The 57,671-nt window shown below is 55.8% G+C and carries 57 protein-coding genes and 5 tRNA genes (1 of these 62 running past the window's edge); 6 read left to right on the forward strand and 56 right to left on the reverse strand.

The annotated features are described in order from the left end of the window. Positions 1-754: 754 nt before the first annotated feature. From AB1L30_RS18165 to rpsJ, 34 genes are all read right to left on the reverse strand, one after another. Positions 755-2,170, reverse strand: a complete 1,416-nt coding sequence (locus AB1L30_RS18165) for a metallophosphoesterase (RefSeq protein ID WP_367014826.1) — start codon at positions 2,168-2,170, stop codon at positions 755-757. 204 nt (positions 2,171-2,374) lie between these two features. Continuing rightward, complete coding sequence (locus AB1L30_RS18170) at positions 2,375-3,427, reverse strand: HD domain-containing phosphohydrolase (RefSeq protein WP_367014827.1); 1,053 nt, start codon at positions 3,425-3,427, stop codon at positions 2,375-2,377. After that, on the reverse strand, positions 3,424-7,185 hold the full coding sequence (gene amt / locus AB1L30_RS18175) for an ammonium transporter (RefSeq protein ID WP_367014828.1): 3,762 nt from the start codon (positions 7,183-7,185) through the stop codon (positions 3,424-3,426). Before amt ends, AB1L30_RS18170 begins: the two co-directional genes overlap by 4 nt. Before the next feature lie 291 nt (positions 7,186-7,476). Next, positions 7,477-8,205 (reverse strand): DUF2071 domain-containing protein, encoded by a 729-nt coding sequence (locus tag AB1L30_RS18180; RefSeq protein ID WP_367014829.1) that lies wholly within the window; start codon positions 8,203-8,205, stop codon positions 7,477-7,479. Positions 8,206-8,281: 76 nt separating this feature from the next. Continuing rightward, positions 8,282-9,901: a hypothetical protein gene (locus AB1L30_RS18185; RefSeq protein ID WP_367014830.1), complete on the reverse strand. Its 1,620-nt coding sequence runs from the start codon at positions 9,899-9,901 to the stop codon at positions 8,282-8,284. A gap of 96 nt (positions 9,902-9,997) precedes the next feature. Beyond that, a complete protein-coding gene (locus tag AB1L30_RS18190) occupies positions 9,998-10,546 on the reverse strand; it encodes a putative metallopeptidase (RefSeq protein ID WP_367014831.1) in 549 nt (182 codons plus the stop codon). A gap of 238 nt (positions 10,547-10,784) precedes the next feature. Then, entirely contained in the window at positions 10,785-11,483 is a 699-nt protein-coding gene (locus AB1L30_RS18195) for a L17 family ribosomal protein (RefSeq protein WP_367014832.1), read from the reverse strand. A 65-nt stretch (positions 11,484-11,548) separates the two neighbouring features. Further along, positions 11,549-12,544, reverse strand: a complete 996-nt coding sequence (locus AB1L30_RS18200) for a DNA-directed RNA polymerase subunit alpha (protein WP_345090784.1) — start codon at positions 12,542-12,544, stop codon at positions 11,549-11,551. 77 nt (positions 12,545-12,621) lie between these two features. After that, a complete protein-coding gene (rpsK, locus tag AB1L30_RS18205; RefSeq protein ID WP_105356381.1) occupies positions 12,622-13,002 on the reverse strand; it encodes a 30S ribosomal protein S11 in 381 nt (126 codons plus the stop codon). A gap of 103 nt (positions 13,003-13,105) precedes the next feature. After that, the gene (rpsM, locus tag AB1L30_RS18210; protein WP_345090779.1) at positions 13,106-13,489 is read right to left on the reverse strand and encodes a 30S ribosomal protein S13; all 384 of its coding nucleotides are present in this window, start codon (positions 13,487-13,489) and stop codon (positions 13,106-13,108) included. A gap of 166 nt (positions 13,490-13,655) precedes the next feature. After that, positions 13,656-13,769 (reverse strand): 50S ribosomal protein L36, encoded by a 114-nt coding sequence (gene rpmJ / locus AB1L30_RS18215; RefSeq protein ID WP_105356383.1) that lies wholly within the window; start codon positions 13,767-13,769, stop codon positions 13,656-13,658. A gap of 219 nt (positions 13,770-13,988) precedes the next feature. Beyond that, a complete protein-coding gene (gene map / locus AB1L30_RS18220; protein WP_367014833.1) occupies positions 13,989-14,759 on the reverse strand; it encodes a type I methionyl aminopeptidase in 771 nt (256 codons plus the stop codon). Continuing rightward, positions 14,756-15,364 carry an adenylate kinase gene (locus AB1L30_RS18225; protein ID WP_367014834.1) on the reverse strand — a complete coding sequence of 203 codons (609 nt, stop codon included), beginning with the start codon at positions 15,362-15,364 and terminating at the stop codon, positions 14,756-14,758. The genes map and AB1L30_RS18225 overlap by 4 nt, the downstream gene beginning before the upstream one ends. 93 nt (positions 15,365-15,457) lie before the next feature. Next, positions 15,458-16,843 carry a preprotein translocase subunit SecY gene (gene secY, locus AB1L30_RS18230; protein ID WP_345090766.1) on the reverse strand — a complete coding sequence of 462 codons (1,386 nt, stop codon included), beginning with the start codon at positions 16,841-16,843 and terminating at the stop codon, positions 15,458-15,460. Positions 16,844-17,085: 242 nt separating this feature from the next. Next, positions 17,086-17,583, reverse strand: coding sequence for a 50S ribosomal protein L15 (rplO, locus tag AB1L30_RS18235; RefSeq protein ID WP_367014835.1), 498 nt, complete (start codon positions 17,581-17,583; stop codon positions 17,086-17,088). Next, positions 17,583-18,065 carry a 30S ribosomal protein S5 gene (rpsE, locus tag AB1L30_RS18240; RefSeq protein WP_345090760.1) on the reverse strand — a complete coding sequence of 161 codons (483 nt, stop codon included), beginning with the start codon at positions 18,063-18,065 and terminating at the stop codon, positions 17,583-17,585. The genes rplO and rpsE overlap by 1 nt, the downstream gene beginning before the upstream one ends. Positions 18,066-18,144: 79 nt before the next feature. Then, complete coding sequence (gene rplR / locus AB1L30_RS18245) at positions 18,145-18,510, reverse strand: 50S ribosomal protein L18 (RefSeq protein WP_367014836.1); 366 nt, start codon at positions 18,508-18,510, stop codon at positions 18,145-18,147. Between the two features lie 76 nt (positions 18,511-18,586). Then, complete coding sequence (rplF, locus tag AB1L30_RS18250; RefSeq protein WP_345090756.1) at positions 18,587-19,132, reverse strand: 50S ribosomal protein L6; 546 nt, start codon at positions 19,130-19,132, stop codon at positions 18,587-18,589. Between the two features lie 111 nt (positions 19,133-19,243). After that, positions 19,244-19,642 carry a 30S ribosomal protein S8 gene (gene rpsH, locus AB1L30_RS18255; RefSeq protein ID WP_345090915.1) on the reverse strand — a complete coding sequence of 133 codons (399 nt, stop codon included), beginning with the start codon at positions 19,640-19,642 and terminating at the stop codon, positions 19,244-19,246. 13 nt (positions 19,643-19,655) lie between these two features. After that, positions 19,656-19,841: a type Z 30S ribosomal protein S14 gene (locus AB1L30_RS18260; protein ID WP_345090754.1), complete on the reverse strand. Its 186-nt coding sequence runs from the start codon at positions 19,839-19,841 to the stop codon at positions 19,656-19,658. Between the two features lie 73 nt (positions 19,842-19,914). Next, the gene (gene rplE, locus AB1L30_RS18265) at positions 19,915-20,487 is read right to left on the reverse strand and encodes a 50S ribosomal protein L5 (protein WP_345090752.1); all 573 of its coding nucleotides are present in this window, start codon (positions 20,485-20,487) and stop codon (positions 19,915-19,917) included. A gap of 60 nt (positions 20,488-20,547) precedes the next feature. Continuing rightward, positions 20,548-20,883, reverse strand: a complete 336-nt coding sequence (rplX, locus tag AB1L30_RS18270) for a 50S ribosomal protein L24 (protein ID WP_345090749.1) — start codon at positions 20,881-20,883, stop codon at positions 20,548-20,550. Then, entirely contained in the window at positions 20,883-21,251 is a 369-nt protein-coding gene (gene rplN / locus AB1L30_RS18275) for a 50S ribosomal protein L14 (RefSeq protein ID WP_345090746.1), read from the reverse strand. Before rplN ends, rplX begins: the two co-directional genes overlap by 1 nt. Before the next feature lie 71 nt (positions 21,252-21,322). Next, positions 21,323-21,637, reverse strand: coding sequence for a 30S ribosomal protein S17 (gene rpsQ, locus AB1L30_RS18280; RefSeq protein WP_345090743.1), 315 nt, complete (start codon positions 21,635-21,637; stop codon positions 21,323-21,325). A gap of 30 nt (positions 21,638-21,667) precedes the next feature. Next, entirely contained in the window at positions 21,668-21,871 is a 204-nt protein-coding gene (rpmC, locus tag AB1L30_RS18285) for a 50S ribosomal protein L29 (RefSeq protein ID WP_345090740.1), read from the reverse strand. Positions 21,872-21,942: 71 nt separating this feature from the next. After that, complete coding sequence (gene rplP / locus AB1L30_RS18290) at positions 21,943-22,377, reverse strand: 50S ribosomal protein L16 (protein ID WP_367014837.1); 435 nt, start codon at positions 22,375-22,377, stop codon at positions 21,943-21,945. Beyond that, positions 22,316-23,038: a 30S ribosomal protein S3 gene (rpsC, locus tag AB1L30_RS18295; protein WP_345090737.1), complete on the reverse strand. Its 723-nt coding sequence runs from the start codon at positions 23,036-23,038 to the stop codon at positions 22,316-22,318. The genes rplP and rpsC overlap by 62 nt, the downstream gene beginning before the upstream one ends. 45 nt (positions 23,039-23,083) lie before the next feature. Continuing rightward, a complete protein-coding gene (gene rplV, locus AB1L30_RS18300) occupies positions 23,084-23,434 on the reverse strand; it encodes a 50S ribosomal protein L22 (RefSeq protein WP_367014838.1) in 351 nt (116 codons plus the stop codon). Positions 23,435-23,533: 99 nt separating this feature from the next. Then, positions 23,534-23,806, reverse strand: a complete 273-nt coding sequence (gene rpsS, locus AB1L30_RS18305; RefSeq protein WP_367014839.1) for a 30S ribosomal protein S19 — start codon at positions 23,804-23,806, stop codon at positions 23,534-23,536. A gap of 58 nt (positions 23,807-23,864) precedes the next feature. Beyond that, positions 23,865-24,725: a 50S ribosomal protein L2 gene (gene rplB / locus AB1L30_RS18310; protein WP_367014840.1), complete on the reverse strand. Its 861-nt coding sequence runs from the start codon at positions 24,723-24,725 to the stop codon at positions 23,865-23,867. Between the two features lie 56 nt (positions 24,726-24,781). Beyond that, on the reverse strand, positions 24,782-25,108 hold the full coding sequence (rplW, locus tag AB1L30_RS18315) for a 50S ribosomal protein L23 (RefSeq protein ID WP_367014841.1): 327 nt from the start codon (positions 25,106-25,108) through the stop codon (positions 24,782-24,784). Positions 25,109-25,174: 66 nt separating this feature from the next. Beyond that, on the reverse strand, positions 25,175-25,807 hold the full coding sequence (gene rplD, locus AB1L30_RS18320; protein WP_345090722.1) for a 50S ribosomal protein L4: 633 nt from the start codon (positions 25,805-25,807) through the stop codon (positions 25,175-25,177). 48 nt (positions 25,808-25,855) lie between these two features. Then, the gene (rplC, locus tag AB1L30_RS18325; RefSeq protein WP_367014842.1) at positions 25,856-26,545 is read right to left on the reverse strand and encodes a 50S ribosomal protein L3; all 690 of its coding nucleotides are present in this window, start codon (positions 26,543-26,545) and stop codon (positions 25,856-25,858) included. 113 nt (positions 26,546-26,658) lie between these two features. Then, positions 26,659-26,976, reverse strand: coding sequence for a 30S ribosomal protein S10 (gene rpsJ / locus AB1L30_RS18330; RefSeq protein ID WP_105351940.1), 318 nt, complete (start codon positions 26,974-26,976; stop codon positions 26,659-26,661). A gap of 316 nt (positions 26,977-27,292) precedes the next feature. On the opposite strand from rpsJ, the gene AB1L30_RS18335 reads away from it, so the two are divergent. Then, on the forward strand, positions 27,293-27,583 hold the full coding sequence (locus AB1L30_RS18335) for a hypothetical protein (protein ID WP_367014843.1): 291 nt from the start codon (positions 27,293-27,295) through the stop codon (positions 27,581-27,583). A 35-nt stretch (positions 27,584-27,618) separates the two neighbouring features. Here the strand turns inward: AB1L30_RS18335 and fusA are convergent, their stop codons facing one another. The 17 genes from fusA to AB1L30_RS18420 all read right to left on the reverse strand — a co-directional run bounded on the left by fusA (position 27,619) and on the right by AB1L30_RS18420 (position 45,862). After that, entirely contained in the window at positions 27,619-29,697 is a 2,079-nt protein-coding gene (gene fusA / locus AB1L30_RS18340; protein WP_367014844.1) for an elongation factor G, read from the reverse strand. A 233-nt stretch (positions 29,698-29,930) separates the two neighbouring features. Beyond that, on the reverse strand, positions 29,931-30,401 hold the full coding sequence (gene rpsG, locus AB1L30_RS18345; RefSeq protein ID WP_345090708.1) for a 30S ribosomal protein S7: 471 nt from the start codon (positions 30,399-30,401) through the stop codon (positions 29,931-29,933). 94 nt (positions 30,402-30,495) lie between these two features. Then, positions 30,496-30,864 carry a 30S ribosomal protein S12 gene (gene rpsL / locus AB1L30_RS18350; RefSeq protein ID WP_105351948.1) on the reverse strand — a complete coding sequence of 123 codons (369 nt, stop codon included), beginning with the start codon at positions 30,862-30,864 and terminating at the stop codon, positions 30,496-30,498. A 343-nt stretch (positions 30,865-31,207) separates the two neighbouring features. Then, the gene (rpoC, locus tag AB1L30_RS18355; protein WP_367014845.1) at positions 31,208-35,644 is read right to left on the reverse strand and encodes a DNA-directed RNA polymerase subunit beta'; all 4,437 of its coding nucleotides are present in this window, start codon (positions 35,642-35,644) and stop codon (positions 31,208-31,210) included. Positions 35,645-35,785: 141 nt separating this feature from the next. Beyond that, positions 35,786-39,535, reverse strand: coding sequence for a DNA-directed RNA polymerase subunit beta (gene rpoB, locus AB1L30_RS18360; RefSeq protein ID WP_367014846.1), 3,750 nt, complete (start codon positions 39,533-39,535; stop codon positions 35,786-35,788). A 358-nt stretch (positions 39,536-39,893) separates the two neighbouring features. Continuing rightward, the gene (rplL, locus tag AB1L30_RS18365; RefSeq protein ID WP_367014847.1) at positions 39,894-40,307 is read right to left on the reverse strand and encodes a 50S ribosomal protein L7/L12; all 414 of its coding nucleotides are present in this window, start codon (positions 40,305-40,307) and stop codon (positions 39,894-39,896) included. Between the two features lie 129 nt (positions 40,308-40,436). Further along, complete coding sequence (gene rplJ / locus AB1L30_RS18370; protein ID WP_345090692.1) at positions 40,437-40,961, reverse strand: 50S ribosomal protein L10; 525 nt, start codon at positions 40,959-40,961, stop codon at positions 40,437-40,439. Positions 40,962-41,013: 52 nt separating this feature from the next. After that, positions 41,014-41,691, reverse strand: coding sequence for a 50S ribosomal protein L1 (gene rplA, locus AB1L30_RS18375; protein ID WP_367014848.1), 678 nt, complete (start codon positions 41,689-41,691; stop codon positions 41,014-41,016). A 53-nt stretch (positions 41,692-41,744) separates the two neighbouring features. Further along, positions 41,745-42,170: a 50S ribosomal protein L11 gene (gene rplK / locus AB1L30_RS18380; RefSeq protein ID WP_367014849.1), complete on the reverse strand. Its 426-nt coding sequence runs from the start codon at positions 42,168-42,170 to the stop codon at positions 41,745-41,747. Between the two features lie 161 nt (positions 42,171-42,331). Then, positions 42,332-43,162 carry a transcription termination/antitermination protein NusG gene (nusG, locus tag AB1L30_RS18385; protein WP_367014850.1) on the reverse strand — a complete coding sequence of 277 codons (831 nt, stop codon included), beginning with the start codon at positions 43,160-43,162 and terminating at the stop codon, positions 42,332-42,334. 91 nt (positions 43,163-43,253) lie between these two features. Continuing rightward, the gene (gene secE, locus AB1L30_RS18390) at positions 43,254-43,721 is read right to left on the reverse strand and encodes a preprotein translocase subunit SecE (RefSeq protein ID WP_367014851.1); all 468 of its coding nucleotides are present in this window, start codon (positions 43,719-43,721) and stop codon (positions 43,254-43,256) included. A gap of 113 nt (positions 43,722-43,834) precedes the next feature. After that, a tRNA-Trp gene (locus AB1L30_RS18395) sits at positions 43,835-43,907 on the reverse strand. A 57-nt stretch (positions 43,908-43,964) separates the two neighbouring features. Continuing rightward, positions 43,965-45,161 (reverse strand): elongation factor Tu, encoded by a 1,197-nt coding sequence (gene tuf, locus AB1L30_RS18400; protein WP_345090678.1) that lies wholly within the window; start codon positions 45,159-45,161, stop codon positions 43,965-43,967. A gap of 77 nt (positions 45,162-45,238) precedes the next feature. Continuing rightward, positions 45,239-45,310 (reverse strand) — tRNA-Thr (locus tag AB1L30_RS18405). Between the two features lie 174 nt (positions 45,311-45,484). Next, a tRNA-Gly gene (locus AB1L30_RS18410) sits at positions 45,485-45,555 on the reverse strand. Positions 45,556-45,611: 56 nt separating this feature from the next. After that, a tRNA-Tyr gene (locus AB1L30_RS18415) sits at positions 45,612-45,693 on the reverse strand. Between the two features lie 96 nt (positions 45,694-45,789). Further along, a tRNA-Thr gene (locus tag AB1L30_RS18420) sits at positions 45,790-45,862 on the reverse strand. A gap of 602 nt (positions 45,863-46,464) precedes the next feature. Between AB1L30_RS18420 and AB1L30_RS18425 the strand changes: the two genes are divergently transcribed. Together AB1L30_RS18425 and AB1L30_RS18430 are read left to right on the forward strand one after the other, a co-directional pair. Further along, the gene (locus tag AB1L30_RS18425) at positions 46,465-47,481 is read left to right on the forward strand and encodes a DUF1559 domain-containing protein (protein WP_367014852.1); all 1,017 of its coding nucleotides are present in this window, start codon (positions 46,465-46,467) and stop codon (positions 47,479-47,481) included. 99 nt (positions 47,482-47,580) lie between these two features. Beyond that, entirely contained in the window at positions 47,581-47,979 is a 399-nt protein-coding gene (locus AB1L30_RS18430; protein WP_367014853.1) for a hypothetical protein, read from the forward strand. Positions 47,980-48,075: 96 nt separating this feature from the next. Here the strand turns inward: AB1L30_RS18430 and AB1L30_RS18435 are convergent, their stop codons facing one another. Continuing rightward, positions 48,076-49,749, reverse strand: a complete 1,674-nt coding sequence (locus tag AB1L30_RS18435) for a sigma-70 family RNA polymerase sigma factor (protein WP_345090669.1) — start codon at positions 49,747-49,749, stop codon at positions 48,076-48,078. 551 nt (positions 49,750-50,300) lie between these two features. Between AB1L30_RS18435 and AB1L30_RS18440 the strand changes: the two genes are divergently transcribed. Together AB1L30_RS18440 and AB1L30_RS18445 are read left to right on the forward strand one after the other, a co-directional pair. After that, positions 50,301-51,752: a hypothetical protein gene (locus AB1L30_RS18440; protein WP_367014854.1), complete on the forward strand. Its 1,452-nt coding sequence runs from the start codon at positions 50,301-50,303 to the stop codon at positions 51,750-51,752. 108 nt (positions 51,753-51,860) lie between these two features. Further along, on the forward strand, positions 51,861-52,586 hold the full coding sequence (locus tag AB1L30_RS18445; RefSeq protein WP_367014855.1) for a DUF3891 family protein: 726 nt from the start codon (positions 51,861-51,863) through the stop codon (positions 52,584-52,586). Here AB1L30_RS18445 and AB1L30_RS18450 read toward each other — a convergent pair. Further along, positions 52,583-53,284: a VIT family protein gene (locus AB1L30_RS18450; protein WP_367014856.1), complete on the reverse strand. Its 702-nt coding sequence runs from the start codon at positions 53,282-53,284 to the stop codon at positions 52,583-52,585. The genes AB1L30_RS18445 and AB1L30_RS18450 overlap by 4 nt on opposite strands. Positions 53,285-53,335: 51 nt before the next feature. Next, positions 53,336-54,652 carry a DUF5722 domain-containing protein gene (locus AB1L30_RS18455; RefSeq protein ID WP_367014857.1) on the reverse strand — a complete coding sequence of 439 codons (1,317 nt, stop codon included), beginning with the start codon at positions 54,650-54,652 and terminating at the stop codon, positions 53,336-53,338. A 503-nt stretch (positions 54,653-55,155) separates the two neighbouring features. Here AB1L30_RS18455 and AB1L30_RS18460 point away from each other — a divergent pair. Further along, positions 55,156-56,892: a chloride channel protein gene (locus AB1L30_RS18460; protein ID WP_367014858.1), complete on the forward strand. Its 1,737-nt coding sequence runs from the start codon at positions 55,156-55,158 to the stop codon at positions 56,890-56,892. 81 nt (positions 56,893-56,973) lie between these two features. Here AB1L30_RS18460 and AB1L30_RS18465 read toward each other — a convergent pair whose 3' ends face one another. Continuing rightward, a complete protein-coding gene (locus AB1L30_RS18465; protein ID WP_345090651.1) occupies positions 56,974-57,180 on the reverse strand; it encodes a small basic protein in 207 nt (68 codons plus the stop codon). A 156-nt stretch (positions 57,181-57,336) separates the two neighbouring features. Beyond that, positions 57,337-57,671: the final stretch of a serine/threonine-protein kinase gene (locus AB1L30_RS18470; RefSeq protein WP_367014859.1), read on the reverse strand. It continues 544 nt past the right edge of the window; the window shows 335 of its 879 coding nt (coding positions 545-879); its start codon lies off the right edge, out of view; its stop codon occupies positions 57,337-57,339.

Genomic DNA, 57,671 nt, shown 5'->3' on the forward strand with positions numbered 1-57,671 from the left:
TAGCCGTAGGGGAACCTGCGGCTGGATCACCTCCTTTCTAAGGAAAACTTTTGGTTCAAGTGGTTTTCACGAACCCAACGAACCCAAAAGTGGGACGACCACCGATCACTCAAGCAAGTCACTACCTTATTTATATTGAAAAGCCTCTTAGAGCTTCACAGCTCTAAGAGGTTTTTTCATGCGCTGACGGCATTTGAAAAACGACCTGCACCTATTCCTCGCCAGCTTCTGCCTCAAACTCCGCTCGCTATTGGCGAATCGGCTCCAACCATACTCGATGCATCTGAACTTGATGTTCGTGGCCAATCGGCTCAAACACTTCTAAAGCCTGGGTAAGATGCAATTCAGCCGTCCTCCACATCTCGGATTGGGCTGACTCGAATCCTTTCTCCCAGCCCATCTCCTAAGTTCTAGCGATTTCCCGCTCGAGAACCGACAAGTTGACAGTAGTCAGGGCAGAGCCTTCTGAAATATCCGCCTCCGGTCGCACGCCAGAACATTCTCGTAGCAGGCAATCACCTCATGTACGTTCGTTTCTCTGTCTCCCAAGGGTAGACCTTCTAGCCCGATCACGAGTCAACCTCCGGGATTCGAGCGAGACTAGCGTTGGGTCAGCGCATAAAAAATGTTGCCTGGCGGTGAATGCCCGGCAACATTTTCAGATTTTCTATCCGCGTTTTATCGACGACGGAGAGCGAACGAACGGTTTGAATTGCCGCGAGTTCGCCCTTTCGGGAATAGTTTCAGCTGAGCTCTATTTGCTTTCCTTCGTGTCGACCGGGTCGCCATCGAAGGTGACGGGAGTTCGCACTTCGGGAATCGCGTAGCGAGTTGTTCGGGCCAGGTAGTCCTGGGCCAGGACCAGTTCGATTCCCTGGTACGACTCGTCGAAGCGTTTGCCGCGGTAGCGAACGTGGAAGGTGATCTTCTGTGTTTCGCCGGCCGCGATGTGGCCATGCGTGTGGTTCGGCGAAATGCTCCAACGCGAATCACGGCTCGCTGGCGTCAGCGTGAAGTCGATCGGGCGATCGGACGGATTGCTGATCGTCGTCGTGATCGTCCCTTCCTGCAGGCCATCTTTCGCTTCGGCGAGTGTGGTGGTGACTTTGGGCTTTTCATTGGCAAGCTTGATCGCCTGTTGCTGAAGTTCTGCCGTGATCTCACGCACGTCCATCGCGTCGCCAACCGGGAAGGCCGCCATGGCGACCTGTTTCGGACGGACCGTCACCAGGTGGTACTGATGCAGATAGCCGGCCGACGGAATCTTGCTCGATTGACCGCCACCCACCGTGGCCAAGGTCACGTATTCGATTCCGTCCTGGGGATCGTAGCGCATGTAATGGATATGGCCAGCGAACACCGCGGTCACGTTACCGGAATCTTTCAGCAGTGGGTGAACGCGTTCTTTCCAGTCGTTCCCGTAGCCACCGCCCAACCAACGTGGATGATGCAGGAACAGGAATTGATGATCGCAGTCCTTACCCCGGACGATCGCTTCTTTTAGAAACTTCAGCTGCTCTTCGCTGATCTTTTGAGCTTCCGGCTTTTGAAAATTCTTCTCACCGGTCTTAGGGTCGCCTTCATCCGAGTAAAGCACGATGAAGTTGCAGTTCTTGTGCTGGAACGAGTACCAGAGCGGGCCGAAGTGCATTTCGTAATGCTTGTCGTGTTGCCCTGGCAGAATGTCAGGATCGTTCAGCGGACGCCAGTAGACGTCGTGATTGCCAGCCACTGGGAACCATGGACACAGTAGCTCTTTCATGATCGCTTTGAACTCGCGCATCTGAACGAGCCACTTGTCGGTCTGGTTGTAACCGTTGATCAAGTCGCCAACGGTCATCACCAGATCTGGTTCGATCAAGTTCACGTCACGGACCGCGTCGGCCAGGATGTTTACGCCAGCATCTGGGCCGCCAGTACGATCGCCGAAGACTGCGAAGACGAAGGCATCTTCTTCATTCGGCAGCGGCAGCATCACCTGGCTCGAACGCGTCGTGTAGAAACGCTTTTCGCTCGGATCTTCCGTGGCGTGGTGATGATTGTGATGGTGCATATGCCGATCGTGCACCAAGTTAGGGGTCTCGCTGACGGGCTTTTCCTGGGCAAGGGCAGGGGAGATCCCCAGCAAGCAAACGAGAAGTGTGGCTAGAAAGGAGGAAGGAGTTTTCATCTTCAGGCGGGGCCTTTCGGAGTGGAACATGAGAACCGAAACAGGTTGGACTGAAACTAGCCCACCATCCCGCTGACGTCCAGTTCCCCACCACGAACACGCACTGAAATGCCTGTTAAGTTCACATGAAGTGCGTCCCGCCGCTTCGAAAACCCCCATCCTGTGCGGCACCTATGGCACTGCAGGTGTCAATTTGCTGCGTCGTTACACCCCAGCAGGGCAATTGGCCATTTCGTCGACTTCGTCCGAATATTGATCGATGAATTGCACGAAATCGTCCTTGCAGGACTCGAACGCTTTGACCACTTCCGGGTCGAAGTGCTTGCCACTGTTTTCCAGGATGATCTGTTCTGCGTAGTCCGTTGAGAACGCGTCCTTATAGATCCGCCGTGTCGTCAGGGCATCGTAGACATCGGCCACGGCGACAATCCGAGCCGACAACGGAATCTCAATGCCACTCAAGCCAAACGGATAGCCACTGCCATCCCATTTCTCGTGATGAGCCACGGCGATGTCACGAGCCATTCGCAGGAATTTCGCCTTCGGAAACTTCTTCAAAGCAGCATCGAGGGTGTCGGCACCGATGATCGTGTGCTTCTTCATGATCTCGAATTCATCGTGCGTCAGCTTGCCTGGCTTCAGCAGCACGCCGTCCGGAATTCCTACCTTGCCGATGTCGTGCAGGGGGCTCGTCTGATAGATCAAACGAACGAATTCACCATCGATCGCCTGAGAGAACTGTGGCAGCTTGGCCATCTCTTGCGCGAGGCGTTTTGAGTACTGGCGAACGCGTTCCAGGTGTTGCCCTGTTTCCGTATCACGCGACTCGGCCAGGCGAGCCATCGCAAAAATCACCAGGTCACGTGTTTCCAGACCAACCAAGCGAATGCCCGCGTTGATTCGCGCCAGCAGCTCTGGCGGATTGAACGGTTTGACCATGAAGTCGTCGGCACCCGAAGCCATCCCTTCTACGATTTCATCGTTACGACCGCGGCTGGTAAGCAGAATGCAGTAGATGTAATGATCGGTGAAGCGGCAGCGAATCTCGCGGCACAGCTCCAAGCCATTCATCACCGGCATCTCCCAGTCGGTCACGACGATTTGAATTTCGTTCTCTTCGAGGATCTCGATCGCTTCGCGCCCGTTGCCTGCGGTGAAGACCAGAAAGCCTTCTCTCGTCAGGTAACTTTGGATCATCTCAATCGCAATATCGTCGTCATCGACAACCAGGATGCTGATTCGTGTGTCCAGGTTCATAATGCCACCTCCTGTTCCATGGCTGCATTCAACAACCGCCGGATTGCTGTTTCGCATGAATCGAAGTTTTGATTGAGGTCGTGAACCATTTGCTCGTAACCATCTGTCCGTTGCTCCCGAGCTGCCAGTTCGATGGAACCAGCCACTTCGGAAACAGAACGGGCCGCCACATTCGCTGCCATACCCTTCAGGCTGTGGGCAACCTGAACGACCTGATCGATTCGTCCTGCTTGGATGTGCTGCTGTAGGACGTCGATTTCCGACTTGGCCTTGGCAGCAAACTTCTGAAGAACTCGTCGCACTAAATCTTCGTCTTCACCACAGCGTTCGCGGAGCTCGTCCAACGAAATCTGTTGTTCGACGTCGATCATGTCTGCGGGAGGCTCACTTGCCGAAAGTGGCCTTGGCGTATCTACGGCTCGCAGGTCGAGCTGCTTGAGAATCGTTTGAATCAGTTCCTGGCGGTTGACCGGTTTCATGACGTAATCGTTCATGCCGGCGGCCATGCAGCGTTCTTGATCTCCCTTAATTGCTTGGGCGGTCAAAGCCACGATCGGCAAGTTTTCCAGGGAGGCAAGTGTCGTTTCTGCCAGGTGACGGATCTTGCGAGTCGCCTCGAAGCCATCCATCTCCGGCATTTCACAGTCCATCAGCACCAATTGAACCTCTGCCTGGGCAACCTTGTCGACCGCTTCCCGGCCGTTCTCCGCCAGCAACACCTGGAACCCTTCCGAGGTCAAAATTTCGTTGGCAACCAGTCGATTAATTTCGTTGTCGTCGACAACGAGGATCGTCTTGCCTTCGTGGCGTCGATCGTTAATTACCTTGTCTTCCTGGCGATTGACCGGCTTCGACGCACTCGATTTTCGTCCGCCTGAGAGCGACACCAGAGTGTCGAGCAATCGCGACTGACGAATCGGCTTGGTCAAACAGGTCATGTCCAACCGCTTCAAGGTTTCGCTCGAGATGTCGCGATCGTACGACGTCAGCATCAAGAGCTTCGTCGAGCGGAACTCGCTGGTGTCGTAGATCCGATCAGCCAGTGTCAGGCCATCCATCTCGGGCATGATGTGGTCGAGGATTGCCAGTTGGAATGGCATGTTGCGATCGACCGCTTCACGCATCAGGTCGAGCGCTCGCACACCGCTGCTGGCGGTGGTGATCTCGACGCCCCACGACTGCAGTTGTTCTTTGAGAACCTGCAGGTTCATGTGATTGTCGTCGACAGCCAGAACTCGCAAGCCGGTCACGTTTGGAATCACATCGCAGGTGGAACGTTCGACTGCTTTCAACGGAACGGTGAACCAGAACGTTGAGCCCTTACCCGCTTCGCTGGAAACACCAATCTCGCCTCCCATCAGCTCTGACAACTGCTTGCAGATGGCCAAGCCGAGGCCCGTGCCGCCATACTTGCGGGTCGTCGAGGCGTCGACTTGCGAGAACGCCTTGAACAGACGATCGAGTCGCGACTGAGGGATCCCAATACCGGTGTCTTCCACCGCGAACTGAACGACTGTATGACCTTCCATGTTCGGATCGCTCTGCTTTTCGGCCAACGTCACGTGCAGGTTCACGCCACCATGTTCGGTGAACTTGACGGCGTTCGAGAACAAGTTGATCAGCACCTGGCGGATACGTTCCGGATCGCCGATGACCGTGGTTGGCACATCCTTGCTGATGCAACAGTTCAGCTCCAGGCCACGCGTGCGTCCCTGAGGCGAGAACAGTTCAGGCACCGACTCGACCAGGTCGTGCAGGACGAACTCGGACGATTCAAACTCGATGCCGCCTGCTTCGATCTTCGACAGGTCGAGGATGTCGTTGATCAGGTGCAGCAGCGTTCCGGCCGAGCTTTTCGCCAGGTCGACGAATCGTTGCTGGTTGTCTTCCAGGTGCGTCGTTGCGAGCAGATCGAGGAAGCCGATGATGCCGTTGAGCGGCGTACGAATTTCGTGGCTCATGCTGGCCAGGAAGTCGCTCTTAGCACGGTTGGCAGCTTCCGCCGCGTTGCGTTCCGCCTCGAAGTAACGTGCTTTGCGTCGCTGGGTGATATCTTCGACAGTTCCCTCGTAATACATGAGGTGACCGTCGGCATCGAATCGCGCTGAGGCGTTCTCCGAAATCCACATCGTCTCGCCATTGGCGCGTCGGATCTCCGACTCGAAAGCAAAGATCACGCCATGCTGCTGGATCGCATCGATGAACTCGGCGCGGCGATCCGGTTCGACGTAGACCTGGGTAGCGATGTCGGTGATGGAATGACTGATATCGATGAGGTTTTCATAACCGAGCATCCGGGCCAGGGCAGGGTTCACCGTCATGAACTGCCCTTCCGGAGTCGTCTGATAGATCCCTTCGACGGCGTTCTCGAAGATGCCGCGAAACCGAGACTCTGCCTCGGCACGCTGCTTCATTTCAGAACTGACACGCTCGAGAACCCGGTTATATTCCGCGGCGATCTGCCCCACCTCGGTATGCGGTTCAATATGCACTTTTTTCGTGAAATCTCCATCCTGTCGATGCTGTGACATGTTTTCCAGCAAGTCGATCAGTTCTGTACTGGCACCATGTTCGGAAACATTCAGGCCAGCACGCTCGTGTTCTTCGGTGGTGCGCAGCGGGAGCACGGCGTTGACCAGATAAATCAACGTGAACCCACCGACGAAGGCCAGCAGGAAGCAGGCCCCGACACCTTTTAATTGAATGAGAAACTGAGACCAGGCCGTCATCCCTTCGCCAAAGTGGCTGGGGTCGGCCAGAAACGCGAGAGCCAGCGTTCCAAAGGCACCGGCACAAGCGTGCGCCGGAAACGCGCCGATAACGTCGTCGATCTTCAGTCGTGGTAACAGTTCGGTCACGATGCAACAGATGACACCTGAACCACAGCCGATCAGCACCGCAGCCCACGGCGCAACGATGTGGCACGAAGCCGTAACACCCACCAGGCCTGCCACGACACCGTTCATGGTGTGTCCGACGTCAGGACGGCGGTGATAAAGCCAAGAGGTCACCAAACAGGCCAGGCCGCCGAAGGCTGCTGCCAGATTCGTATTCACGATAATACGTGGCACCGAATCGTTCATCGCCAGCGTGCTTCCACCGTTGAAGCCAAACCAGCCGAACCAAAGCAGCAGCACACCAAACGTTGCCAAGGTCAGGTTATGACCATGAATGCCAGGACGTTCGCCGTCGAAGCGACCGATACGTGGGCCAATAATCAATATGGCAGCCAGCGAAACCCAACCGCCGACCGAGTGAACCACCGTCGAACCAGCGAAGTCGATAAAGCCCTGCTTCGCCAGCCAACCGGTCGCCGTGCCTTCCGCCAACCCACCCCAAGCCCAATGACCAAACAATGGATAGATAAGGCCTGAGACCAACAAGGCGATCACGAAGTAGCCGCGGAAGCGAATACGCTCGGCAACCGCCCCAGAGATAATGGTGGTTGCCGTACCGCAGAAAACCATTTGAAAGATAAAGAAGGCCATCAGCCAGGGAGAAGTGTCTTCCCCAGGGCAGAACATCGTCGTTCCAAACCAGCCGTGGTAGCTGGCCCCAAACATAATGGCGAAGCCAAACACCCAGAAGACCGCCGCCGAGACGCAAAAGTCGACCAGGTTCTTTAGGGCGACATTAAAGCTGTTCTTGGCACGGACCAGACCACTCTCTAATAAGCAAAAGCCACCCTGCATCAACATGACCAGGGCAGAGCAGAGGAGGATCCAGGCGATATCAAGTTGGGGAAGGGCGGACGACATGAATCAAGTTTTTCCGTGTAAATTGCGCACGAACATCACGCCACCCATCGTTCCGCCTAGAACCGACAGGAAGCCACGCTACGCACCTCCCACCCATTGGGGATCCCGTAGCCAATCAGAAAAACTTAGGTCGTGAATGTTTTTTGGCCACACAACGGCTGAACCAGTATGTGACCTAATTTTGCTCACCTATGGCATTGGCACGACATGTCGTAGGGGCTGTGCCGCTATTAACGAGACGCGATGTCGACCAGCCCACCTGTAAGTTGGATCGGAACTCTTAAATATTCGTTAACCCGCAGCGGAAATCGCGCGCAGTTGGAAAATCTCGACATCGACGCCTGGTGAGAAGTGCGCAAAAGATGGTGGAGTCGTATAGATTCTGACCCCACCACAAGACGTTAGCGATTGGTCCGATTCCAGGAGGGAGACTTCGCGAGCGGGATAGGGCACGTGATGCACCTGACCAGAATAGATCCGTCGGCGATACTCCAGAAACAATAGGTAGCGTTCGAGGAAGAAGAACTCGATTGAATCGGGGTCGAAAGGCCCGATCTCGCGACCGATCTGATAACGCACCTTCAAACGGCCGTCGCTCCGCTGCCGCTGCAGGATGTACTCGATCAGGTCGCCTCGCCGTGTTAGTTCCATCTGGGCGTGGTAATACGGAAGCGACCACAACCAGCGAGCTCCCCAGACAGCCAGCCGACTGGCCGCGTCGAGCGACAGAAAGTAAACGCCAGGCCGACCTTGATAGTGGACGTAGGTCCGAACGTTCGTTTCCAGAAAGTTCATCCCAGCCCATTTCGGCCACGATGCGTTCCGGACGCCAAGCATGCTGAAGGGGACCACACCGATGTAAGCCTGACCGTCGAAGCAATCGATTTCGAGTCGCGACGGCACCAGCGGCCGCAGCATTTCGACCGGCACTGGCCAATGAAGAAACAACAGATCCCGCCACTGCTGGAATCCTCGAGCCGGGCCTTCAGGGCGGAGCGTGGGAGTAATTCGATCGATCATGGAGGTTTGCCTTGCCGTTTCGGTTCTCTTGGTACTAACCGTTCCGGTAAAGCAATGGCAACGCACGATGGCTCAACTACCAATGCGGAGTGGTCCACAGCCCGGGACCGATAGAGAGTTCGGCGACCTTCCCCGACTGGGCATCGATCATGCAAGGCTTCGGAGCCTCGCCATCCTGAAACTTCATCATCATGAGTAGGGCCCCATCGGACGAAGCCGCAGCGAATCCGAATCTGGGAAACCCATCGTGAAACTTCTTTCGGTCCTTCCCTTCCAGATCACAGGTGTACCACAGGTCGTCTGGGGCCTCGAAAAGAATCCGCCCTTGCTCGGCCAAGAACACCGGCTGAGCCCCTTCGCAGACCTTTGTTACGTTCCCCTCCATATCGAACAGAGCGACCTCGGAAAGCCGCGTGTTATTCCATCCCTGGTTGGTCCGAACCACGCCGAGCCATCCCTTCGAGTCCGGCATCCACTGCGAAATTAAACAGTCCTGGGCGCCACCCACCGGTCGCGAAAGCCCCGAATCGATATCGATCAGGTGAATCCGCGATTGAAGAATCCCAGCCGTCAGATCCTGCCGTTGCACCGAGAGCATGCTTCCGTCCGGCGATACTTTTGGGAACAAGCTGATCCCTTCCAACAATTCCTGACTTCCCAGGCGACGATGTTCGTGCGTGTTTAGATCGATCTCGAACACGCCGATCGTCCCCAAACTTGGAATCGATCCAGTGAGGTAAACGTAGTCGCGGTCGGGCGAGAAGGTGGCACTGACGACCTGTCCCAGGGAATAGGGGACCCGACAAAACGCCCCGGTCCGCACGTTCACGATGCATTCCTGCCGCTCGCGTGACTTGTCGCCAGGTCGCCACATCGGTGCATTCGACGCGATGATGACATCCTCGAGCATCTCAGCACCATCCCAGATGCTTGCGGTATGGTCTTCGTAGCCAACCTTATCCACGTCCGTCAGATTCGGCACGGCACGAGTCAGCCACCGGACATTCTTCGTATAGACTTCCTGCTGCATCGCCCCAGACTTCTCGAAGACGCCGGTCTTCGTGTTGATGCGAACTTCCGAGCCATTGTTCAGCAGATCGGCGAAGTCGTTCGCTTTTTTCTCCAAGGATGGATTGGGCTCGGTCGCCACCGAGAGCAATTGCAGCATCTGCTCGTATAGGGGTTCGTACTCTTCGCGAATCTCTGGGGCCAATGGAGCTCGATAGACGGCCGTATCCCCCTCGTACCGCTCGAAGTCGCCGATGGGAAAGCTACTGTCGATGTAGGCCATCAGGTCCGATCGGGCCAGGAAGTGATAGAACAACGGCTCGGCCATGATCGCCTCGAACGCAACCCACTTGCGATTGCCCAAGGCATCTTCCACATACCAGTAACCGTCTCGCTCGATGACGATGACCTCTTTGACCGTCTTCCCGTCCATGATCGAAGCGAGTTCGATCCGCCGACGATCGTGCAACTGCACGATGTCCATGACGACAGTGACCTTCTCGTTGAGCGGAAACTCGCACGTCCACCGCAGCGAGCGTGTTTCAGCTTGCTCGAGGAACTTCCGTCCCCTTTCTGCCAACTGTTCCAGATCAGGAGCCTGAACATCCTCAGCCGATGAAGCCGTCACCAAACCAACGACCAACAGCAACCAGGCAACACCACCATGAAGAAAGAAACGACCGAACATTCCCAACAAGCCTAGCGAAGAGGACCAAGAATCGAGCCAGAAGTCCTTCTAACCTATCGCATTCGCCACCGAAATGCACTCGTGAAATGAGACAGATTACGCAGCGACCGGGATCAACTTGGGGCGTGGGATCTTCACGCCATAGATGCCGCCGCTGTTCTGATAGAGTTTGGTGAAATCGTGCTCGAGGAACGTGTACAATTCCGGCGGTGGCTGCTTGATCAGGTACTGATTCGAGAGCACCGCCATGTGCTCGTCATATTCTTTCTGACTCGAAGAGTGGGCATAACATCGACCTGGATGCCGTCGGATGTCACCATCGAAATCTGGGCTGATATGCCACAGCTCGTGGAAGATGGTGATCATCTTCTCCGAGAAACTCATGTTCTGAAACCGCGGCAGATAGAAGCTCAGGATGTAGAGCATCTCACGGCCATGCTCGTCGAAAAGCATCTGACAGGCGTACTTATGTCCGCGACGCGTCGTGTAGCGGGCACCTTTCTCGAAACGCATCGGTGTCAGCGTGGCGAACACACCATGTGTCGATTCAATTCGCGCCTGAACGATGGCGACCGCGACCCGCGACATATCGATATGCTTCAGCTCCGGCATTCGCTCGGTCATATCGACTACCAGGCGTCGCATCGCAAACGTAAAATCAAACCCCCGACGCCCTACCGAACGATGGAGTTGTATCCGCCCCATCGATTTCGCCGGGACTGTCTTGGACCGTTTGGTTGTCGCTTTTCCGGCGGTGTTTGCCTTGCGTCGCCGGGAACCTGAGGATCGTTTCACGCCGTGTCCGTCCATGAAAAAAACCGCTATACCCTGGCGAGTATAGCGGTTCTCGTATTTCGTAGCGATGCGAATCGCGAGGGGCTGTTTAGCCTTCGCTCTTTTCTTCGTTTGCTGGAGCTTCTTCAGCCGGGGCTTCCGCGACTGGAGCTGCCTTCGTTTCTTCGTCGTTGTCGAAGGCTGGACGTTCGGCTTCGGTCTTCACGCGATCGCGTTCGTTACCGACAAACTCCAGAATGGCCTGCATACCAGCATCGCCCAGACGTGGCTTAGCGAGCTTCAGGATGCGAGTGTAACCACCATCGCGATCAACGAAGCGTGGAGCGATCTCATCGAACAGAATTTCGACGGCACGCTGGTTACCGAGCATGGCAACCGCACGGCGACGAGCAGCAACAGCAGGAGCCATGGCGGCGTTCCACTTTTGCCAGTCTTCGCTTTGACGCCACTTCTTGTACTCATCGGTGTTCGGCTTGGCCGAGGTTGCGAACTGTTCCGCTTCCTTCAAAGCCGGCAAAGCCTTCTTTGCGACGGTGATGCACTTCTCGACGTAAGGACGCAGTTCCTTCGCCTTCTGCACAGTCGTCACGATGCGGCCCTTGATCTTGGGCGTGTTGTGACCCGTTCCTGGCGTATCGGCCGCCAGAAAGTCGCTGTACAGGTAGTAGCTTTCGTTGACGTCGTCAGGACGTTCCGTCAACAGCAGGCTGCTGGCCATGTTACGGAACAGAGCTTTGCGGTGGCTCGAAGAGCGTCCGAGTCGTCGACCTTTTCGTAGGTGTCGCATGGTACTTCTTGAATGTTGACAGTGCCGTGATGGGCAAGGGTTATGTCGTTAACGGAACGTCCGTTCTAGTGCAACGGGCTCGCAGCTGCAGGAACTCGCATGCCCAAGTGCAGGCCGTATTCCTTCAGCTTTTCGCGAACTTCAGTCAGCGTAGTTTCGCCGAAGTTGCGGACTTCCATCAGTTGATCTTCGGTACGACGAACCAGATCGCGAACCGTGTGGATGTTTTCCGATTCGAGGCAATTCGAGGCACGAACCGAAAGGTGCATTTCGGCCAGGCTCATGTTGAGCTTGGCTTCCATGACAGGATCCAATCCGCTCGGGGTCGAACGACTTGGCATGTTGATCGTGGCACCCAGTTCGTTGTATTGCACGAATGGATTGAGGTGCTTTCGCAAGATCTTGGCCGCTTCGACCAGAGCCATCTCTGGGTGAGCCGAACCATCGGTCCAGATTTCCAGGATCAAGCGATCGTAGTTCGTCTTCTGACCGACGCGAGTTTCCTCGACGGTGTAACGAACGCGAGTCACCGGGCTGAACACGGCGTCCACCGGAATGATTCCGATTTCGTGTTCGGCCGAGCTGTGTTCGGTCGAAGGAACGTAGCTGCGACCCGATTCGACGACCATTTCCATCATGAATGGAATCTCGCCGGTCACGGTGCACAAGTGCAGATCTTTGTTGATGATCTCGACGTCGGCATCGCACTGGATGTCGGCACCGGTGATTTCGCAAGGGCCCTGCTTTTCGATCGTGATGACCTTGGTCATCTCGCTGTGCTTCTTGACGACCACCGACTTCACATTCAGGACGATGTCGGTCATGTCTTCGACAACGCCAGGAATGCTGGTGAATTCGTGCTGAGCGCCACGGACCTTGATCTGCGTGACGGCCGCACCCTCGAGACTCGAGAGCAGGATGCGTCGCATGCTGTTGCCGATCGTCGCTCCAAAACCGCGTTCAAACGGTTCGGCGATGAACTTGCCGTACTTGGAGGTGAGGGTCTCGGCTTCGCAAGTGACAACACTCGGCAATTCCAGCCCGCGCCATCGAATATGCATAGTTCGCTCCGTTATGTTCCGTGCTGCTATGAGTGTCTTGAGTCCGCCTGGTTAACGCTGCCAGAGAAGGACGCGAATTAGACGCGACGCTTCTTGGGAGGACGGCAACCATTGTGCGGGATGGGAGTGCAATCTTCGATCGACTTGACCGTCAGACCAGCGGCAGCCAGAGCGGTGATCGCACTTTCGCGACCACTTCCTGGACCGTTGACCTTGACGTCCACTTCACGCAGACCGAACTTCAGGGCCTTTTCAGCAGCTTGTTGAGCCGCACACTGCCCAGCGAACGGGGTGCTCTTACGGCTTCCCTTGAAGCCACAAGTACCGGCACTCGCCCAGCAAAGCGTGTCACCCTTGGAATCGGTGATGGTCACCTGGGTGTTGTTGAAGGTTGCCTTGATATGGACAACCCCTTGCTGCACGTTACGCCGTGTCTTTCGCTTTACGACCTTGGCCACTTAACTATCTCCCACCACAACGGGCGTAGCTTCAAAGCTGAATGATTGATGTGCGAGTAAAAGAAGCCAACTGCAGAACATCGCTGCCCATGGCTTCCCAGGATTAACGAAGATCCTTCACGCCCTTCTTACCGGCGACGGTCTTCTTCGGACCCTTACGGGTACGAGCATTGGTACGGGTACGCTGACCGCGAACCGGCAAACCGCGACGATGACGCAGACCACGATAGCAGGCGATGCGATTAAGTCGCTGAATGTTCTGCGACAGTTGACGACGAAGGGGACCTTCGACGGTGTAATCGCTTTCCAGCAGACCAGCCAAACGGCTCAGCTCGTCTTCGTGGATCTCGGATGCGGGGCGATCTTGATCGATGCCCACCTTCACGCACAGTTCACGAGCGACGGCTGGGCCGACACCGTACAAATACGTCAGGCTGATCCAAGTCTTCTTGTCGTTGGGAATGTCCACACCGAGCAAACGTGGCATGGTGATCTCCTGTGATTGCCCCAACCGGGCAAATGATTCCGAAAATGTATCTTGCTATGGATTTGCGAAGCGAAGTGGCGTTTCTTTCTGCCTGATCGAGGCTACCCTCGCAGATGAGAGGGGAAACGCCGGGGCAAGAGGGAAACGAACACCGTCCAGAAGCCAATTAACCTTGGCGTTGCTTGTGACGGGCGTTCTCACAAATGACGTAGATCCGGCCTCGACGGCGGACCACTTTGCATTTGTCGCAGATTCGCTTGACGCTGGCTCTAACCTTCATGACTCTCTACTTCCAAACCTTGGGCGTTAGGGAAGCGGGCCAGTATACCCGACTTCCTTTTACGCTGACAAGGGCGTGAACATGAAAAACTTCGGTTTTCGAAGGGCAAAACGGCCCATTCCTCTTGACCGGAGGGCATTGGTTCGGTTTTCCAACCAATTGCCGCCCCTGCAAGAGCTATCCGCCAGACTGTTAGCGACTCAAATCGCCCAGTTGGCCTTAATTCTCGCCTGTCAGAATTCGAACGCCACTGCTGGTCAATGCCAGGGTGTGCTCGAAGTGAGCCGTCAGGCTTCTATCTTTGGTCGATAGGGTCCATCCATCGCTGTGCAGGTATAAATCCTCACGACCGATGGCAACCATCGGCTCGACCGCTAGAACGAGCCCTGGGCAGAGATCGAAGTCTCCCTTCTCCCGAAACTCGCGGCTGTCGTAATTGGGAACCTGCGGTTCCTCGTGCATGGTCGTCCCGATCCCGTGTCCGACTAACGTCGTGATGACAGAGAACCCGGCCGACTCCACCTCTTGCTGCATCGCCTTGGCGACCTGGCTCCACCGCTTTTTGACGGGCAGCAGTTCGATGGCAACTTGCAGTGCTCGCTCGGTAACCTCGAGCAGTTTTTTCGCTTCGTCGTTGATCTCGCCCACGGCATAGGTCCAAGCCGAGTCGCCACACCAGCCGCCAATCTTGGCCCCAGTATCGACGCTGACGATATCCCCTTCCTTCAAGATCCGCTTGCCAGGAATCCCGTGAACCACTTCGTCGTTCACAGAAACGCACGTCGCGGCGGGGAAGGGGACTTTGCCAGGAACGCCTTTGAACAACGCGATGGCGTCGTTCTCGACAAAGAGATCATCTACCGCCTTGTCGAGCTCGGCCGTGGTTACCCCTGGCCTCACCAACGCGGCGACTCTGCGATGCGCTTCCCGGACCAATTGTCCGGCGACGTGCATCTTGTCAATTTCTCGCTTCGATCGGAGCGTAATCATGCTCGTTTCTCGGCGACTTCTTTGAGCACCGTTTGAATTCGGTCGAAGACTTCTTCGATGGTGCCAATCCCGTCGATGCGGAAGAGGACCTTTTGCTCTTCGTAATATTGAATCAGTGGGAAGGTCATGTCGTTGTAGACCTTCATCCGGTTGCGGATCGTATCTTCATTGTCGTCGCCGCGATCTTCCTTCAACGCCCGAGCCATCAGTCGGCGGAAGAGCTCTTCCTGATCGACTTCCAGGTTCAGGACGGCATCGACTGCGTCGTCGTCCACAGCCAAACCCAAATCGAGCGACGCCGCTTGAGGAAGCGTGCGTGGGAAGCCGTCGAGCAAATAGCCGTTTCGGCAATCGCTTTGGGCGAGACGCTGTCGCACCATTTGCACGACGATCTCGTCCGATGCGAGTCGACCACCTTCCATCTGAGCGGCCGCTTTCAACCCGAGCTCGGTCTTGTTGCGAGTCGCTTCTCGCAACATTTCCCCTGTCGAGATGTGCGGGATACTCCAGTAGTCCACCAGCTTTTGGGACTGCGTCCCTTTGCCGACACCAGGAGGTCCTAGAAAGATAATCCGCATGACCCAACCGCAGCCTAGCTTGGGCATGGACGAAACCTCTCGACCATGCCGAAGTCACAAATTCGAAGCCGCTCTCTCGACTGTTACGAGAAAGCGGGACGCGCCATCCTGGCGTTGGGTTTAGCCTTCAATGAGACCCTTATAGTTACGCATCACCAGGTGACTGTCGATCTTCTGAACGAGATCGAACGCCACGCTCACGGCAATCAGCAAACCGGTACCACCGTAGAAGCTCGCGACCTGTGGCGAAACGCCCAGTTCGGTCGACACCAAGGTCGGAATGACCGCGACCAAGGCAAGGAAGCCCGCACCGACGTAGGTGATGCGAACCATGACCTTTTCCAAGTACTCTTCCGTTCGACGACCTGGACGGTAACCAGGGATGAACGAACCAAAGTTCTTCAGGTTCTCCGACACGTCCTTCGGATTGAAGGTGATGGCGGTCCAGAAGTAACAGAAGAAGTAAATCAGAGCGATGTAGCAAGCGATGTACAGGAAGCTTTGACCACGTGCGAACACGTCGGCCAGGCTGTTCATCGTTTCCGACTTCGTCCAACCGGCCAAAGCCTGGAAGACGAACTGGGGGAACAACAGCAAGCTGCTCGCGAAAATGATCGGCATCACACCGGCCTGGTTGATACGCAGCGGCAGGAACTGGCGAGTTCCACCGTAGACGCGACGACCACGCACGTGCTTGGCACTTTGCATTGGGATCTTGCGTTGGCCCTGCATGATGAACACCACACCGGTGATCACCGCGACAAACAAGATCGCTAACACCACGATGGTTTCAATACCGAACTCACCGCGGGTAAAGTTACGAAGTTCTGGTTTGGTGTTCTGCAGCAGTTCGAGCAGTGCCGATGGCATCGCCGCGAGGATACCTGCCATGATCAAGAGGCTGATACCGTTACCGATACCGAACTCGTCGATCTGCTCGCCGAGCCACATCAGGAAGACGGTACCGCAGGTCATGATCGCCACGGCAACCACGGCCCAACCCCAGTACAAACTCTTATCGATATTGCCAGGCTCCGCAGATGTCCAGAAGGCCTGGTTCACGAAGCTATCTCCGTTCTCGCCTACGCCTGTCATGGTCGCCAGATAGAAATAACTCTGGACGATACATAACGCGACGGTCGCGTAACGGGTGTATTCGTTGATCTTCTTACGGCCTGCCTCCCCTTCTTTCTGCAGCTCTTCGAGCGGCTTCCAGACGGTACCGAGCAGCTGGAAGATAATCGACGCCGAAATGTACGGCATAATCCCCAGACCGAAGATGGTGATCTGGCTCAGCGTACTGGCACTGAAGACCGAAACTTGCTGCAACAGACCGGCAACGCCTTCGTTACCTTGCGAAGCAAAGAATTCCTGGACCTTGACCTGATCGATCATCGGTAGCGGAATCTGAGAGCCGACACGGAAGACGGCAAGCAAGCCGATCGTCAGAAGAATCTTCGTCCGCAGTTCGGGAATGGTGAAGAGGACGCGTACTTTTTCCAACATGGCAATCTAACCCGGTTTGGCTAGTTCCGATTGAGGCCCCGAAAGACCTGGCATAAATGACGAAACGCAGGATGCGCGGATAGGTGAATGTACACCAAACCGCCGGTCTCGGACTAGACCACCCAAACGTGTCCTACTCTTTATTTCGAGCGACTTTACGCAATTTTGCAATCCATCGCGTATGGGTCCGCGCAAAAAACATGCCCACGCAAAGCGTAGGCATGTTGATTCTTATCTGGCGATTAGGATTTAGCCGCTTTGGCTTCTTCCTTCTTTTCAGCCACGGTCTTAATGCGAACGATTACGTTGCATGCACCGCCGGCCTGTTCGATCTTTTCCTTAGCCGAAGCACTGAAGCGATGTGCTTCCACCGTCAGCTTTTTGGTGATTTCACCGTCGCCGAGAATCTTAACTTCGTCAAAGCGACGCTTGCACAGCCCCTTGGCCTGCATGGTTTCGATGTTCACGGTTTCGCCATCGTTGAACAGTTCGTTCAGGTCCTTGATGTTGACAGCAGCAACAGTCAGGGCCCACTTGTTATTGAAACCACGCTTTGGGACGTGACGAACGATTGGGGTCTGACCACCTTGGAAGGTAGCGCGATTCGACCAACCTGCACGGCTGCGAGCACCCTTGTGACCGCGGGTCGAGGTCTTGCCCCAACCGCTACCGGTACCACGACCGATGCGTTGACGACGCTTGTTCTTCTGAACACCTTGATTGATTTCGTGCAAACTCATTAGACGGCAACTCCTCGCAGGCGTTGAATTTCATCCTTGGTTCGCAGTTGCTCCAGAGCGTTCATGGTTGCTTTGACCAGAACGACTGGGTTGGTCGAACCGAAGCTCTTAGTAAGAACGTCGTGCAAACCGACCGCTTCACAGACAGCACGGACCGAAGCACCGGCGATGACCCCAGTACCTGGGTGAGCCGGAACCAAGATCACTTGCCCAGCACCGAAACGACCAATCACCTGATGAGGGATCGTGCCATCGACGATGGGTACTTCGAGCATCTTGCGTTCGGCTTGCTTGACAGCCTTTTGGACGCTTGGTGGAACTTCGTTGGCTTTGCCATAGCCCCAGCCGACACGGCCCTTGCTATCGCCAATGACAACCATAGCCGCAAAGCTAAAACGACGACCACCCTTAACCACGGCGGCACAACGCTTGATCTTTACGACCTTTTCGACGAATCCGCCTTTGCCAGAATCTTTAGCCACGGTATTGGCTCTCCCGTTTGGATGATGCGGGTCGTTGGTGACCAGCGATTCCAAAGCGTTCTAAATGATTGTGTTCGTTTTAGAAGTCCAAACCACCTTCGCGAGCGGCGGTCGCCAAAGCAGCGACTCGGCCGTTATAGCGAAAATGACCACGATCGAAGCAAACCTGCTTCAGGCCGGCGGCCAGGGCCTTCTCAGCGATGGCCTTGCCAATCTTAGCGGCGGCATCGCAGTTGCCTGCACCCGCGTCACCACGCAGATCTTTGTCACGCGACGAAGCCGACACCAGCGTGCGACCCGATTCGTCGTCGATGATCTGACAGTAGATGTTGTTATTGCTACGGAAGATCGTCAGACGGGGACGTTCGGCGTTGCCGCGAGCCTTACGACGGACATGGTTGCTCCGACGCTTTCGCTGCTTGGAAATGAATTTCTGCTTGTTCACGACTCAACTAGCCTCGTGGGTGCCACGACTTTCAGGCCGCGGCACGATGACTTCTACTAACGTGTATTGTTACCGATTACTTACCTGCGGCCTTACCAGGCTTCAGCTTGACGCGTTCACCTTGGTAACGAACGCCCTTACCCTTGTAAGGTTCAGGCTTGCGGACCGCACGCACTTCGGCGGCGAACTGTCCGACGCGTTGCTTGTCGATACCCTTGACGACGATGTGCGTCTGGTCAGGGCACTTCACGTCCAGATCCGTTGGGATCTTCTTGTGTACTTCGTTCGCGAAGCCAACACGCAATTGCAGGACGTCGCCAGCGATCGCGGCCAGGTAACCCACGCCCACGACTTCCAGACGTTTCTCGTAACCCTGGTCAACACCAACAACCATGTTCGCGACAAGAGCGCGAGTCAGGCCATGCATTGCCTTGGCGTTACGCGAATCATTCTTCCGCGTAACTACGACTTCGTTGGTGTCGCCGGCGACTTCAATCGTGATGTCGCTGTCGGCGGTGTACGAGAGCTTTCCCAGAGGGCCTTCGACATTGATGGTCTGACCATCAACCGAGGCTTTTACCTTCTCGGGAATCGCAACTGGTTTTCGACCTAGTCGGGACATTTTCTTAACCTAGCTGTAGGCAATGGGTCTCTACGAGGGAGACTGTCCTGGTGATGTGATGGAAATGCTTGTAGGTAATCGTCAGGATCGTCGCACGACGAGCTGCTTGCGTTACCAAACTTCGCACAGAATTTCGCCGCCGATTTTCTTCTGGCGGGCTTCGCGGTCGCTGATCACACCACTGGAGGTACTGATCACCGAGATGCCCATCCCATTCAGGATTGGACGCAACTCGTTCGACTTCGAGTAAATTCGACGGCCAGGCTTACTGACACGCTTGATGTGCTGAATCACACGTTCCCCACTGGGACCGTACTTCAGTTCCAAGCGAATCTGCTTCACAGGCTCGGCTTCGATTTCTGCCCAGTCCCAGATATAGCCTTCACGCTTCAGCACATCGGCCAAACCGCGTTTGACCTTGGACGAAGGCATCTCAACGTGTGGGTGCTCGACGCGAACCGCATTGCGAATGCGGGTCAACATGTCGGCGATAGGGTCGGTCATCATAATACTTCGGGTCCCCTTACCAACTCGCCTTGCGTAAACCTGGAACTAGCCCTCGATCCGCCAAGTTGCGAATGCAAATACGGCAGACACCAAACTTCCGATACACGGCACGCGGACGGCCACACATAGTGCAGCGGCGCTCACGCCGAGACGAAAACTTCGGCTCGCGATTGGCCTTGGCGATTTTTGACTTGCTTGCCACGAGGATTTCCTACCTGGAAAACGAATCGACTGGGTAACAAACGTTATATACGGGTCCGCTCAAGCACAAAGACTTAGGCGGTTTTCTGCTTCTTAGGTTCTTCTCGCTGGAACGGCATACCCAACAGGGCGAGCAGCTCGCGAGCTTCGTCGTCGGTTGCACCGGTGGTGACGAAGGTGATGTCCATCCCTTGCTGACGGGTGTACTTGTCCGGATTCAATTCCGGGAACACCATCTGCTCGGAAAGGCCCATCGTGTAGTTGCCATTGCCATCAAAGCTCTTCGGGTTCACACCGCGGAAGTCGCGTACCTGTGGCAGTGCCAGGCTGACCAAACGGTCCAGGAACTCGTACATCCGTTGACGGCGAAGGGTGACCTTCACACCGATCGGCATGCCTTCACGCAGCTTGAACGATGCGACGCTCTTACGAGCACGGCAGATCATCGGACGCTGTCCGGTGAACTCGCTCATCGCTTCGGCAGCTTCGTCGACGTGCTTCTTTTCCGTGACTGCGGTACCGACGCCCATGTTGACGACGATCTTACGCAGACGTGGCAGGTTCATTGGGTTCTTACGACCCAGCTTTTCTGCCAGTGCTGGAAGCACTTCTTTTTCGTATTGTTCTTGGAGTCGTGGTTTGCTCATGGCTTATCTCGAACGATTTACCGGCTCACGCCTTGTTTTGGAAACTGCGTCAAGCAGTGATTACTTGGCGGGACTCAGCGAACCGATTTCGGCACCGCACGACTTGCAGTAGCGAACCTTGCTGCCGTCCTCTTTGATCTTGGCACCGGTCTTGGTGCGTTGCTTGCATTCGGTGCAAACCAGCATGACGTTGGAAATGTCAATTGGCATTTCCTTCGACAGCTTGCCACCCTTCGGGTTGCGTTGGCTTGGTTTGACGTGCTTATAGACCTTAGCGGCGCCTTCCACGAGGATCTTGCCGTTGTCTGGGAACACCTTCAGGACTTTGCCCCGGAGGTTGCCAGCGGCGTCGCCGCCAGTGATGATTTCGACGGTGTCGTCAACTTTGATATGCATTAGACCACCTCATTCGCCAAACTGACGATCTTCATGAACTTGCGATCTCGCAGCTCTCGTGCAACTGCACCGAAGATACGCGTGCCACGCGGATTGTTGTCTTTGTCGATCAGCACCACTGCGTTGCGATCGAAGCGGATATAGCTCCCGTCAGGTCGACGAGTTGGCTTTTTGCAGCGAACGATGACAGCCCGAACGACTGCCTTCTTCTTCACGTCCGCACCCGCCACAACTTCTTTCACCGAGCAAATAATCACGTCACCCAGGCCAGCGGTACGCTTTCGCGTTCCACCCAGAACCTTGATGCACATGACTTCCTTCGCACCGGTGTTGTCGGCGACGGCCAGTCTTGTTTCTTGTTGAATCATCGCTTCTTAAATCCAACCCTATGCCGCAGCCAGGTGGCCTTGGCGGTGTACAGGGGCTAAATACGGGGTGCCTAACCTTCTTGTTGTTCTTGCAGATGAGCGGCGGCTTCGCGGGCAGCCTTCAGGGCGGCCACGTCGACTTCCGTGCTCTTCTCTACAACTCGCACCAGTTCCCAGCGTTTGGTCTTGCTGCGAGGACGGCTTTCGATGATCTCGACCAGGTCGCCCAGTCCCGACTCGTTGGTTTCGTCGTGGACGTGGCAAACCATGCGGCGAGAGTAGTACTTGCCGTACAGCGGATGGCGAATTCGGCGGGCGATTTCGACGCGTCGCGTCTTTTCTTGCTTGTCGCCCGTCACGCGACCGACCAATACTTTCTTAGGCATTGCCGAATCTCTCTAAATACTTCGCTTGAATTAGGTGCTGGCCGCGGCGGCTGCTCGCTCGCCTTGGATCGTCTTGATGCGGGCCACCAGCTTGCGGTTCTTAGCCAACTCGCTAGGGGCGTCCAAACGTTCCGTCTGGGATTGAACTCGCAGACGGAACAGCGTTTCCATGGCGTTCGTCAGGTTCGCCTCGAGCTGTTCGTCGCTCAGTTCTCGCAGTTCGCTTGCTTTCATCGCTTTATCGCCTATCCACGTTCTATTCGCGGGTGATTAGCCGCCGACCATCTCAGCCTGGTTCCAAAGAACTAGGCTTCAGTTGTTTCCAGGTCCGGGCGACGACGCACGAAGCGACATCGAACCGGCATCTTGTGAGCCAAACGAGCAAAGCAAATCTTGGCTTGCTGCTCGGTGACACCCTTGAGTTCGTACATGACGGTGCCAGGTTTAACCGTGGCGACCCATCGATCAGGTTCACCCTTACCTTTACCCATACGAGTCTCCAACGGGCGAGCCGTTACCGACTTGTGGGGGAAAATCCGGATGAACAACTTACCGATACCACGGACGTACTGCTGAGCAGCGATACGACCCGCTTCGATCGTTTGGGCGGTAATGTGACCCGCCTGTGTGGATTGAAGTCCAAAATCGCCGAGGACGACGGTATTGCCACGAGTGGCATTACCTTTTATACGTCTTCTTTGGCTTTTTCGGTGCTTCACTCGTCTGGGCATCATAGCCATCGGAGTCGTCCCCTTCGTAAAAACCGTTATTAATCCAGACCTGGACCCCGATGTGACCTTGCGGCGTACGCGCTTCAGTGAAGCCGTAATCGATCTTCGCCCGCAGGGTGCTCAACGGAATCGATCCTTCAATAGCCTTTTCGCGGCGAGCCATTTCCGCACCACCAAGACGACCGGCCATTTGGATTTTGATGCCACGGGCACCGGCCTCCATGGTGCTTTCGATCGCACGTTTCATCGTGCGGCGGAAGCTGGCACGCTTGGCCAACTGGTCAGCGATATCCTCGGCGACCAACTGGGCTCGCAGTTCTGGGCGACCGACTTCCTCAACCTTTAGATTGATGCGACGGCCAACCAAGTTTTGCAGTTCTTCCTGCAGCTTCTCGACTTCCTGACCCTTCTGACCGATGATCAGACCTGGTCGGGCAACGAACAGAGTCACGCGAACTTCGTCACGGGTCCGTTCGATTTCAACTTTGTCGATACCTGCATTACGGTACTTCTGACGAATGCGTTGATCCGGGTGCTTCAGGATGAAGTCACGAATCTTCTTATCTTCCAGCAACAGGGCTGGGAAATCACGCTTCGACGCAAACCATTTGCTCTTCCAGCCGATCATGACGCCGGTGCGGAACGCAATTGGATTAACTTTTTGTCCCATGCTTGTCTCTCGACTCGAAGACGGAGGGTCTGCCTGCGGCAAACCTTAGCCTTGGAGTTCCTCCAGGGTGACGTGGATGTGACAGGTCCGCTTCAAAATCGGGAACGCGCTTCCACGAGCTCGTGGGCGGAATCGCTTAATGATCGGTCCGCCATCGACGCGTGCTTCCGCGACGAACAAAGCTTGCTGGCTTGCAGCACGCCCCTGGTTCTGTTCGGAATCCTGCGAGTTGCCGATGGCACTCTTGATGACTTCTTCCAGCAGGCGGGCACCACGCTGCGGTTGGAACCGCAGAATATCGAGTGCTTCGTCGGCCAGCTTGCCACGCACCAAATCGGCCAGCGGGCGCACCTTTCGCGGGCTGATGCGTGCCAGTCGGTGGGTCGCTTTGAACATGGTTGATCAACTCCTCGAACCACAAGCCAGGGAAACTTCCCTTCGAGGCTGTGGGCAGCCAAGCTGCGTTTGCCAATCGGTATGCGTTATTTCGCTGGGTTACTTCTTCTTCTTGTCAGCACCGTGACCGCGGAAGGTTCGCGTCGGTGCGAATTCGCCGAGCTTGTGCCCGACCATGTCTTCAGTGACATAAACCTTCAAGTGGGCCTTGCCGTTGTGGACCATGAAGGTGTGACCGACGAATTCCGGGATGATCGTGCAGGCACGAGCCCAGGTCTTGATCGGGTCCTTGGTGCCTGCGTCTTCTTGCTGGGCAACCTTCTTGTAAACGTTCGGGTCGACGTACGGCCCTTTTTTCAGGGAGCGGCTCATTTTCGATAACCTTTAGGATCGCAGCCAGGTGGCTGGGCTTGCCTATCTAAGTGGGCTCTTACTTCAACAGCTTCAACAGACCGTAGCGACGCGACCGGCGACGACGAACGATCGAGCGGTTGGAGGCCTTCTTACGGTGACGGGTTGCACCACCCTTGGTCGGCTTACCTTGCGGCGTAACCGGGTGACGACCACCCTTGGTACGACCTTCACCACCACCGTGCGGATGGTCGATCGGGTTCATCGCGGTACCACGAACGTGAGGACGGCGACCGAGCCAACGGCTACGACCAGCCTTACCCAATTGAACCTTTTCGTGATCCGGGTTGCTGACACGACCGATGGTCGCACGGCAACGGCTCGAAACACGACGAATTTCGCCGCTTGGCAGCGACAACTGAGCCCAGTCAGCTTCGCAAGCCATCAAGGTTGCCGAGCTGCCGGCACTGCGACACAGTGCACCACCGCGACCAGGCACCATTTCAATGTTGTGGACCGTGGTACCAGCCGGAATATTCTTCAACGGCATGCAGTTACCAACGGATGGCGAGGCTTCCGAACCGCTTTGAACCTTGTCGCCAGCCTTCAGACCGTCGGGAGCGAGGATGTATCGCTTTTCACCGTCGGCGTAGTTCAGCAAGGCAATACGGGCACTGCGGTTTGGATCGTACTGGATCGAATCGACCACTGCTGGCACACCGTCTTTGGCACGACGGAAGTCAATCACGCGATAACGACGCTTGTGACCGCCACCACGGTGACGAGCAGTGATCTTACCTTGATTGTTACGACCACCGGTCTTGGTGATCTTGCGAAGCAGGGCCTTTTCCGGCGATGCACCCTTGGTCAACTCCTTGAAGTCGCTGACCGAGGCGTTGCGACGCCCAGCGGAAGTCGGCTTATATTTTCGGATACCCATGGTTCGTCTCGTAGTCTATTTCGTGTCGCTGCGGTTTTCGGTGGGACCAGCGTCTATTAATAGAAGTCGATCTTTTGATCGTCGGCCAACGTGACGATGGCCTTCTTCCAGTTACGGGTCTTGCCGTTGCGGAAACGATATCGGCGGGCTTTCCCCTTCCGAGTCTGCGTTTTCACGCTGGCGACTTTGACGTCGAACAACTCTTCAATCGCCCGGCGGACATCCAACTTGGTGGCCACCGGAGAGATCTCGAACGTGTATTGATTCAGTTCTTCCGAGACCTGAACACCCTTTTCGGTGACCAGCGGACGCAGGATCACCTGGTGCGATTCCAGCGTACGGGTCGGGGTGTCTTCACTCGGTTTATAATAGGGTCGTGCCATTTTGGCACCTCTGTCGCTAAGTCAGGTTGAATTGATTTACTGCTAAGCCATTCGACCAAAAAGCGATTACTCGCTCTTGCCTTCTTTCCGCAAGGAATCGAGGGCAGCCTTGGTGATCACCAACTTCCGCGGACGCAGAACCGAGTAGGCATTCAGTTCAGCGACTGGGCTGACCGAAACACCTTCGATGTTCCGTGCACTGCGGTAGAAGATCGGATCGTACTTTTCCAAGGCGATCGCAACCTTTTGACCGTAAATACCGAGTGCCTTCAGAGCACCAGCGACATTCTTGGTCTTGATTTCGTCTTGAGCGAAGTCGTCGACAACAACAACCTGCTCGCCCTGGATCTTGCTGGCGATCGCCATGCGAGTCGCGATCTTCAGGGCCTTCTTGTTCAAGCGGTACGAGTAGTCACGAGGGCGGATCGCAAAAATGTGACCACCACCACGACGAACGCCACTACGCTTGGAACCAGCACGTGCGTTACCGGTACCCTTCTGGCGATACATCTTCTTCGTCGAACCGGCAACTTCAGCACGGGTCTTGGTACGGTGCGTACCCTGACGAAGGTTGGCCTGGTACATCACGACGGCATCGTGAAGCAATTGCTTGTTGATCGACGGAGCGATTTCAGCCGGGTCAAGTTCGTACTTGCCGACTTCCTTTCCGCTCTTGTCAAAAATGGGCAAACTCACCATGGGATAATTCTTTCACGCGAGGCGCGATTTGTTTCCAGAGGAAATCCGTTAGCGGACCATGTTGGTTTCACGAACGATCACGTAACCGCCGTTCGGGCCAGGCACGGCACCGTTGAGCAGAATCACGCCGTTTTCTTCGTCAACCTTGATAACCTTCAGGTTACGGCTGGTAACCTTGGCGTTACCGTATTGGCCGCTCATGCGAAGGCCTTTGAAGGTGCGGCTTGGATAGGCACTGCAGCCAGTACCACCGGTGTGGCGGTGAACCTTCTTCACACCGTGAGTGGCTCGCTGACCGGCGAAGTTGTGCCGCTTCATCACACCAGCGTAACCGCGACCGCGGCTAGTACCGATGACGTCGACACGGGCCGTTTCTGCCAGAACGCCAATGCCGATCTCTTGACCGACTTCAGCACCTTCGATCGAACCACGAAGTTCACGAACGAACTTCTTAGGCTCGCAGCCAGCCTTGGGTGCAGCTTCGGCACCAGCGGCGGCCAGCTTCCTGGCTCGCTTGCTCGAGAGAGGAGCAACGTGACCACGTTCGCTACGAATCGCCAATCGGCGAGGCTTGTCGTCGTATCCGAGTTGAACTGCCTCGTAGCCATCGCGTTCCAGGGTTCGCACCTGAAGCACGTGACAGGGACCTGCTTGTACAACCGTAACCGGGATAACTTCGCCAGACTCAGTATAGATCTGGGTCATCCCAACCTTACGGCCGAGTATGCCTTTTGCCATGATTCGTCGCCTTGTAGTCCGTTGCTCGCTTCGATGGATTAGCCAAGTCGGCCAATTACCACCCGAAGCTTCCAGCCATCCAAAGACTCTTTAAAACGAGCTGTGAAATAAAACTATCGAGTCGTTGCCTTGATCTTGATATCGACACCAGCTGGCAAATTCAGCTTGTTGAGCGATTCGATCGTCTTGGCGGTAGCCTGGACGATGTCGATCAGACGCTTGTGCGTCCGCACTTCAAACTGCTGACGAGCCTTCTTGTCGATATGCGGACCCGACAGAACGGTGTAACGTTCGATACGAGTCGGCAACGGAATGGGACCATGAACTTCCGAATGGGTACGCTTCGCCGTATCGACGATATCGAGAGCACTCTGATCCAAGATCGAGTGATCGTAAGCTTCCATCCGAATGCGAATAATTTCTTTCGCCACGCTTCTGATCCCTATTAACTGCTTCCCGGCAGACCGGGCTGGTAAATTTCTTTTCGCTCCCTACTGGCTCTTTGAGCTAGACGGGAAACAGATGATATTAAAAATCGTGGCCGATTTCGTCAATGGGCGCCGGTTCTTATTTCGAACCTTTTTCAAAGGTGCGACTCAGTTCTGATGAAAACCGGTGTTTTCCCGAGTAAAATCGCTGCACACGCGGTTCACCGCGACGGCAGCAAAAGGGGAAAACGTGTCGCATTCTTCGCCCGAATCACCTTACCGGAACTAACCGGAAAGTAATTCCAGGCCAGTACCCACCTTGAAATCGATTATTTATCCGATTTCGGAAACCCCGACCCGCCCTTCTGCCATGAAGTGGCAACTGGGATTGGCAGGGCTTTTCATCCTGATGACCGTTGTTGCTACGGGCCTCGGACTAGCTCGCCTGGTCGACTTTCATCTGGAGCACTTCCTGGCAGTGCTCGTCCTGCTGACTACCGTCGGCTTTTACCTCTTCCAAGGCCTGGCCGCTGCCTGGTCTTGGAAAAGAGTGCGATCAACTCAATCAGCGGAAGGGGATCATTGTCCCGAGAATCGCGTCGAACGCTAGGCCCGGAAGTCGCCAGAAGACCCACTTTCCGCAATTTACATAAACTGTTTGGCAATCTCTGCGGGTGCGGGAGCATATTTCAGCGGCTCCATGCTGCTGGATGCTCGCCCCTGGCTGAGACTTCGCATGGCGCTCGAGTACCCAAACAGCTCCGCCAGCGGAGCATGTGCTTCGATCACGACGTCGCCTGAGCGGTTCTCGGTCTTGGCGATTTCGCCACGACGCTTCATGATGTCGCCCACGAAATCCCCCATGTAATCATCTGGGGTCGTGATCGTGAGCTTCATAATCGGCTCGAGCAATGTGGGAACAGCGGCTTCAAGCCCCTTCTCAAACGCATCTCCAGCGGCGATGGCGAAGGCGGTATCTGTCGAACCGACTTCGGCAATCTCGCCGCCCAGGATCGTGATCTTCAAATCCGCCAACGGGAAGCCACCGATGATGCCGCCGCCCGCGGCGCGGCTACGAAGCTCTTCCATAGCGGACTCGATCAACTCGAACGGCACGTCATCGGGAGGGCACTTCGAGATGACCAGCACCGAAGGCGTTTGATTCGGGACATGCTCGACCTGGATCGTGAGCTTCGCGAACAGCTGCGCCCCTTGAATCACACGATGACATTCGCCGGTCACCTTTGCTGACTTACCCACCGTTTCGCGGTAGCTCACGCGCGGCTTATGCACCTTGACGTTAAGCTTAAAATCCCGGAGCAAGCGGTGACGAATGACCTCGAGATGCAACTCGCCCATCCCGCTGATAATTGTTTGCCCGGTGTCTTTATTTTCGTTCGCTGCGAAGGTTGGATCTTGCCGACGCATCATGCCCAGCGTATCGGAAAGCTTGTCGCGATCGGCCGAAGATTCGGGTTCGATCGCCATCCCAATGACCGTCTCTGGAAAGTTGATCGACTCGAGCAAAATCGGGCTTCGCGTATCACAAAGCGTATCGCCCGTGACCGAATGTCGCAGCCCGATGATGCCGACGATGTCACCGGTACCGACGTGATCGACCTGGTCTTTTCGCGAAGCCTGAATGTGCCAAAGCTGAGCACAGTTCTCTTTGACATCACGACCTGGGTTGAGCAAGCGACTATTCGGTTTGAGCTCACCGGAATAGACCCGCACCCAAGTCATATCGCCATGCTTGGCAGGCAACACCTTGAAGACCAGCCCGCAAAATGGCTCGCCTGGATCGGTCGTCCGCGTTTCCGTTTGATTCTTCTTCGCAGGGTTCGTCCCCACGACGGGCGGAACATCTTTTGGACTCGGCAGGAAGTAGGTGACCGCGTCCAGAATTGGCTGCACACCAATCCCGTCGAGGGCAGAGCCGCAGAGCACCGGCTGGATCTCACGAGCGAGCGTTGCACCGCGAAGAACCTTGCGAATAAGTGCCGTCGGAATTGGCTCATCACCGAGACTCATCTCCATCAGCTCGTCGCTGTGGTCGTAGAGCTTCTCAAGCAGATTCGTTCGCCACTGCTGGGCTTTCTCGACGTAGTCTTCTGGAATCTCCTGCACGTCAATCGTGCGATCCTGATCCCCTTCGCCGAAGGTCAGCATCTTCATCTCGATCAGATCGATCACCCCTCGAAAAGCATCGGCCAGATGCGGCGGGCCAGCCCCAACAGGAATCTGAATCGGCACAGGATTCGCCTTCAAACGACGTTCGATTTCCTGCAGCACCGGATAGAAGTCGGCACCTTCGCGGTCCATCTTGTTGATGAAAGCGATCCGCGGCACCTTGTAGCGATCGGCCTGACGCCAAACCGTTTCACTCTGGGCTTCCACACCTTCGCGAGCACTGAACACGACTACACCGCCGTCGAGCACACGCAGGCAACGCTCCACCTCCGCCGTGAAATCGACGTGGCCTGGGGTGTCGATCAAGTTGACCGTGCACTCCTTCCAAGGGAACGTTACACACGCCGAGTAAATCGTGATCCCACGCTCCGCCTCTTCTTCATCGAAGTCAGTCGTCGTGGTCCCTTTATCAACCTCACCCACCTTGTGCGAGGCACCACTGTAGAACAGCATACGCTCGGTTACCGTGGTTTTCCCGGCGTCGATATGGGCAATCACCCCGATGTTTCGGATGTCTTCAAGTTTACGAGCCATGACTCTCTTGCCAGCCTCCAGCGGCCGGACCTTTCCTGCTTCTCAATGAACGGCAAACGTGAACTGATATTTTGGCGGCTTCTGCACCGCAAGACTATGACGGGCAACTGATTAATTGCACCCGTGACAGCCTTGTTTCGAGCGATCTCAACACACCCCGACGCGGAACAAGGCTTCCGTCGGCGCATAAAAAAAGCCGCACTTTTGGGAAGCACGGCTTTCTTTGAGCGGTCTTACCAGGCGAAGTGAGCGAATGCCTTATTCGCGTCCGCCATACGGTGAACGTTTTCACGCTTGGTATAGGCGGTACCTTCGCGGTTGTAAGCGGCAAACAATTCGTCAGCCAACTTCAGGTGGGTCGGACGACCCTTCTTGTCGCGAACAGCACCCAGCAACCAACGGATGGCGAGCGACTGCTGACGGGTACGATTGACCTGCATAGGAACCTGGTAAGCAGCACCACCGACTCGCTTCGAGCGAACTTCGATGTGCGGCTTCACGTTCTCGACGGCCTGAGTGAAGACGTCAATCGGCTGCTCTTCTGGCAGACGCTTCTTCAGCTCGTCCATGGCACCGTAGAAAACTTCCTGAGCGGTCGTCTTCTTGCCATCCTGCATCAGACAGTTGATGAACTTGCTGGCCAGGATCGACTTGTAGCGAGGATCTGGCTTCAACGTTTCGCGGCTGGCGGTGATCTTACCCATCGTTGGTAACTAACTATTCGCTATTGATTCAGTATTGGAATGTATTCAATGACGAGACGTGGCGACCAGCGAACCGGTCCGAGCGACGTCAAGCTTAGCTCTTCTTGGCACCGTAACGGCTACGCGACTGCTTACGGCCATTCACGCCGAGAGCATCGAGAGCACCGCGGACCACCTGGTAACGCACACCCGGAAGGTCGCGAACACGACCGCCGCGAACCAGCACGATCGAGTGTTCCTGCAGGCTGTGACCTTCGCCTGGGATGTACACGGTGACTTCCTTCTGGTTCGACAGACGCACACGAGCGATCTTACGAAGAGCCGAGTTGGGCTTCTTCGGGGTCATCGTGCGGACCTGCAAACAGACACCACGTTTCTGCGGGCACTTCTCCAAAACTGGAGACTTGCTGAACTTACGCTTCTTCTTTCGTGGCTTGCGAACGAGCTGATTGATGGTGGGCATGGAGTCGCCGTTACTTCTAAGCTACGCCAACTGGTTGCTGACCAGTCGACCGAATTTCTGTTTGCTTACTGTCGCTTCCCACGGACAATGGGAAGCCCTTTAAATTATCCGATTGCCGAAAACTGTCAACCCGTAATGGACGCCTCGCGCGAAAACGACTAGGCGATTTCTCGAACTGAATCCTGCTTTCTGGCACTGCGAGCTACTTTTCAGCACCTGGGTGCCGCAAAAGCATCCTTCGCTTTTGCTGTTTTGGGAAAAAGAAGCATGGCCACTTTTGCGTGACCATGGCTTCCGATTCTCCAACGAACCGGGCAAACCAGGTTGCCCAGCCGCTTCTGTTTTACAATTCGTCGTCGCCTGGCTCGAATCCTTCACCACCTTGCGGAGGCATTGGAGGCTGCTGAGGAGGCTGTGGCTGACCATAGGTCGGGCCTTCGGTTGCCGGAATCGGTCCGCCACCACCGAGCAGGCTTTCTAGCCCTGGGGCAGGTGCCATTTCCGAGATCGCGGCAGGGCCTTGGCCATCGCCGTTGTCTTGCAGCAGCGGGAAGCTGTCTTCCAGCGTGCGTTCGCGAGTTCGCGAAGCAAGTTCAGCCAGGGCTTCTGGATTGATTCGGACTTCCGAATCCTGGAAGGTGCGGAAACCGGTACCCGCCGGGATCAAGTGACCCAGGATCACGTTTTCCTTCAAACCGATCAGTTCGTCGACCTTGCCTGCCAGGGCAGCCTCGGTGAGAACCTTCGTCGTTTCCTGGAAGGACGCGGCCGAGATAAAGCTGGAGCTCTGAACGGCAGCCTTGGTGATACCCAACAACTGCGTCGAAGCACTTGCCGCGGCGGGCTTCACACCCTTGGCAGGGGTTCCACCCAGCGATTCGATCTGGCCGTTTTCCTGCTCCAAAGCTTCCTTCGGAACGATCATGCCTTCGCTGAACTGCTGCGAGTCGCCAGGGCTCGAGATCTTCAGGCAACGCGACAACTGCTCGTTGGCACGACGGAAGTCAAACTTGTCCATCACCAGGCCAGGCAACAGGCTCGTGTCGCCAGCCGAGTCAACCATCACCTTTCGCAGCATGCGAGCGACGATGATTTCGATGTGCTTATCGTTGATTTCCACACGCTGGCTGCGATACACACCCTGAATTTCGTGCAGCAGGTACTGCTGAACGGCTTCTTCACCGGAGATACGCAGAATGTCGTGAGGAACCAGTGGACCGTCGATCAGCGACTGGCCAGCCCGGACGTAGTCGCCGGTATGAACCAGGAATCGCTTACCGTGTGGCACCAGGTGCTCGCGTTCGATACCCGATTCGTTGCGAACGATAATCGTTCGCTTGCCACGCTTCTTCTCCGAGAGAATCTCGACGACACCGTCGATCTCAGCCATCACGGCTGGATCCTTCGGCTTACGAGCCTCGAAGATTTCCGTGACTCGCGGCAGACCACCGGTGATGTCCTTAACACCGCCCGATTCACGCGGGGTGCTGGCCACCGTGGTACCTGCCGAAACCTTGGTACCTTCATCGGCGTCGATGATCGCCTTTTCTGGCAGGTAGTAAACGTCGAGCGGCTTGCCGTCTTCGTCTTCGATCACGAGTTGCGGATGGAAGTCACCCTTGTGCTCGGTGATCATGCGACGTTGGTGACCGGTGGAGTCGTGCTCGATCATCATCGTTTCGCCTTCGACCACGTCCTCGTAGCGGACGCGACCACCGACTTCAGCGACGATCGGAATCGAGTAAGGATTCCAAGAGCAGAGGACCTGACCGGTCTTCACCTCTTCGTTTTCTTTGACTTCCAGGATCGCACCAGTTGGCACGTCGTAGCTTTCGATTTCACGACCCTTGGCGTCGACGATCGTGATTTCACCGTTACGGGTGAGCACGATGTTTTTGCCTTCGTCGTTCGTCGCAGTCCGCATACGCGTGAACTTGACGAAACCACCACGCTTGGTCTTCTTTTCGTGTTCTTCGGTATCGGTAACGGCCACACCACCGATGTGGAACGTACGCATCGTCAGCTGAGTACCAGGTTCACCAATACTCTGGGCGGCGATGATACCGACGGCCATGCCTTCTTCGACCTGATCGCCGGTCGACATGTCCATCCCGTAGCAAGCCTTGCAGCAACCCAGACCATTGTCGCAGGTCATTGGGCTACGAACTTGAATGCGTTCCAGACCCATCTTCTCGATCTTGCGAGCGGTGTCTGGGGTGATCATTTCGTTCTCGCGAACGATCACTTCGTCGGTAATCGGATTCACGATGCTCTGACGGCTCACACGACCCTTGATCGCGTCTGCCAGCGAGACTTCGACCTTTTCGCCACGGTAGATGACCCCCTTGGTGATACCCTGGGTCGTACCGCAATCTTCGGCTGTGATCACCACGTTCTGAGCGACGTCGGCCAGCTTACGAGTCAGGTAACCCGAGTCAGCCGTCTTCAAAGCCGTATCCGCCAGACCCTTACGGGCACCGTGCGTCGAGGAGAAGTACTCGAGCACCGTCAAACCTTCGCGGAAGTTCGACTTAATGGGCGTTTCGATGATTTCACCACTCGGCTTGGCCATCAGACCACGCATACCGGCCAGCTGACGAATCTGTTCGGTACCACCACGAGCACCAGAGTCGGCCATCAGGTACACCGGGTTCACGTAACCGTGACCACCGCGGTCGTCGTTCTTCATCTCGGTCATCATCTCGGCAGTAATCTGCTCACGAGCATGAGTCCAAGCATCGAGAACCTGGTTCACACGTTCTTTGTCCGTGATCACACCACGTTCGTACAGCTTCTTGAACTTGATCACCTTCTTTTCAGCTTCGCCAATGATCTTGTGCTTCGAATCGGGAGTCACAAGGTCGTCGGTCGCGAAGGAAAGACCGCTGCGGGTCGATTCGCGGAAGCCGAGCTGATTCATATCGTCCAGCAGGTTGATCGTCGCACGGCGACCCAGACGCTGATAGCAGTCCGAAATCACCTTCGACAATTCGCTACTACCCATCGAGAAGTTGTAGTAGTCCATGCCTGCAGGCAGCATCTCGTTGAACAAAACGCGACCAAAGGTGGTTTCGACAATTCGGCCGGAGGCCTGTTCGTCGTCTTCACCCTTGAGGCTGCGACCTTCAGGAAGTCGAACCTTCACGAGAGCGTGCAGATCGATGATCCCCTGAGCGAAGGCATAGTCCGCTTCTTCCATCGAAGCGAAGGTCATCCCTTCACCTGGACGGTTCGGCAGGCTGATGGTGATGAAGTTACAACCCATCACCACGTCCTGCGACGGGCTCATGATCGGCTTACCATTGGATGGGGCGAAGATGTTATTCGTCGCCAACATCAGGGTATGGGCTTCGACCTGGGCTTCAATCGAAAGCGGCAAGTGAACCGCCATCTGGTCACCGTCGAAGTCGGCGTTGAAGCCTTTGCACACCAGTGGGTGCAAGTGAATCGCATTACCTTCCACCAGGGTGGGCTCGAAGGCCTGGATCCCCATACGGTGAAGCGTCGGAGCACGATTCAACAGGACCGGGTGATTCTGAATCACCGATTCCAAGATGTCCCAGACTTCTTCATCCTTGCGTTCGAGCATCTTCTTGGCGCTCTTGATGGTGTCGGCATGACCGAGCACCTTCAGCTTGCGGATGATGAAGGGTTGGTACAATTCCAGGGCGATCTTCTTAGGCAGACCGCACTGATGCAGCTTCATACGCGGACCGACCACGATCACGCTACGAGCCGAATAGTCAACGCGCTTACCGAGCAGGTTTTCGCGGAAACGACCCTGCTTACCCTTGATCATATCGGTCAGCGACTTGAGCGGACGGTTGCTGCTACCCAGAACCGGACGCTTGCAGCGATTGTTGTCGAACAGAGCGTCGACCGACTGCTGCAACATACGCTTTTCGTTGCGGATGATGACTTCAGGAGCGTTCAGATCGACCAACTTACGCAGACGGTTGTTGCGGTTGATGATACGACGGTAGAGGTCGTTCAAGTCGGAGGTGGCAAAGTTGCCCGAGTCCAACAGAACAAGCGGACGCAGATCCGGTGGAATAACCGGTATCACGTCCATGATCATCCATTCTGGCTTGTTGTCGCTGTCACGGATCGCTTCGACGATCTTCAAGCGATTGATGTAGTCTTTTCGCTTCTGCTTCGAACCAGTTTCCTGCAGGTCCTTGCGGAGGTCGATCGACAACTGCACCAGGTCGAGACCTTGCAGCAGCTTACGAACCGCTTCAGCACCCATGTCCGCTTCAAACGAACCGCTACCAAACTGTTCGACGGCGCCACGGTACTCTTCTTCGGTCAGCGTCTGGAACTTTTCCAGATCGGTGCTGCCTGGATCGACGACGACGTAATCCTGGAAGTAAATGACCTTTTCCAGGCTCGAAGTCTTCATGGCCAACAGGTTACCCAGTCGGCTAGGCATCGCCTTGAAGAACCAGATGTGGACGATCGGCGCGGCCAGTTCGATGTGGCCCATTCGCTTACGGCGAACGCGGCTGTGAGTGATCTTCACACCACAGCGATCGCAGATCATGCCTTTGTATTTCATGCCGCGATACTTACCGCACGCACATTCCCAGTCCTTTTCTGGGCCGAAGATACGTTCGCAGAAAAGGCCGTCCTTTTCTGGGCGATAGGTACGGTAGTTGATCGTTTCCGGCTTCTTGACTTCACCGAACGACCAGCTCCGAATGTCGTGAGGCCGTGCGAGGCTGATCTTGACCGCGGTGTAATCGTTGATTCGGTCGTAAGAGCTTTCGAGAATACTCATGGCCCGTGCTCCTTATTTCTATCCACTTGGATGGTCGGTATGGTGAAGATGCAGCCGGTCGCGTCGGAACCAGCCGCGGGTCGTTCCTTGCCAGCAGGGCTTCCGTAGACGAGCCCTGCCAGCCGCAGCCAAGGTCGCCTGTTACAGGCGACGCTTTTCGAGCTGCATGTTCAACCCAAGCCCTCGGATTTCGTTGGTCAACACGTCAAAGCTGGCGGGCGTACCGGCTTCCAAAGTGTTTTCACCTTTGACCATCGATTCGTAGATCTTCGTACGTCCTTCGACGTCGTCACTCTTCACAGTGAGCAGCTCTTGGAGGATGTAGGCAGCACCGTAGGCTTCCAGAGCCCACACTTCCATTTCCCCGAATCGCTGGCCACCGAATCGTGCCTTACCACCCAGAGGCTGCTGGGTAATAAGCGAGTAAGGACCCGTGCTACGAGCATGCACCTTGTCATCAACCAAGTGATGCAGCTTCAGCATGTAGATGTAACCAACGGTCGTTTCCTGGTTCAAGGCTTCGCCCGTTCGGCCATCGTGAAGGCGAGCCTTCCCGTGACGTGGCAGGCCTGCTTCTTCCAGGCAGTCGTTGATGATCTCTTCGGAAGCACCGTCGAACACAGGCGTGATGGCTTGGAAACCAAGCTTCGCACCGGCCCAACCCAAGTGGGTTTCCAGAATCTGCCCCACGTTCATACGCGAAGGCACGCCCAGCGGATTGAGCATGATCTGGATCGGCGTACCGTCTGGCAAAAACGGCATATCTTCCACCGGCAGGATCTTGGCGATCACACCCTTGTTACCGTGGCGACCGGCCATCTTGTCACCAACCGAGATCACTCGCTTGGTCGCAATGTAAACCTTAACCATCTGCAGAACACCGCTGCGAAGTTCATCACCTCGCTTCATGCTGTTCAGCTTGCGGTCACGTTGATCGATGGCGAGTTCAATCGCTGGCCACTTCGCAGCGTAAAGCTGACGAATGCTGGCGACACGATCTTCGCTCTTCAGTGGTTCCAGAATCTTGTAGAGACGGAACTGCTGAGCTTGTTCGGCGATGAACTTGGCGTCCTGATCACGAGTGATTGGAGTGCCATCTTCGTCGGTGACCGTCTTGCCGAGGATCTTCTCGACTTCACCGATGAACTCGGCGAACAGTTCGCTGATCGCGGCGTTGCCTTCGCTTTCGGCGTCCTTCAGGGTCTTTTCGAATGCCTTTCGTTCATCGTCCGAGAGGCTCATGCGGCGAGCAAACTTCTCGGCCTGAACGACGATGCCTTCGATACCTGATGGCACTTCCAGCGAGTCGTTCTTCACGTCTTCACCGGCACGACCGAAGATCGCGTGCAGCAGCTTTTCTTCCGGCGTCAGTTCGGTCTTGCTCTTCGGCGAGACCTTACCGACCAGAATGTCACCTGGCTTCACGTAAGTACCGACTTGAACAATACCGTTCTCGTCGAGGTTACGAAGCATCTTTTCTGAGACGTTCGGGATGTCCCGGGTGAAGTCTTCGCGGCCCAACTTCGTTTCGCGAATTTCGACGTCGAATTCTTCGATGTGAATCGAAGTATAGACGTCCTGCTTCACCAGCTCTTCGCTGATAATAATCGCGTCTTCATAGTTGTAACCGTCGAACGACATGAAGCCGACCAGCACGTTACGGCCCAGAGCCAACTGACCACCATGGGTCGCGGCACCATCGGCCAGCACGTCACCAGCGGTTATCTTCTGGCCCATCTTGACGACAGGATGCTGATTCAAGCAGGTACGTTCGTTCAAGCCGACGAACTTACGCAGATTGTAAACGTCTTCGGCATGTTCAGCGGCACCGCTGCGTTCGACGACCACCTTCAAGGCGTCGACATACTTGACCACACCGTCGTACTTGGCGCGAATGATCATGCTCGAGTTCATCGCCACGTCGCGTTCGACACCGGTACCGACAATCGGCGGTTCGGCGACCAACAGTGGCACAGCTTGACGCTGCATGTTGGAACCCATGAGAGCGCGGTTCGCGTCGTCATGTTCGAGGAATGGAATCAACGCTGCGGAAACACCCACCATCTGGCAAGGAGCCACGTCGATATATTCCACTTCCGTCGGAGCAACCAATTCAAAGTCGCTGCGATAACGAGCGATGATCAGGTCACCCAGCAGGGCGTCTTCATCGTCGGTTGGCGTATCGGCCGGAGCCACCAGGGCGTCCGATTCTTCATCAGCACGAAGCCAAACGAAACCCTTGGCAACCTTACCGTTGGTCACCTTACGGTACGGGGTGATCAAGAAGCCGTACTCGTCCACCGAAGAGTAGAGAGCCAGGCTGCTGATCAGACCGATGTTCGTACCTTCCGGTGTCTCAATCGGGCAGATGCGACCGTAGTGAGAGATGTGAACGTCGCGGACCTCGAAGCCAGCACGCTTACGATTCAAACCGCCTGGGCCGAGAGCCGACAGACGACGTTCGTGTGTGAGCATCGAGAGCGGGTTGGTCTGGTCGACCACCTGCGACAATTCGCCACGACCGAAGAAGTATTCGATGGCGGCCGAAATGCTCTTTGGGTTGACCAGGTTGCGAGGAGTCATGTCCTCGGCATCCTTCAGGCTCATTCGTTCCTGAACCGTACGACGCAGCTTCAGGAAGCCCTTTCGCATTTCGTCGCAAGCCAGCTCGTCGATCGTACGCAGACGACGATTGCCAAGATGGTCGATATCGTCGATACGAGCACGCTTGTCACCGGACGACAAGTTCAGGATGTAACGAATCGCTGCGATCAAGTCTTCTGGGCGGAGGGTCTGTTGACCTTCTTCCACGTCCAGGCCGAGCTTACGGTTCATACGGAAACGACCCACGCGACCGAGACGGTAGCGGTTTTCGTCGTAGAACTTCTCAGCGAACAGAGTCTTCGCCTTTTCCAGCTGCGGAGGGTTACCTGGTCGCAGACGCTGGTAGATGCGAAGCAGCGCTTCTTCGTGACTCGAAGTGTTGTCTTCGCCGAGCGCGTTGAAAATCAACGGCGTCTTGGGCGGTTCCATCACTTCGACTTCATCGATCCCGGCAGAGCAGATCAACTCGGCGATGTTGCGGCTGATCTTCTGGCCTGCTTCCAGAATGATTTCGCCAGCACGGTCGCTGCTGCTCGGGTAGATAATGTCGTCAACAGCGATCTTGTTCTCGATCTTCGAGACGCTGCGACCATCTTTGACCGACTCGATGGTCGATTCGTAGAAGGCGCGGATCACGTCGGCGTCGCTGCTGTATTCCGGCGACATGGCACGGAGCAGCGTCGTGGCGGCGAACTTACCGCTCTGGTCGATACGGACCGTGAGCGAGTCCTTCTTCGACACGTTCACTTCGATCCAGCTACCACGTTCCGGAATGACACGACAGCTTGGCAGCTTCTTGTCGGACGTGGTGTCTTGTTCTAGCACGAAGTCGACACCAGGGCTGCGGTGCAGCTGACTGACGACGACACGCTCGGCACCGTTGATGATGAACTCACCACCACCGAGCATGACGGGCAGATCGCCCAGGTAGACTTCTTCTTCGATCGGCTCTTCTTTGTTCAAGCGGAGCCAAATGCGGAATGGGCGACCATAGGTCAACCGCAGCTGCTTGCATTCCTCTGGCGTGTAGCGCGGCTTGCCCAGTTCATAACGGACGTAATCAAGTTGATTCTGTCCGTCGTAGCTCTGGATCGGGAAGATCTCGCGCAGGACACTTTCGATGCCCAGCTCTTGATCTCGCTCTTCCGCTTCCACCTCCGCTTGCAGGAAGTTTTTGTAGCTCAGGGTCTGAATTTTCGTCAGATCCGGCGGAGCCATATAAATCGATTGACTTCCGAACCGACGAACTTCAGTTGGTTCCAGCCGTCGTTGCGACGAGGTAGCCATAGGCGACGCGACTCCTTGGGCGGCAAATCAAAAAACAACATGCTCTCACGCCGAAACGACGCAGATCCGATACCAGGGTTCTAGCAAACGGTCCGAGACAAAAGGCGAGAAAGCATGAGCGATACGGGCGGACAGTAGAGGCTCAAGATCGAGTGCGCGAGCCGGTGCGCGCAGCTTACCCGCAGCAAGCTAGCACGCCCGCTGTTGCGGGCGCGCACTCTCACCTGATTCCCATCCATGCTGTCAAAAGAAAAAGAAGATCCAGAAGACTTCAAAATCACACCTCGCGACGTTGCCTCTTCAGTATAGGGGAGGCAACGCCGAAGTGAAAACAGGAAATCAGCGAAATACCAACGTCTTACTTGATTTCGACGACGGCACCAGCTTCCTCCAGTTCCTTCTTGACCTTCTCGGCATCTTCCTTCGAGACGCCTTCCTTGATCTTGCTCGGGACACCTTCAACCATGTCCTTGGCTTCCTTCAAGCCCAGACCGGTAATGCCACGAACAACCTTGATCACGCCGATTTTCTGAGCACCGAAGTCAGTCATGACGACGTCGAATTCGGTCTGCTCAACAGCGGCAGCGGCACCACCACCGTCGCCGGTAGGAGCCATCATGACACCACCACCAGCGGCGGCTTCGATACCGTGAGCGTCCTTCAGGTAATCACCCAGCTCAACGGCTTGCTTCAGGGTCAAACCAGCGATCTGATCGCCCAAACCCTTGATTTCTTCGGACACTTCAACGGTTGCAGTTGCTTCTTCGGACATTTCGGATCTTATCCTTTCAACACGATTTGCAGGGGAGGGATCCGCCTGCGCCAGGGAATACGGATGTTTTGTTAGTTAAGGAAACAATCGATCGGCAAAAGCCGTTCGACGTTTGCCAAGTGAAGGAGCTTAGCCTTCTTGATTTTCGCCAACCTGCTTGACCTGCGAGGCCAACTTGGCACCTGGACCCTTGATCTGGGCACCCAGGGTACGTCCAGGCCCCAGAATCTGACCCACCAGAAGCGAGAGCTGTTCAGCTCGATTGGGCCATTTGCTGATTGCCTTGACAGTGTCGGGCGTCAGGGATTCACCATCCATGACACCACCCTTGGCGGTGAAGCCCGGGAACTTGTCGTCGTCGTTCAGCTTGATGATTTCTTTCGCCAGGTCGACGAAGTCACCATCACCCCAAACGATCGCCGTGCTCCCTTCCATGGATTCGAAGGCCGGAGCGAGAGACGTGCCTTCGCAGGCCTTGGCTGCCAGCGTGCGACGCACGACCAACAGGCTCAGACCCTTTTCGCGGAGCTGCTTGCGAACCAGAAAGGTCTTGTCCGCATTCATCCCCACCACGTCGACTACCAGAAGGTCGTTCACCCCTTCCAGTCGTTTCGACAGATCGGAGATCACCAGGTTTTTCAGATACTTACTCATGGCTCTGGGCTTTAGTTATGTGTGTTTGCGTAACGCTTGATGTCAGGACCAATTAGAGAGCGACTTGAACCCCAGGGCTCATCGTGGCACTCAGATTGACGCTACGAACATAGGTGCCCTTCGCCGCTTGCGGCTTGAGGCCATTGATGTGATCCACAAAAGCGCGAATGTTGTCTTCGAGCTTATCGGCTTCGAAGCCGAGGCGACCGACGACCGCGTGCACGATACCCGTTGGGTCGTTGCGGAACTCGACCTTACCAGCCTTGTATTCTTTGACAACGCGAGCAACGTCTGGCGTAACCGTACCGGCACGCGGCGATGGCATCAAACCACGCGGACCGAGGACGCGGCCCAGAGGACCTACCAGGCCCATCATGTCTGGGGTAGCGATACAGACGTCGAAGTCGAGCCAACCATCTTTGATCTTCTTCGCCAGATCTTCGGCACCCACTTCGTCTGCACCGGCCTCTTTGGCAGTTGCGACGTTGTCACCCTTAGCGAAGACGACGACCCGCTGGATCTTGCCGATACCATGCGGCAGAACCAGAGCACCACGAACCAGCTGATCCGCCTGCTTCGGGTCGATACCCAAACGCATGGCAATTTCAACCGTCTGGTCAAACTTGGTGGTGTTGAACGACTTCAGCAGCACGATTGCGTCTTTGAGGGTCAAAGCGTCTGCTGGAACCTTTTCGAGAAGGGCTCGATATCGTTTGGATTGTGTAGGCATCGTCAATCGCCAATTTGTAGGGAGATAATGTTCGGGTTAGACAGATCGGAAACCTATTCCGCGACTTCCAGACCCATGCTGCGAGCCGTACCTTCAATCATACGGCGAGCATGATCCAGATCGCGGGCATTGAGGTCCGCCATCTTCTGATTGCAGATGTCGTCGATCTGCTCCTTGGTAACCTTGCCAACCTTTTTGGTGTTCGGCGTGCCACTTCCCTTGGCCAGGCCAGCAGCCTTCTTCAGCAATGCAGCGGCCGGTGGGCTCTTGCAGATGAACTCGAAGGTACGGTCGTTGTAGACGGTGACGACAACCGGAATCGGCATGCCATTGAATTCTCGAGTCTTATCGTTGAACTGCTGAACGAACTGACCGAGGTTCACACCGTAACGACCCAACGAGGTACCAACCGGAGGAGCCGGAGTGGCCTGACCGCCGGGGACCTGAAACTTCGCTTGACCTACTTGTTCCCGTGCCATTTTGCTGTTTCCCGTGCCGCAGTTGATTGCTAGAACCAACTGCCACCGAATGCTGTGAAAACTGTCTGCTTATAAAACAAAGGCCCCGAGGCTCGTTCTCTGTCTTCCGCCGGCGAAGGGGAGTTAGAAGAATCGACCACCGGTGCAACGCGTGGCGTGGACTAAACTGGCTCCATTTGCCAGTGTTCCATCTCCACAGGCGTTGTGCGGCCGAAAATATTAATCATGACCGTGACTCGGCCATTGGTGTTGTCGATCACCTCGACATCCCCTTCGAAGTTCTCGAAGGTTCCTTCAGTGATGCGAACATGGTCGCCAATCTTGAAGCGAATGTTCGTCTTGACTTCTTCCTGCTCACCTTCATCAGGCTTGCGCGTCTTCTTGACGATGCGATCCACTTCGTGCGGCAACATGGGAACGGGCTTGCCGCCTGCTCCGGTGAAATCACCAATGCCGCCGGTCTCGCGAACCAGGAACCACGTTTCGTCGTTGATTGCCATGTGCACGACGATGTAGCCTGGGTAGAGCTTCTGCTTGGTGACTTTTTTCTTGCCGTTCTTGTATTCCACCAGGTCCTCGGTGGGCACAAGAATCTCGCCAAAGTACCCCTCGAGTCCGGCCATCTTGACGCGGCGAATCAGGTTGGTGCAGATCGACTTTTCGCGATTGCTCTGAACCTTGAGGATGTACCATTCCTTTTGAGCCTCATCCGCGGGCTCGATTTCTTCTTCGGTCACTTCTTCAATCGGGCCGCGATTCTTGCCTGTCTTCCTGGCGACGGGAGCCGGCTTTTCCTCAGCTGGTTCCTCTTCCGCAGAAGGCTCTTCGGCCTCGGAAGCGACTTCCTCCGACGACTCCTCCTCGAACGGCGCAGACTCTTCGACAGCTTCTTCCGGAGTCGTTACTTCCTCCGATTGAGCTTCTGCGTCCACAGGGGCCCCTTGTTCAGGGTCCTTTTCGGGATCGAACGAGTTGTCAGGAGCATTTGCCACGAAACTTAACCTTAACCAGCCCGGGGACTGGACCATCGAAAGTGACGTGCACCGCATAATTCGTGCGGTGCTTCATCTGGCCAACGACCAACTAGGTGCCGACGGTTCCTGGATCTGGCGGAATCAGCCGGATCGTTTTGAACAGCGTGATCCACGCCAGGTCAAAAGCAAACAGCAACACGGCCAGGATGAAGATCAACGAGATAACCACGATGACACTTCGCCACAGCTCAGCCTTGGAAGGCCAAGTAACCTTAGTCATTTCGGCTTCGACGTTAATCAAAAAGTTGGCAAACGTCGGCCAGTTAATCAATCGGTATGCAATCCAAAAACCAATGGCGCCAAGTGCCCCTGGGATCACCCAGTGCAACTTCATCGAAGTCAGATCAGCATACGAACCGAGCCACTGATACAGCTGGTAAGCAGCGATCGCAATGAGCACCCAAATCGCAATCAGGGTAGCCTGGCGGGCAATTCTACCTTGATTCCGCTTGAACCGTCCCGTCTGCACCATCTCGCTGAGCAGGGAAGGGGAACTAGCGGTCTTCTCCTTGGCCATGGTCACTCTCAGTCTTTGGCGTTCCTGCCGCGGCGACGTCGCTGGTGTTTATCTTCCAGGATGACTTTACCGGTGCGACTCGCCCAACAAGTTTGGTAACACCAACGAAAAAGCAGGGGCGGAGGGAATCGAACTCTCAACATCTGGATTTGGAATCCAGCGCTCTGCCAATTGAGCTACGCCCCTAGCAGCATCGCCGGACACAGGAAACCTGGCCCGGCGAAGCTTGAATATCAACAATGCTTACGCGGTGATCTTGGTAACGACGCCGGAACCGACGGTCTTACCACCTTCACGAATAGCGAAGCGAACGCCTTCAAACATGGCGATTGGCTTGTGCAGTTCGACTTCGATCTTGACGTTGTCGCCCGGCATGCACATTTCAGCACCAACCAGGTTGGCGGTACCGGTGACGTCGGTCGTTCGGAAGTAGAACTGTGGACGGTAACCACTGAAGAACGGTGTGTGACGACCGCCTTCTTCCTTGCTCAAGCAGTAGATTTCTGCCTCGAACTTGGTGTGTGGGTTAACCGAACCTGGCTTGGCCAGAACCTGACCACGCGAGATGTCTTCACGCTTGACACCACGGAGGAGGCAACCGACGTTGTCGCCAGCGTAGCCTTCCTGCATGACCTTGTTGAACATTTCAACGCCGGTGACGGTGGTCTTGGTCGGCTTTTCGGTCAGACCGAGAATTTCGACTTCTTCACCAACCTTCACAACGCCGCGTTCGATACGGCCAGTCGCCACGGTACCACGACCTTCGATCGAGAACACGTCTTCGATAGCCATCAGGAATGGCTTGTCGGTTTCACGAGTAGGTTCCGGGATGTAGCTGTCGAGAGCTTCCACCAGTTCGGTGATGCACTTCGAAGCTTCTGGGTCGGCTGGATTGTTGTAAGCGGCCAGCGAGTTACCACGAACGACTGGGCAATCGTCGCCAGGGAAGTCGTTCTTGCTCAGCAGTTCACGAACTTCCAACTCAACCAGGTCCAACAACTCTTCGTCGTCGACCAGGTCGCACTTGTTCAGGTAAACCACGACGTAAGGCACACCGACCTGGCGAGCCAGCAGCACGTGTTCCTTGGTCTGTGGCATCGGACCGTCAGCAGCCGAAACCACCAGAATTGCACCGTCCATCTGGGCGGCACCGGTGATCATGTTCTTCACAAAGTCAGCGTGACCGGGGCAGTCAATGTGTGCATAGTGACGAATCGGCGATTCGTACTCGACGTGAGCCACAGCGATGGTAACGGTCTTCGTTTCGTCACGAACGGTACCACCCTTGGCGATTTCGGAGTACGCCTTCATCTTGGCCAGACCCTTAGCAGCCTGAACTGCGAGGATCGCACCGGTGGTGGTCGTTTTACCGTGGTCGATGTGACCGATGGTGCCAACGTTGACGTGAGGTTTAGATCGTTCAAATACGTCCTTGGCCATTTTCTATGTCTTTCTTACCCCAGTTAAACCGTGAAAAATTGGGATCTGTTTAAAACGAAAATCAAGGTGCCGTGAAGAGCTGCTGATGGGACTTGAACCCATGACCTCTTCCTTACCAAGGAAGTGCTCTACCACTGAGCTACAGCAGCCGAAAAACCGTAGAAGCACGAATGGGGAGTCTGCTTCTGTATCTTTTTTGCCGGCTACTCGCTTCCGAGCCGCCCAAACGGACAACCCAGATTTCCGAAACACAAAACCTACTCGAATCGGTTCGATCCGATCGAATGCTTCGCGTTGACCCCGAATTTCGGTGATCGCTGCGAAGCGGGTGAAGGGAATCGAACCCTCGTCTTCAGCTTGGAAGGCTGTTGCTCTACCATTGAGCTACACCCGCAACCTTCCTAGGCCTTGCTGTCTTCTCTTCCAATAAAGCCCAGGATTTCAATTCAGTGGGGGGTACAGGATTCGAACCTGTGAAGGCATTGCCAACAGATTTACAGTCTGTCCCCTTTGACCGCTCGGGAAACCCCCCAACATATCCGACTTCGTGACTGCCGAGCCGTGGCTGGGAAAGTCGTTGAATCCGGCAAATCGTCAATCCAAATTCAGCCCAAAATCATGCTGAACAAGCTAGCGGAGGGAATTGAACCCACAACCTGCTGATTACAAATCAGCTGCTCTGCCAATTGAGCTACGCTAGCCCACTACCTGGGCTTTATGGAAAACCAATAACTATAACGAGTCCGAGCTTCCCCGCAAGCCAGGATGGCCTGGGCAAGGACAAAAATCGACCAAAATCCCAGACATGGTTCCAGACACCGAGGAAAACAGCATGTTCGCGGGAATGCCGCGGCTGTTTTTGGGCCCGTTACAGACTGCGTGTGACAACCTTAATGATGGTCAATTGGTAACGCAGATTCGTGGGATTCTCGTACATTGTGGGCACCACGTCCATGGGCTGTCCGGGCTTTTCCTCGCAGAACCTCAAAGACTGGCAATTTAGGCCAACTTTGCGCCCGCACAGGAACGAGGCAGCCGCCTGGTGGATCTGCCTCTTTTTCAGGGAATCGATGCCTCCGAACGAGTGGCAGGTGTGATTTTTCGTGACATCAGAAAAAAGTCTCGGCCATCAAGCCGTTTGCAGCCAAAGGCTTGAATAGCCCTGGCCAAACTGAGGCCATGGGGTCGGCACCTTCTTTGCGTCGGTCGAGCAGCAACCTCACCTTGCTCGCTCCCGGTTTTCGCCCGGCTGATCAAGCCGGTCCCTTCCACATGCCATCCACCTAAGGGTCAGGAACTTGCCATGAGAAAAGAGGCTGCCCGTCGACGCCTTGGCTTCACGCTCGTGGAGCTGCTGGTTGTGATCGCGATTGTTGGTGTTCTGATCGCGCTGCTCTTGCCCGCCGTTCAACAGGCACGCGAAGCGGCCCGGCGGATGCAATGCTCGAACAACTTGAAGCAACTCGGCCTCGCACTTCACAACTTCCACAGCACCTACAACGAACTACCGATGGGCAATAATGCCCACTTCAACTGGAAAGTGCGAATTCTACCGTTCATCGAGCAAAGCGTCGTCTACGATCAACTCGACCTAAGCGGCAGCAGCCAAAGCTTCGATGGCCGTTACTTTCCGACGAACCAAATCCTCTACCAGGTAAGCGTTTCAGGCTTGGTCTGCCCTTCGAGCCCTTTTCCCGATCGCAATCCCGCGATGACTTACTCCGGCACCAGCCCCGACTGGTCGCAAGTCCATGACTACGTCGGCATCTCAGGCGCCTACCCTGACCCGCAAGCGAGAACTAGCGTCTGCACGGCGGTAAACGCGGTTCAATCAGGCACGCACTGCGAAAATGGAACCTTCATCAACTTCAAAAGCCGACGCCTCGCGCACCTGACCGATGGCACCTCAAACACGTTCGTTGTTGCTGAGCAATCGGGGCAGGTCGACGGCATCGAGAAGAGCGCCAACGCCCTCGGAGGATGGTGCGGACTTCGCACAAATACGGTGACCACCAGCTCCGGCTCGAATGTCTGGAACGATTCGACGCCGATCAGCGAAATCACCTACAGCAGTGGCTACACCCAGGGCACGGCAACCTTTCGCTATCCGATTAATAGCTCGTGGTTCTCGGGAGCTCCTTCCGGCGCGAATTCCTGGTTCGACGTCAACACGATCCTGAATTCGTATCACCCAGGTGGGATCGAGATGCTCGTAGGCGATGGCTCGGTCCGCTTTGTCCCAGAGACTGCCGACATGGAGTCGCTTCGGCGGGCATTCACCGTTGACGATGGCCTGGTGATTGCCGGCCTGACGAACTAGCGTTCCCTTGCAATTCTTCGTCCACTAGAAGTGTTCCAATGCCGAGGGTTTTCGATGCCAATCGATCTGCCATCTTTGCGACAAAGTGCACTGTTACCGATGTTTTCGATACTTCTCAGCATCATTGCAGGCTGCAGCCAACAACCACGCGGACATTTGCAGCGAGTCGATGTGACCGCTAAGGTCACCCTGGATGGCCAACCGCTGAATGGCGTCTTGATTGACTTCACCGATCGCCAAACTGGTGAAGCATATGGAGGCACGCTTGATGCCGAGGGATGCCTGAGCCTGAAAGGAGTAGCAGTCGGAATCTACACGATCACACTGCAACCAGCGTCAGGCGATCCTGTCCCAGAAGGGAGGCAAAAAGAAGCTCGACCACGAAGCACGCTTGCCCGCCAATTCCTCTCACCACAAACCAGCCCATTGGCAGCAAAAGTGACGGCTGACGAAAATCACTTTACCTACGAGCTGCGAGAAGTCTTGGCCAGAAATTAGCCTGGGCTACAATCCGAATTGATACAAAAAAAGCCAGAGACCGAGGTCTCTGGCTTTCTGCATGACGGGGGGCTATCCCCAGGAGTGAGGCTTGGCTCAATTGGTCTCAGGCAGATCAAAGTTGTAATCCCGAGCGGCCGTCTTCAACTTGTTGAGGGCACGGGCTTCGATCTGGCGGATGCGTTCCTTGGTCACACCCAGTTCTTCACCAACTTCTTTCAAGGTCTGTGGCTCACGCGAGTGATCCAGGCCGAAGCGACGAATGATGATCTTCTGCTCGCGTTCGTCCAGGCGATGCAAGATCTTATCGATCTGGCGTTCACGCTGCTGCTGAGCCATTTCCTGTTCGTACTGATCGCTACGTTCGTCGACTCGCGTGGTGAAGTATTCATCCAAACTCGTACGATAACGATCGCGATGACGGAACTCGACCGGAATGGTTCGGGCAAAGTTCTTCATGATCGCCCAGCTACAGTAAGTGCTGAACTTGTTACCACGCGAGTAGTCGAACTTCTCGGCGGCACGAATCAGCGACATGTTTCCGTCCGAAACCAACTCGAAGAAGTCTTCGGTGGCCCCGACGTGACGCTTCGCAATCGAAACGACCAATCGCAGGTTCGATTGAACGATCAGGTTCTTCACATCGCTGGCTTGATCATAAAGCTGTTCGATCGCGTCCATATCACTCGACTTTGGACGCTGTGGGTCGAGCACTTCACGAATCTTCAATGCCTTGAACTTCAGGAAGTTGAACTTACGGAACAGGTGATATTCCTGCTCACGGGTCAACAGAGGCATTTCGTACAGCGAAGCCAGGTAGGTTGGCAAACCAGATGGAACGCGAACCTTTCGGGCTGGCTTTTCGTGTTCTGGCATCGAGCCCAGGATCTCTTCTTCCAACTCCGGCTTTTCAAAGTCGTCGTTGTAGATGCAATCCAGCGGCAGTTCTTCGATGTGGCGATAACGGATTTCGTTGATCACACGGTAGATCGAAGCGCGGGTACGACCATGTTTTTCAGCCAATCGGTCCACCGAGACACCATGACGATATTCGCCGTAGATGATCTGCTTGGCCGATTCGGTCAGCGGGCCGGTACCACGAGGGAAGACAGCTTCCTTCGGTTGCTCGTCGTCGTGATGCTTCAAGGTGTAACGAATCGTTTCCACGCTTCGTCCCATCTTGGCAGCCACACGCTTGGCAACCTCGGAAGGCGTTCCGCCGGCGTTGGCCAAACGGCGAGCCCGATCGATGATTTCCAGCTTTTCCGCTTCGGTCAGCTGGCTGAAATGTCGACCACGTTCGATACGATCTGGATTATCCTTCACGAAGCGTTCGACGCTGCTGCGGAGGAAACCAACGCGTTTACGGCCGTCGAACAGGAACTTGCGGCTAACGAGCCCCTGCTTACGCCAACGCGAGATCGTTTTCGTCGAGACGTTAAAGCGATCGCTCAACTGCTCGACGGTCAACACTTCTTCCGGCACGGAGTCGACCGAGACATCGGCCGCGTCCGAAAGATCTTCGACCATCAGGCGGAGATCTTCCGCAGCCGACTTGCCTGGCAAAAGCGAGCCAACGTTCGGCTGTTCAGGTCGAAAATCAGTCAACCGGTAATAAATGTAGTCCACCGGGTACTGCTTCCCCGGCTCAATCTCGGAGATCAGTTTCTCCGCACGATTCGCCTGGTCCAGTTTACGGTCCCGTGGAGCATATTTGATTTGTTGGTCGCGCAACTGTCGCAGCGCAACGTTTTGATATCCCTTGTTCATGTTGTCCCTCACTCAGTGATCAACAACATCCGTCCGGTTTTCCCTGCGAGTTCCGATCGCCCAGACGATGTTTAACTTGGAGAGGGCTTCCCGTCCCGGGAAACCTTCACTCAAGCAACGGGACAGCTACCTGTCCGGAGACAAGCGCCTCTTTCTGTCAGATGCTTGAAAAGTCTAGCGGTCGCAAACAATCGAATGAAAGATCAACTATTAGCTTGCGAACCAACCTTCACTATAGACTTATACGTGGAAATGACCCCGTTGGTTGCTCATTTGTTCATGCTTTTTTAAAAATCCACCGTAGTGGGGGCCCTAAAGGCGGGTTCTAGGTCGTCGTAAGTTATTACCCTAGAACTGATTGCGAATAGCGTGCCAAAGGAACTGGATAACCACGACCTCGTAGGCACTTGTTCCAGGAATGTCAAATTCCTTTCTGGCCCAACCAAAACCGCAGGGACAAGATTCGTTCAACATGCTTTCCGGGATTGACGATTCTTCCGTATATAGCGATTTCGCTTTAATACGAGAGACCTCAATACCCAGGCCGACACATGTTTTTCGATGCTACCCGGGCATTCTTCGTTACGAAGAACGGCGAAAACTTGACTTCCCGCAACTGGATCGTAGTCGGAACGATGTTTTTGTCGCTGTGGGCTACTTCACCGAGCTGGGCTGCCGATAGCTGGCAGTTGACCGAGCAGATGGAGGGAAAAACTCGGCGAATCAAGACTGAGTTGAAGGTCGAAGGCACCATGCGGATCAATCCCGACGGAAAAAAGGTCCGCCAATACCCGATGTCACTCAATGGAAAATACGTCGCCGTCGAGCGGGTACTCAGCCCCACGACGGCGGTTCGTTATTACGAAGAGGCAACCGCTGAGTCGACCGCTAACAAAAAGCCGATTACCGACACGTTGCCCACCGTCAAACGCCTGATCGCTGTCGATACGACGGGAGATCAGCCAATTTTGTTCAATCCGGAATATACCCTCAGCCGGACCGAACTCGATTTGATCAACGTTCCGGGCAATCCCGCCGTGCTGTCCAAGCTGCTGCCAGCATTGCCGGTCAAAATCAATCAATCGTGGTCGCCTGACAACCAGACTTTAGCCCAAGTCCTGGGCATCGATGCCGTGAATAGCCACGAAGTCGCGGCAACCCTCACTGAAGTTGATGGAAATGGCTTGGCGAAGATCTCGCTGTCCGGCAAAGTCTCTGGGGCGATCCAAGGGGTTGCGACCGAAATCGAATTGAAAGGCCGGTTAAACGTCGATACCCGCCACAAGGCCATCACCTGGTTCGCGGCGTCGATCCAGGAAGACCGCAGCATCGGTCACGCAATTCCGGGTTTCGAGACCACTGCGGTTGTCCGCACGCAGATCGAAAACGCCGAGCCCGTGTCGCAGCTGAACGACGCCTCGATCGGCAAGCTGCAACTGGCCGCCAACGATGGCAACGAGATGCTTTCGTTCGATGGCGAAGAAGCAGGCTTCCGCGTGCTGCACCCTCGCGACTGGTTCGCCATGGCCGAAACCGCCAAACAAACCGTGTTCCGCATGGTAGGTGACGGTGAATTGATCGCCCAGGCCAACGTCAACCGACTGACGAACCTGAAGGCGGGCGAGCAGATGACGCTCGAAGGCTTCGAGGCAGAAGTGAAGAAGGCCCTGAAGGAACGTCTCGGCCAGGTCGTCGATGCTTCGCAGACCGTCAACTCGCAAGGTCTTCGCGAACTACGGGTGACCGCCGTCGGTACAGCCAACGCAATGCCGATCACTTGGATCTACTACCTGGTTTCGGACGACGCCGGCAATCGTTACTCGACCGTCTTCACCTTCGAGACCCAACTGGCCGAGAAGTTTGGCCAGGCCGATCGCTCGTTCATGAGCGGCTTCGATCTGATTGAAACCAAGCAGCCAACGGTTGCCGCTACGGAAGATGCGGACGAAGATGACGCTCCGCAGTTGATCCAGGCCGACGCCAGTCCCGTCGAGCAGCGTTGACCTGCGGCCCAATTGCGTACAATTGGAGCTGACCTGCTTTGATTGCTCATCGATGACAAAGGCCTAGCTGTGATTGTACGCCCCTATCGGTCACCCACCGGGGACTCGATGCTGTTTCTGATTCCCCAGTCGATCCACGCCGCTCTCTCGGGCGACCTGGCATCGCATTGGGGTAATGGCTCGGTGCCTTCTCTGATTCACCCGGAAGTTGTCTGGCCAGCCATCTTTCATCATGACGATGGCTGGATGACGACCGACCGCTCGCCACCGATCAATCCCGAAACGAAGCGGCCTCTTACGTTTCTCGATACGCCCACGGACCTTGCACACGAGATCTGGACCAAGTCGATCGAAGGGGCGGCACGCATCAGTCCGTTCGCGCAGTACCTGATTGCCGAACACTTCATGTCGCTGCGAGAGCATAGCCACGCCGCCGACACACCCGCCGGCCAGAAATTCGTCCACAAGTACGAAGAGCTGTGCGATACCTGGCGCGACAATTGGGAATCGCGTCATCCGCTGTGCAACGATCAGGAAGTGAAGCTGGCGATCGAGCAATTGCGATTCTTCGACTGGTTCAGCTTGTGGCTTTGCCTGGATGAACGGACAGAGCCACACACCTTTGAGGAAACACCGGCGCACCGACCGCTGACCATTACACCTCAGCCGGAAGACACCATGCAGGTCGATCCATGGCCGTGGAACACCGACCACATGCACGTGGCGGTCGGCGGCTACCTGGTGCCGGATCGCGACTACGAAGACACCGACGATCTGCTGCTGGAGATGAACGACTGGTGCCGGATGGAGTGGCTATTTGTGCCGGCCACCTAACTGACCGACACACCAAAGACCCAACCGATCAGCGACGTCGCTACCAAGGCAACGATTCCCCAGAACGCGACGCGGACAGCTCCTTTCAGCATGGAAGCCCCGCCCACCGCGGCCGACATCGCCCCGAGACCTGTCAGGCTGAGCACCGTGGTGATCGAAACCAGAATCACACTCAGCGAACGGGGAGCCAGCGCGGCAACGGCCACTGGCAAAGCTGCTCCGATACTGAAGGATAAGGCCGAAGCCCAGGCGGCCTGAAGCGGTCGAGCAACGAACTGCTCGGTGATCCCCAGTTCATCACGCAGATGAGCCTTCAAGGCGTCTTTCTCCATCAACTGCGAAGCGACCTGGCGGGCAAGCTCCGGCTCGAGGCCTCGTTCCACATAGATTCCCGTCAGTTCGTGGAGCTCCCCTTCCGGATCGCTGGCCAACTCGGCCGTTTCGAGCTCGGTATCGGCCTTTTCGGTGTCGGCCTGGGAACTGACCGAGACGTATTCGCCCGCCGCCATCGACATGGCCCCTGAAGTAAGACCGGCCAGCCCGGCCAAGACAATCTGCGAGTAGCCTGCGTCGGCTGCGGCAACGCCCACGATCAGACTTCCGACCGAGAGGATACCGTCGTTGGCCCCCAAGACGGCGGCTCGCAGCCAACCGATATGTTCCGAGCGATGCAGTTCTCGATGCGGCCTGCGAATCATGTCTCTACCTTTTCGCTTTGGTGAAAGGATCTTCGGCCGACCTGGCCATCGCTACTTCTGCGGTTGCATGAGATTCCCGAGGGCCTCTTCCCAATTCTCCGCACCGATCACCGGCAAGGCGAACTGAAACGCTTCGTCTTCGCCTGCTGTGCCAGCCGCCTGAAACACTTCGTACATCTTACGTTTCAGATCAGGCGTGCAAATGTGCCCCGGCTTGTTGGTCCACAGCCCGAGGTTCAAACCACCTTCCTCGGCATGGTCGGTATGGCGATGCAGCATGAAGGCGTCGATCCCGGACAAGCGATCCACCTTTTTATACGCCAAGGCATAGGCCGCCGCTTGCTCCAGTTCGCCATCAGGGCGCGAAAGATCGCAGTGAAAACCTTGCTCCGACAAGATCACGCGGCGCGGCTGGCCTTCCCACTGCAGTGGCTCTCGCTGCAAGTAGTCGGTCAGGACCTGCAGATTGCGAAAGGTAATCACCGGAGTCTCGGCGTGGTGCAGGGAATGCCGGGTATCCAACCAGAACCGAGGATTGGGAAGCGGTTCCGGGTACGGATGATAGGCGACATGCCAATCGTAGTCGCCTTGCTGGCGGGCAGCAGCCGCGAATCGGTCGAGGAACTCTCGGCCTGCCATGCACTGCTGCGGACTACCTGCCGCGTAACGAAGGTTCCAGCAATGATCCATCGAAATGTAAACGCGAGCATGCTCGGAAAACTTCCGCACTGCTTGATGGATGATGCGTACCGCTTTCTCGTATTGGTCGATTACCGCTTCTGGTTCAGCCGGCCCCATGTTGGCCCAGAACCAGTGACTGTTCACTTCGTTACCGCAGATATAGCCCCAGACTCGCCCGTGGCCTGAGTCACTGCTGTAGCGGTTCGCCAAGAACTCGATGCAGGCCTGCAGGGCTTCCTTCCCTTCGTCAGTCGTCATCTGGAACATCCCGATCGGCCCTGTCGTCGGGTCACCGGAGGCGTAATCGGGATGCAGCATCAAACGATCACGGTCGGCATCGCCTGACACGTATGTCAGCAGGATCAGGGTGACGACAATGTTGCGATCGCTGAGCGGCTTGACCCGAGCATCGATCCCGGCGACCTGGCCCGGCGAGAAGGCAAACCGATGGCCATTTACTTCCCAGGTCGGACCACCTTCTTTGCCCGTCGGATCGATCAACCGCGTCAGGTCGACATTGAGCGCCGCGTGTTGAACTCCGAGCGCGACTGCGTCTTCGATCATCTGGACCTGTAGGCCCTTCTTATTGGGCGTAACCGGGAAAGGATCGGCATTCGGCTGCTCGGCCATCGCCAGACAACTCCAGACGAACATACCAGTCAACGCACCACAGAAAGCAAATCGCATTGCAGGCATCTACCACGGTCAGGAAGGTTGAGTGAGGCGGGAAGGGGAGGGGCGATCGGCGATGGCAACGCATGCCAAACGTGATCGGGTGTATGTCTATCATAAGCCCGCCACGAATCGATCCCAATCCTAGACCAGGGGGGATCATTCACGAGTTTGTCCCGCCTGCAGGAACGCTCGCCAGTTGGCTTGAACTTCAGAACGAAGGTGGGTCGTATTGCGCAACGCAAACCCGATCCATTCCCTACCTCCTGCTAAGGATGCCTCCTGAACGGAGTGATTTGTCGTTAATTCCCGCACAATCGACGCATTCGGTTTCACTGGCTTGCGGACATCCTACTCTCGTTCGCTCTCTTTTTGGCGATCCGACTCGATGCCCAGCCTCGTTGCTTCCGATCAACGCTGTATGAGCTACGTTTTCGGACCGATTCTCGCGGCGAAGCTCGAGAAGTCTCCCAGCGAAATCGCATGTTGAACGTCCCCCAAGTGAAGGAATTGAACTAATGGCAGCTGATGCCCAGCCAAGCACCACCGATGAAAAGCCGCTGAACCTTTGGCTTCTGGCTGTGCTGGGTGTCTTCACGGGCGTGATCGCCGGCGTGGGTGCCTGGGGCTTCCGGATGGTGATTGGCCTCGTTCACAACGTTCTGTTCCTGGGACAGTTCGCATTTGAATACGACGCGAACCTTCACACAGCCCCAAGCCCTTTTGGCTGGGCGATCATTTTCGTCCCGGTCATCGGGGCGCTGATCGTTGCGTGGCTCGTCGGAAACTTCGCTCCTGAAGCGAAGGGGCATGGCGTGCCAGAAGTGATGGACGCGATCTACTATCACGACGGCATCATCCGCCCTCGAGTCGCCGCCGTGAAAGCGTTGGCCTCGGCCTTTTCGATCGGCAGTGGTGCCGCAGTGGGTCGCGAAGGCCCGATTATTCAAATCGGCTCGGCATTCGGTTCGACCGTGGGTCAATTGATCCGCATGTCGTCGCACGACCGCATCACCTTAATCGCCGCAGGCTCGGGCGCTGGCATCGCGGCCACCTTCAACGCTCCGCTCGGGGGCGTGGTGTTCGCGATCGAGCTTTTGCTGACCGCCATTTCCGCGCGAACGCTGATGGTTGTTTCCGCCGCGACGGTGACCGCCACGTATATCTCGCAGCGGCTGATTGGCGTCGATCCGAGCTTCAACATTCCTGCACTTGAACAACCGGTCTTTCAGCTCGACCGACCAGAAGTCTTGCTGCTGTTCATTCCGCTGGGTGTGATCGTCGGCTTTTTGTCGGTGGTGTTCATCCGAGGGATCTACGGGATGGAAGACATCTTTGAACGCATCCCTGGCAACTACTACACGCGGCATGCCCTCGGCATGATCTGCGTGGGCGTGATGATGTACATCCTGCTGCGAACGACCGGGCACTATTACATCCAAGGGGTCGGCTACGCGTCGATTATGGATGTGCTGCAAGGCGTGCTCACCAATCCTTCGCTGTTACTCTTGCTGCTGGTCCTGAAGCTGTTGGCGACGAGCCTCAGTCTTGGATCTGGGGCATCGGGCGGTGTGTTTTCGCCAGCCTTGTTTGTGGGTGCCACCGGCGGGGCTGCCTTCGGTCACCTTTGCATGGCCATGTTCCCAGGCCTGGAACTCGACCTGGCGACCTTCGCGATCGCCGGTATGGCGGCTTCGATTGCCGGATCCACAGGAGCGATGCTGACCGGGATCATCATGATCTCCGAGATGACCCAAGACTCGACCGTCGTACTTCCGTTGATTCTGGCGGTCTCGGTTGCCAGTGCGATTCGCCGGGGTGTGATGCGCGAAAGCGTCTACACGATGAAACTGATTCACCGCGGGCACATCGTCACGGAAGGTCTTCAGTCACCGTTTTTGGGAATGCGATGGGCAGGCGATGTGATGGCCTGGAACTTCGCGGTTCAAGGCGAAGGTGCGGTCGTACCTAAGGGAAGCACGCAAACTATCCTGGTCGAGAAAGATGGCCAGGTCGTCGATATCTATCAGCCAGCCTCGCAGTTGGAGCCAGGGCAATCCCCGGAGACGACGCGTTACATCACGATCTGCGAGCGAGATGACCTGCCGACTGTCCTGCACGCGATGGATACCGCCGAGTCCGACATTGCATTGGTCTCGCGAAACCCGACCGCTCCGACCGCCAGCGATGTGATCGGTGTGTTGACCCGGTCGCGACTGATGATGGTCCTGCAGCAGCAAAAGAAACTGCTTTAGATCGAGCCAGGCCACAAAAAAAGCCCTGACCGATTGGCCAGGGCTTTTTCTTGTACGTGAGCGAAGGCTCGCGAGAGACGACTACTTCTTGCCGTCTTCTTCTTTGACCTTCTTCTTCTTCTTCATCGAGATCTTGATGACGCGGGTCTTCGGCAGACCGATCGGCGAAGTCGATTCTTCGTCGAAGGTTCCCTTAGCCTTCATCTGGGCGATACGTTCCGACCGCTTCAACACACTGCGGGTCGAGATACCGCCCCGCTTCACTTTCAGGCTCTTATCGATGGTCACGGAAACTCTCCTGATTTATGCGTATCTGGCGGCCAACATGGACTCCGCCGAGTGGTAAATCGCTTTAACGATCGTTTTCTACCGAGGGGAAACGCACCATGATACCAGAGCCCCCACAAGCGTCAAGCCGTAACAATCCCGCCCAATGGGCTGTTTTTACGCGTCAAGACGCTTGATTCGCTGCAGAGCGTCGACGAGCTCTCGCGCGGTCTGCGGGCGGTTACGAGGCTCGCGATCGATGCACTGCATGATCAGAGCCCCCAAGTCGGGATTCAGCTTAGGACGAAGCTGGAAGATGTCGGTCGGTGGGACCGTATCGTGCGACAAGGCATCGCGGCCGGTCCCTTCGACCATTGCCCATGGAAGTTCGTAAGCAATTAAACGATAACCAGTTACGCCCAACGAGAAGATATCGACCCGTTGGTCCGTCGGGCGACGCCGGACGATCTCGGGGGCCATGTAGTTCGGGGTCCCGGTGCGATTGCCAGGGG

The organism is Bremerella sp. JC817 (assembly GCF_040718835.1).
GTDB lineage: Bacteria > Planctomycetota > Planctomycetia > Pirellulales > Pirellulaceae > Bremerella.

Bases quoted from the DNA above. Each gene is read 5' to 3' on its own strand.
- AB1L30_RS18165 (WP_367014826.1), bottom strand. From the start codon at position 2,170: ATGAAAACTCCTTCCTCCTTTCTAGCCACACTTCTCGTTTGCTTGCTG.
- AB1L30_RS18170 (WP_367014827.1), bottom strand. From the start codon at position 3,427: ATGAACCTGGACACACGAATCAGCATCCTGGTTGTCGATGACGACGAT.
- amt (WP_367014828.1), bottom strand. From the start codon at position 7,185: ATGTCGTCCGCCCTTCCCCAACTTGATATCGCCTGGATCCTCCTCTGC.
- AB1L30_RS18180 (WP_367014829.1), bottom strand. From the start codon at position 8,205: ATGATCGATCGAATTACTCCCACGCTCCGCCCTGAAGGCCCGGCTCGA.
- AB1L30_RS18185 (WP_367014830.1), bottom strand. From the start codon at position 9,901: ATGTTCGGTCGTTTCTTTCTTCATGGTGGTGTTGCCTGGTTGCTGTTG.
- AB1L30_RS18190 (WP_367014831.1), bottom strand. From the start codon at position 10,546: ATGCGACGCCTGGTAGTCGATATGACCGAGCGAATGCCGGAGCTGAAG.
- AB1L30_RS18195 (WP_367014832.1), bottom strand. From the start codon at position 11,483: ATGCGACACCTACGAAAAGGTCGACGACTCGGACGCTCTTCGAGCCAC.
- AB1L30_RS18200 (WP_345090784.1), bottom strand. From the start codon at position 12,544: ATGCATATTCGATGGCGCGGGCTGGAATTGCCGAGTGTTGTCACTTGC.
- rpsM (WP_345090779.1), bottom strand. From the start codon at position 13,489: ATGCCACGTTTGCTCGGTGTGGACATTCCCAACGACAAGAAGACTTGG.
- rpmJ (WP_105356383.1), bottom strand. From the start codon at position 13,769: ATGAAGGTTAGAGCCAGCGTCAAGCGAATCTGCGACAAATGCAAAGTG.
- map (WP_367014833.1), bottom strand. From the start codon at position 14,759: ATGATTACGCTCCGATCGAAGCGAGAAATTGACAAGATGCACGTCGCC.
- AB1L30_RS18225 (WP_367014834.1), bottom strand. From the start codon at position 15,364: ATGCCCAAGCTAGGCTGCGGTTGGGTCATGCGGATTATCTTTCTAGGA.
- secY (WP_345090766.1), bottom strand. From the start codon at position 16,843: ATGTTGGAAAAAGTACGCGTCCTCTTCACCATTCCCGAACTGCGGACG.
- rplO (WP_367014835.1), bottom strand. From the start codon at position 17,583: ATGAGTTTGCACGAAATCAATCAAGGTGTTCAGAAGAACAAGCGTCGT.
- rplF (WP_345090756.1), bottom strand. From the start codon at position 19,132: ATGTCCCGACTAGGTCGAAAACCAGTTGCGATTCCCGAGAAGGTAAAA.
- rplE (WP_345090752.1), bottom strand. From the start codon at position 20,487: ATGAGCAAACCACGACTCCAAGAACAATACGAAAAAGAAGTGCTTCCA.
- rplX (WP_345090749.1), bottom strand. From the start codon at position 20,883: ATGCATATCAAAGTTGACGACACCGTCGAAATCATCACTGGCGGCGAC.
- rplN (WP_345090746.1), bottom strand. From the start codon at position 21,251: ATGATTCAACAAGAAACAAGACTGGCCGTCGCCGACAACACCGGTGCG.
- rpsQ (WP_345090743.1), bottom strand. From the start codon at position 21,637: ATGCCTAAGAAAGTATTGGTCGGTCGCGTGACGGGCGACAAGCAAGAA.
- rpmC (WP_345090740.1), bottom strand. From the start codon at position 21,871: ATGAAAGCAAGCGAACTGCGAGAACTGAGCGACGAACAGCTCGAGGCG.
- rplP (WP_367014837.1), bottom strand. From the start codon at position 22,377: ATGGCTATGATGCCCAGACGAGTGAAGCACCGAAAAAGCCAAAGAAGA.
- rpsC (WP_345090737.1), bottom strand. From the start codon at position 23,038: ATGGGACAAAAAGTTAATCCAATTGCGTTCCGCACCGGCGTCATGATC.
- rplV (WP_367014838.1), bottom strand. From the start codon at position 23,434: ATGTTCAAAGCGACCCACCGACTGGCACGCATCAGCCCGCGAAAGGTG.
- rpsS (WP_367014839.1), bottom strand. From the start codon at position 23,806: ATGAGCCGCTCCCTGAAAAAAGGGCCGTACGTCGACCCGAACGTTTAC.
- rplB (WP_367014840.1), bottom strand. From the start codon at position 24,725: ATGGGTATCCGAAAATATAAGCCGACTTCCGCTGGGCGTCGCAACGCC.
- rplW (WP_367014841.1), bottom strand. From the start codon at position 25,108: ATGGCACGACCCTATTATAAACCGAGTGAAGACACCCCGACCCGTACG.
- rplD (WP_345090722.1), bottom strand. From the start codon at position 25,807: ATGGTGAGTTTGCCCATTTTTGACAAGAGCGGAAAGGAAGTCGGCAAG.
- rplC (WP_367014842.1), bottom strand. From the start codon at position 26,545: ATGGCAAAAGGCATACTCGGCCGTAAGGTTGGGATGACCCAGATCTAT.
- fusA (WP_367014844.1), bottom strand. From the start codon at position 29,697: ATGGCTCGTAAACTTGAAGACATCCGAAACATCGGGGTGATTGCCCAT.
- rpsG (WP_345090708.1), bottom strand. From the start codon at position 30,401: ATGGGTAAGATCACCGCCAGCCGCGAAACGTTGAAGCCAGATCCTCGC.
- rpsL (WP_105351948.1), bottom strand. From the start codon at position 30,864: ATGCCCACCATCAATCAGCTCGTTCGCAAGCCACGAAAGAAGAAGCGT.
- rpoC (WP_367014845.1), bottom strand. From the start codon at position 35,644: ATGAGTATTCTCGAAAGCTCTTACGACCGAATCAACGATTACACCGCG.
- rpoB (WP_367014846.1), bottom strand. From the start codon at position 39,535: ATGGCTACCTCGTCGCAACGACGGCTGGAACCAACTGAAGTTCGTCGG.
- rplL (WP_367014847.1), bottom strand. From the start codon at position 40,307: ATGTCCGAAGAAGCAACTGCAACCGTTGAAGTGTCCGAAGAAATCAAG.
- rplJ (WP_345090692.1), bottom strand. From the start codon at position 40,961: ATGAGTAAGTATCTGAAAAACCTGGTGATCTCCGATCTGTCGAAACGA.
- rplA (WP_367014848.1), bottom strand. From the start codon at position 41,691: ATGCCTACACAATCCAAACGATATCGAGCCCTTCTCGAAAAGGTTCCA.
- rplK (WP_367014849.1), bottom strand. From the start codon at position 42,170: ATGGCACGGGAACAAGTAGGTCAAGCGAAGTTTCAGGTCCCCGGCGGT.
- secE (WP_367014851.1), bottom strand. From the start codon at position 43,721: ATGGCCAAGGAGAAGACCGCTAGTTCCCCTTCCCTGCTCAGCGAGATG.
- tuf (WP_345090678.1), bottom strand. From the start codon at position 45,161: ATGGCCAAGGACGTATTTGAACGATCTAAACCTCACGTCAACGTTGGC.
- AB1L30_RS18425 (WP_367014852.1), top strand. From the start codon at position 46,465: ATGAGAAAAGAGGCTGCCCGTCGACGCCTTGGCTTCACGCTCGTGGAG.
- AB1L30_RS18430 (WP_367014853.1), top strand. From the start codon at position 47,581: ATGTTTTCGATACTTCTCAGCATCATTGCAGGCTGCAGCCAACAACCA.
- AB1L30_RS18435 (WP_345090669.1), bottom strand. From the start codon at position 49,749: ATGAACAAGGGATATCAAAACGTTGCGCTGCGACAGTTGCGCGACCAA.
- AB1L30_RS18440 (WP_367014854.1), top strand. From the start codon at position 50,301: ATGTTTTTCGATGCTACCCGGGCATTCTTCGTTACGAAGAACGGCGAA.
- AB1L30_RS18445 (WP_367014855.1), top strand. From the start codon at position 51,861: ATGCTGTTTCTGATTCCCCAGTCGATCCACGCCGCTCTCTCGGGCGAC.
- AB1L30_RS18450 (WP_367014856.1), bottom strand. From the start codon at position 53,284: ATGATTCGCAGGCCGCATCGAGAACTGCATCGCTCGGAACATATCGGT.
- AB1L30_RS18455 (WP_367014857.1), bottom strand. From the start codon at position 54,652: ATGCGATTTGCTTTCTGTGGTGCGTTGACTGGTATGTTCGTCTGGAGT.
- AB1L30_RS18460 (WP_367014858.1), top strand. From the start codon at position 55,156: ATGGCAGCTGATGCCCAGCCAAGCACCACCGATGAAAAGCCGCTGAAC.